The 57,671-nt window shown below is 42.4% G+C and carries 44 protein-coding genes and 2 tRNA genes (1 of these 46 only partly in view); 11 read left to right on the forward strand and 35 right to left on the reverse strand.

Translation table 11 applies throughout. From position 1 onward, the window contains the following. The 3 genes in view from lolB1 to dut are tightly spaced (at most 21 nt apart) and all read right to left on the reverse strand, a layout consistent with a single transcriptional unit that may run on beyond the window. On the reverse strand, positions 1-333 hold the 5' portion of the coding sequence (gene lolB1 / locus CHB62_RS01550; protein WP_089365410.1) for a lipoprotein insertase outer membrane protein LolB1. Its footprint begins 579 nt before the window's first position; the window shows 333 of its 912 coding nt (coding positions 1-333); the start codon lies at positions 331-333; its stop codon lies off the left edge, out of view. Continuing rightward, positions 330-2,066: a tetratricopeptide repeat protein gene (locus tag CHB62_RS01555; RefSeq protein WP_089365411.1), complete on the reverse strand. Its 1,737-nt coding sequence runs from the start codon at positions 2,064-2,066 to the stop codon at positions 330-332. The genes lolB1 and CHB62_RS01555 overlap by 4 nt, the downstream gene beginning before the upstream one ends. 21 nt (positions 2,067-2,087) lie before the next feature. After that, positions 2,088-2,525, reverse strand: coding sequence for a dUTP diphosphatase (gene dut / locus CHB62_RS01560; RefSeq protein WP_009012588.1), 438 nt, complete (start codon positions 2,523-2,525; stop codon positions 2,088-2,090). Positions 2,526-2,773: 248 nt separating this feature from the next. Between dut and dgt the strand changes: the two genes are divergently transcribed. The 5 genes from dgt to CHB62_RS01585 all read left to right on the forward strand — a co-directional run bounded on the left by dgt (position 2,774) and on the right by CHB62_RS01585 (position 11,889). Continuing rightward, positions 2,774-4,111 (forward strand): dGTP triphosphohydrolase, encoded by a 1,338-nt coding sequence (gene dgt / locus CHB62_RS01565; protein WP_089365412.1) that lies wholly within the window; start codon positions 2,774-2,776, stop codon positions 4,109-4,111. A gap of 211 nt (positions 4,112-4,322) precedes the next feature. Then, a complete protein-coding gene (locus CHB62_RS01570; protein WP_089365413.1) occupies positions 4,323-5,318 on the forward strand; it encodes a YqiA/YcfP family alpha/beta fold hydrolase in 996 nt (331 codons plus the stop codon). A 267-nt stretch (positions 5,319-5,585) separates the two neighbouring features. Continuing rightward, on the forward strand, positions 5,586-9,032 hold the full coding sequence (locus CHB62_RS01575; RefSeq protein WP_089365414.1) for an AAA domain-containing protein: 3,447 nt from the start codon (positions 5,586-5,588) through the stop codon (positions 9,030-9,032). 337 nt (positions 9,033-9,369) lie between these two features. After that, a complete protein-coding gene (gene argS / locus CHB62_RS01580; RefSeq protein ID WP_089365415.1) occupies positions 9,370-11,190 on the forward strand; it encodes an arginine--tRNA ligase in 1,821 nt (606 codons plus the stop codon). 231 nt (positions 11,191-11,421) lie between these two features. Then, positions 11,422-11,889: an RNase H family protein gene (locus tag CHB62_RS01585; protein WP_089365416.1), complete on the forward strand. Its 468-nt coding sequence runs from the start codon at positions 11,422-11,424 to the stop codon at positions 11,887-11,889. 548 nt (positions 11,890-12,437) lie between these two features. On the opposite strand, the gene CHB62_RS01590 is transcribed toward CHB62_RS01585, so the two are convergent. The 3 genes from CHB62_RS01590 to CHB62_RS01600 all read right to left on the reverse strand — a co-directional run bounded on the left by CHB62_RS01590 (position 12,438) and on the right by CHB62_RS01600 (position 15,281). Further along, on the reverse strand, positions 12,438-13,295 hold the full coding sequence (locus tag CHB62_RS01590) for an enoyl-ACP reductase FabI (RefSeq protein ID WP_009012595.1): 858 nt from the start codon (positions 13,293-13,295) through the stop codon (positions 12,438-12,440). 173 nt (positions 13,296-13,468) lie between these two features. After that, positions 13,469-14,089: a DUF2238 domain-containing protein gene (locus CHB62_RS01595; protein ID WP_089365417.1), complete on the reverse strand. Its 621-nt coding sequence runs from the start codon at positions 14,087-14,089 to the stop codon at positions 13,469-13,471. A gap of 115 nt (positions 14,090-14,204) precedes the next feature. Next, the gene (locus tag CHB62_RS01600; RefSeq protein ID WP_089365418.1) at positions 14,205-15,281 is read right to left on the reverse strand and encodes an ankyrin repeat domain-containing protein; all 1,077 of its coding nucleotides are present in this window, start codon (positions 15,279-15,281) and stop codon (positions 14,205-14,207) included. Between the two features lie 808 nt (positions 15,282-16,089). Here CHB62_RS01600 and CHB62_RS01605 point away from each other — a divergent pair. Genes CHB62_RS01605 through CHB62_RS01615 form a run of 3 tightly spaced genes read left to right on the forward strand, consistent with a single transcriptional unit; the run spans position 16,090 to position 18,780 of the window. Further along, positions 16,090-17,064, forward strand: a complete 975-nt coding sequence (locus CHB62_RS01605; RefSeq protein ID WP_089365419.1) for a DNA adenine methylase — start codon at positions 16,090-16,092, stop codon at positions 17,062-17,064. Positions 17,065-17,080: 16 nt separating this feature from the next. Beyond that, entirely contained in the window at positions 17,081-17,905 is an 825-nt protein-coding gene (locus CHB62_RS01610) for a type II restriction endonuclease (protein ID WP_089365476.1), read from the forward strand. Then, positions 17,902-18,780, forward strand: coding sequence for a DNA-methyltransferase (locus tag CHB62_RS01615; RefSeq protein ID WP_089365420.1), 879 nt, complete (start codon positions 17,902-17,904; stop codon positions 18,778-18,780). Before CHB62_RS01610 ends, CHB62_RS01615 begins: the two co-directional genes overlap by 4 nt. Positions 18,781-19,376: 596 nt before the next feature. Here the strand turns inward: CHB62_RS01615 and CHB62_RS01620 are convergent. After that, entirely contained in the window at positions 19,377-21,509 is a 2,133-nt protein-coding gene (locus CHB62_RS01620; RefSeq protein WP_089365421.1) for a DUF3857 domain-containing protein, read from the reverse strand. Positions 21,510-21,561: 52 nt separating this feature from the next. Further along, complete coding sequence (locus tag CHB62_RS01625; RefSeq protein WP_176414832.1) at positions 21,562-23,388, reverse strand: transglutaminase domain-containing protein; 1,827 nt, start codon at positions 23,386-23,388, stop codon at positions 21,562-21,564. A 211-nt stretch (positions 23,389-23,599) separates the two neighbouring features. On the opposite strand from CHB62_RS01625, the gene CHB62_RS01630 reads away from it, so the two are divergent. Beyond that, positions 23,600-25,165: a sulfatase gene (locus tag CHB62_RS01630; protein ID WP_089365422.1), complete on the forward strand. Its 1,566-nt coding sequence runs from the start codon at positions 23,600-23,602 to the stop codon at positions 25,163-25,165. A 110-nt stretch (positions 25,166-25,275) separates the two neighbouring features. On the opposite strand, the gene CHB62_RS01635 is transcribed toward CHB62_RS01630, so the two are convergent. Then, positions 25,276-25,357, reverse strand: a tRNA-Leu gene (locus CHB62_RS01635). 188 nt (positions 25,358-25,545) lie between these two features. On the opposite strand from CHB62_RS01635, the gene CHB62_RS01640 reads away from it, so the two are divergent. Beyond that, positions 25,546-26,637, forward strand: a complete 1,092-nt coding sequence (locus tag CHB62_RS01640; protein ID WP_089365423.1) for a mannose-1-phosphate guanylyltransferase — start codon at positions 25,546-25,548, stop codon at positions 26,635-26,637. Between the two features lie 166 nt (positions 26,638-26,803). Here the strand turns inward: CHB62_RS01640 and CHB62_RS01645 are convergent, their stop codons facing one another. The 18 genes from CHB62_RS01645 to prmC all read right to left on the reverse strand — a co-directional run bounded on the left by CHB62_RS01645 (position 26,804) and on the right by prmC (position 47,204). Further along, the gene (locus CHB62_RS01645; protein WP_089365424.1) at positions 26,804-27,202 is read right to left on the reverse strand and encodes an HIT family protein; all 399 of its coding nucleotides are present in this window, start codon (positions 27,200-27,202) and stop codon (positions 26,804-26,806) included. Positions 27,203-27,225: 23 nt separating this feature from the next. Beyond that, positions 27,226-27,696, reverse strand: a complete 471-nt coding sequence (gene greA, locus CHB62_RS01650; RefSeq protein WP_089365425.1) for a transcription elongation factor GreA — start codon at positions 27,694-27,696, stop codon at positions 27,226-27,228. Positions 27,697-28,320: 624 nt separating this feature from the next. Next, entirely contained in the window at positions 28,321-29,034 is a 714-nt protein-coding gene (locus tag CHB62_RS01655; RefSeq protein ID WP_089365426.1) for a DUF4919 domain-containing protein, read from the reverse strand. Positions 29,035-29,115: 81 nt separating this feature from the next. Further along, complete coding sequence (locus CHB62_RS01660; protein WP_089365427.1) at positions 29,116-30,657, reverse strand: YifB family Mg chelatase-like AAA ATPase; 1,542 nt, start codon at positions 30,655-30,657, stop codon at positions 29,116-29,118. 11 nt (positions 30,658-30,668) lie between these two features. Beyond that, entirely contained in the window at positions 30,669-31,664 is a 996-nt protein-coding gene (locus CHB62_RS01665) for a TlpA disulfide reductase family protein (RefSeq protein ID WP_089365428.1), read from the reverse strand. 18 nt (positions 31,665-31,682) lie between these two features. Beyond that, positions 31,683-31,768, reverse strand: a tRNA-Leu gene (locus CHB62_RS01670). A gap of 320 nt (positions 31,769-32,088) precedes the next feature. Then, positions 32,089-32,673 (reverse strand): hypothetical protein, encoded by a 585-nt coding sequence (locus CHB62_RS01675; protein ID WP_089365478.1) that lies wholly within the window; start codon positions 32,671-32,673, stop codon positions 32,089-32,091. Between the two features lie 29 nt (positions 32,674-32,702). Further along, positions 32,703-33,152 carry an SRPBCC family protein gene (locus CHB62_RS01680; protein ID WP_089365429.1) on the reverse strand — a complete coding sequence of 150 codons (450 nt, stop codon included), beginning with the start codon at positions 33,150-33,152 and terminating at the stop codon, positions 32,703-32,705. A 176-nt stretch (positions 33,153-33,328) separates the two neighbouring features. Continuing rightward, positions 33,329-33,961 carry an orotate phosphoribosyltransferase gene (gene pyrE, locus CHB62_RS01685; RefSeq protein ID WP_089365430.1) on the reverse strand — a complete coding sequence of 211 codons (633 nt, stop codon included), beginning with the start codon at positions 33,959-33,961 and terminating at the stop codon, positions 33,329-33,331. A 1,294-nt stretch (positions 33,962-35,255) separates the two neighbouring features. Then, the gene (locus tag CHB62_RS01690) at positions 35,256-36,233 is read right to left on the reverse strand and encodes a hypothetical protein (RefSeq protein ID WP_089365431.1); all 978 of its coding nucleotides are present in this window, start codon (positions 36,231-36,233) and stop codon (positions 35,256-35,258) included. 20 nt (positions 36,234-36,253) lie between these two features. After that, positions 36,254-37,612, reverse strand: coding sequence for a BT_3987 domain-containing protein (locus CHB62_RS01695; RefSeq protein ID WP_089365479.1), 1,359 nt, complete (start codon positions 37,610-37,612; stop codon positions 36,254-36,256). Positions 37,613-37,641: 29 nt separating this feature from the next. Continuing rightward, positions 37,642-38,787 (reverse strand): DUF1735 and LamG domain-containing protein, encoded by a 1,146-nt coding sequence (locus CHB62_RS01700; protein ID WP_089365432.1) that lies wholly within the window; start codon positions 38,785-38,787, stop codon positions 37,642-37,644. Between the two features lie 5 nt (positions 38,788-38,792). Further along, a complete protein-coding gene (locus CHB62_RS01705) occupies positions 38,793-39,830 on the reverse strand; it encodes a glycoside hydrolase family 18 (protein WP_089365433.1) in 1,038 nt (345 codons plus the stop codon). Positions 39,831-39,912: 82 nt separating this feature from the next. Beyond that, the gene (locus tag CHB62_RS01710) at positions 39,913-41,472 is read right to left on the reverse strand and encodes a RagB/SusD family nutrient uptake outer membrane protein (RefSeq protein ID WP_089365434.1); all 1,560 of its coding nucleotides are present in this window, start codon (positions 41,470-41,472) and stop codon (positions 39,913-39,915) included. 9 nt (positions 41,473-41,481) lie between these two features. Continuing rightward, entirely contained in the window at positions 41,482-44,673 is a 3,192-nt protein-coding gene (locus CHB62_RS01715) for a SusC/RagA family TonB-linked outer membrane protein (RefSeq protein WP_089365435.1), read from the reverse strand. A 461-nt stretch (positions 44,674-45,134) separates the two neighbouring features. Further along, positions 45,135-45,842, reverse strand: coding sequence for a ComF family protein (locus CHB62_RS01720; protein WP_089365436.1), 708 nt, complete (start codon positions 45,840-45,842; stop codon positions 45,135-45,137). After that, positions 45,826-46,344, reverse strand: a complete 519-nt coding sequence (locus tag CHB62_RS01725) for a regulatory protein RecX (RefSeq protein ID WP_009012623.1) — start codon at positions 46,342-46,344, stop codon at positions 45,826-45,828. The genes CHB62_RS01720 and CHB62_RS01725 overlap by 17 nt, the downstream gene beginning before the upstream one ends. Beyond that, positions 46,341-47,204, reverse strand: coding sequence for a peptide chain release factor N(5)-glutamine methyltransferase (gene prmC / locus CHB62_RS01730; RefSeq protein WP_089365480.1), 864 nt, complete (start codon positions 47,202-47,204; stop codon positions 46,341-46,343). The genes CHB62_RS01725 and prmC overlap by 4 nt, the downstream gene beginning before the upstream one ends. Positions 47,205-47,231: 27 nt before the next feature. Between prmC and ribD the strand changes: the two genes are divergently transcribed. Continuing rightward, complete coding sequence (ribD, locus tag CHB62_RS01735) at positions 47,232-48,374, forward strand: bifunctional diaminohydroxyphosphoribosylaminopyrimidine deaminase/5-amino-6-(5-phosphoribosylamino)uracil reductase RibD (protein ID WP_089365437.1); 1,143 nt, start codon at positions 47,232-47,234, stop codon at positions 48,372-48,374. A gap of 165 nt (positions 48,375-48,539) precedes the next feature. On the opposite strand, the gene CHB62_RS01740 is transcribed toward ribD, so the two are convergent. The 8 genes from CHB62_RS01740 to CHB62_RS01775 all read right to left on the reverse strand — a co-directional run bounded on the left by CHB62_RS01740 (position 48,540) and on the right by CHB62_RS01775 (position 56,923). Continuing rightward, positions 48,540-49,829: an L-cysteine desulfidase family protein gene (locus CHB62_RS01740; RefSeq protein WP_089365438.1), complete on the reverse strand. Its 1,290-nt coding sequence runs from the start codon at positions 49,827-49,829 to the stop codon at positions 48,540-48,542. A 74-nt stretch (positions 49,830-49,903) separates the two neighbouring features. Continuing rightward, the gene (locus CHB62_RS01745) at positions 49,904-50,317 is read right to left on the reverse strand and encodes a hypothetical protein (RefSeq protein ID WP_009012627.1); all 414 of its coding nucleotides are present in this window, start codon (positions 50,315-50,317) and stop codon (positions 49,904-49,906) included. A gap of 155 nt (positions 50,318-50,472) precedes the next feature. Then, on the reverse strand, positions 50,473-52,443 hold the full coding sequence (locus tag CHB62_RS01750) for an AAA domain-containing protein (RefSeq protein ID WP_089365439.1): 1,971 nt from the start codon (positions 52,441-52,443) through the stop codon (positions 50,473-50,475). A 123-nt stretch (positions 52,444-52,566) separates the two neighbouring features. Further along, positions 52,567-53,316, reverse strand: coding sequence for a Fic family protein (locus CHB62_RS01755; protein WP_176414833.1), 750 nt, complete (start codon positions 53,314-53,316; stop codon positions 52,567-52,569). A gap of 97 nt (positions 53,317-53,413) precedes the next feature. Then, positions 53,414-54,166, reverse strand: a complete 753-nt coding sequence (locus tag CHB62_RS01760) for a hypothetical protein (RefSeq protein WP_089365441.1) — start codon at positions 54,164-54,166, stop codon at positions 53,414-53,416. 108 nt (positions 54,167-54,274) lie between these two features. Further along, the gene (locus tag CHB62_RS01765; RefSeq protein ID WP_089365442.1) at positions 54,275-55,027 is read right to left on the reverse strand and encodes an FG-GAP repeat protein; all 753 of its coding nucleotides are present in this window, start codon (positions 55,025-55,027) and stop codon (positions 54,275-54,277) included. 384 nt (positions 55,028-55,411) lie between these two features. Further along, positions 55,412-56,137: a hypothetical protein gene (locus CHB62_RS01770; RefSeq protein WP_141240395.1), complete on the reverse strand. Its 726-nt coding sequence runs from the start codon at positions 56,135-56,137 to the stop codon at positions 55,412-55,414. A gap of 138 nt (positions 56,138-56,275) precedes the next feature. Then, positions 56,276-56,923 (reverse strand): hypothetical protein, encoded by a 648-nt coding sequence (locus tag CHB62_RS01775; RefSeq protein ID WP_240616192.1) that lies wholly within the window; start codon positions 56,921-56,923, stop codon positions 56,276-56,278. Between the last annotated feature and the right edge of the window lie 748 nt (positions 56,924-57,671).

Genomic DNA, 57,671 nt, shown 5'->3' on the forward strand with positions numbered 1-57,671 from the left:
TCCCACTTCACTGCGAAGAATCGGGATGAGCAACTGCAAGCGAATAACCTCATCTTTACGCATACGCAGAATACCCGGTACTGTAATGTCCTTACGGCCATCATTGAGCGTAAAAGTTAGGTTTGAAACAAGGTTCTTTTGGTAGAGTGCATTGTCAGTAATGCGCTGCATGGTAACAACACTCTGCATCTTGTTATCCTTTGGGGCAGGTATTGTTGGCTGTGCCACCTTTGTGTCCTGCACAGGCTTCTGTTGAATCACAGCCTTCTTAGTACCGCATGATGCCAAGAGAAGGGCAGTCATGCTTATAAGTAATATCTTTGTTTTCTTCATTCTACGACGTATTTCTTTAGTTTTAACTTCTTTCTCAACGTAGCACTGTCGTTACCTCCATCAATGGCCTTCTGCCAGAACTCAATAGCCTTAGCCATATCGCCTGTCTGTGCATAGATGTCTCCAGCGTGTTCGTTGACTACGTTGCTCAGTGTTGAGTCATTACGAATTGCTTGTTCGATATATATTTTAGCCTCTTCGTAGCGCTTCTGCTGGAAAAGTATCCATGCGTATGTATCGAGAAAAGTACTGTTATTAGGCTCAGCCTTAATAGTCTTATAGCTCATCTGCTCTGCCTTTGTGAGGTTTTCATTCGCCTCACTGAGGTAATAGGCATAGTTGTTCAATGCAGCCACATTATCTGGTTTCCACTGCAAACAGCTGTCATAGGCTTGAAAAGCTTCTTTATTGAGTCCTTTCTCATGCAGGATATCACCCATGATACCGTAGAAGTCCGACACAATACTTGGGTCACTGTCTGGCTTTATCTGCCCTACTCCCTTTCGGAAAGTCTCCAATGCGGCGTTGTTATCGTGCTTCTGGAACTGAGCCATCCCTTGGAAATAATAGAAAATCATCTCATCTGGGTTGTACTCAATGGCAGGACGGCAGATAGCAATTACCTTATCGTAGTCGTGTGTGTCCCAAATATTCTGTATAAGGGCTATCCTTGCACTCGAATTATCGGGTTCTATCTCTATTGCCTGTTCATAGACTCGAGTGATGTCAGGCTTTGGCAACTTGAGAAAAGACATGTATGCCGCTTTAAGCATATAGATGTCAGCATTCTCTTGGGGCACAGCCAAGGCCTCAGAGAAGAGTCTCAACACCTCAGTACTGTCTGGATTATTATCCTTCTGACTGCTTGCAATAACCTGACGGAGCAACTCTAACTTCAAAGTCTGCGCCGCCTTCGGAGATTGCAACAGCTCTCGTAGGATCGTCTTTACGCTTGCCTTGTCACCAATATTATTATAGTAATCCATCATGGAGACCTTAGCAAGCGAGTTGTCAGGGTCTTCCTTCAACACATCACGGTACTTTTGAAGTGCTTCCTTCTTCTTTCCATTCTGCAAGAGCCAGTTCCCGAACATCACACGATAGTTAAGATCGAGAGGATGACCATCAACGAGCGCCTTCAACTCATCGTACTCCTTGCGCTTTTCTCCCATCTGTTCGTATATTTGCATCTTGCTTAGAGAGATCTGCTCGCTGGTTCCCTCCACCGTTTCCAACCGTTCCAAGCACTTAATCATCATCTTATAATCATTCTGAGAGCCGTACAGTTGATAGAGAAGTTGCAGTACATCAGAGCGCGTTTTATTAGCTTCATAGAGCCGTTCGAAGGCTTTTATCGCATTAGGATAGTCTTTTTGTGACACATAGAGTTTGCCTAATTTCTCTTGATAAGCCGAGTTCTCTGGGTCAAGACTTGCCGCCTTCTCGAAGTATTCACGTGCCAGAGCATCCTTCTTCATGTCTACATAGAAAGCAGCCAACTGATAATAAACCTCTGGAGCAGCTGGATTGAGGTCGCGTGCATGGCGTAGTAGGTCGAAAGCAGCCGTTAGGTTGCCCATATCCTGCTGTCTCATCGCCTCAAGGAAGAAGTAGTTATAGCTTTGAAGGCTATCCTCTCGGTCAGCATGTACAGCCAAAGAGCCACCCAGCAGAGCCAGCGCAATGAGGGTGCGACGTATCTTTATGCCTTTCAATATAACTTTATTGAACATTTATAGTTCCTTTCTTTATCTTTACTTCACGCCCGTGTGGCCATATCCTCCTTCACCCCGTTCGGTCTCATCAAGCATATCCACCTCAACAAACTCAGCCTGTTCATGCCGTGCAATGACCATTTGTGCAATGCGTTCACCGTCGTTGATGGTGAAAGGCTCATCTGAGAAATTAATGAGAAGAACCATGATTTCACCACGATAGTCGGCATCTATCGTACCAGGAGAGTTCAGAACAGTTAGTCCATGCTTCAAGGCAAGACCACTACGAGGGCGCACCTGTGCCTCAAACCCTACTGGGAGAGCGATATGAAGACCAGTCGGAACGAGTCTTCTCTCCATGGGTTTCAATACGATAGGAGCGTCGATATTAGCGCGGAGGTCCATCCCCGCACTCTGTGAAGTAGCATAAGCAGGAAGCTGCTGATGCCCTTTATTGATTACTTTTATCTGTATCATTGCTATATAATAAGGTACAAAATTAATCAATTAAAGCCATATTCATACATTTTATGTAGTAAAAAACTTGTTTTTAGCCAATTTTAATTACTTTTGCGTGTAGCTTTCAATCCCCCAACTAATCATCTTCTCATTTCATCAACACCCATCATTCAACACCCATCAACCAACTTTCAATACCCCAACTCAGCATTAGCTCATTTCATCAACACCCAACATTCAACACCCATCAACCAACATCAACCGCAATGAACTGGCAACAACTCATATCCAACAAGCGTCTCGGACAGGAAGAGCGACATGCCCTTCGACACGACGACCGTTCTGAATTCAAGCGTGACAGCGACCGACTGATATATTCTGCACCGTTCCGACGACTGCAGAACAAGACCCAAGTATTCCCTCTACCAGGCAGTGTCTTTGTGCACAACCGCCTCACTCACTCCTTGGAAGTGGCCTCCTTAGGTAAGTCCTTGGGTGATGACGTAGCAAGAAAGCTCATAGAAAAGCACCCAACGTTACGTGGTACGCTCTTTGAAGAGATTGGAACCATCGTACAGACAGCTTGTTATGCGCACGACATGGGTAACCCTCCTTTCGGTCATAGTGGTGAGAAGGCGATGCAAGCATTCTTCACAGAAGGTCCAGGAGCCAGCTTAAAGGACCGTGTCAGTCCACATTTCTGGGAGGATATCACCCATTTTGAGGGCAACGCCAACGCCTTTCGCCTGCTGACCCACCGTTTTTTGGGCCGAAGAGAAGGTGGATTTGTGATGACCTACACTACCCTTGCGAGTATTGTCAAGTATCCTTTCAGTTCTACCTACGCTGGCAAACACGGTAAGTTCGGCTTCTTTGCTACGGAGGAAGACACTTACAAGAAGATTGCTGATGAATTAGGTATCATACAGAAGGATAGCTCGGAGAAAGGTATCTGTTATGTTCGCCATCCATTGACCTACCTTATGGAGGCGGCAGACGACATCTGTTACGAGATTATGGACATCGAAGACTCCCATAAACTCAAGCTCCTTTCGTTTGAAGAAACGGCCGACTTGCTCCTTGGTTTCTTCGATGAGGCGACAAGGAAGAGTATTCGTCAGCGCATAAAGGACGAGGGTGTGACCGACCAAAACGAACAAGTCGTTTATTTCCGTGCCTGTGCTGTGGGATTATTAGAGGCCGAGTGCGTCAATGTCTTCGTCGAACACGAGGACGAAATACTCAATGGAACATTCGAGGGGTCGCTCATCAAGCATATTTCCGAGCTTCCTCGACAGGCTTACAAGCACTGTACAGAGGTCTCAGTGGACAGGATTTACCGCAGTAAAGCGGTCCTCGACGTTGAACTATCAGGTTATAAGATTATGGAAACACTGATGGAAGCACTTATCGGAGCGGCTGTTGAGCCCGACCACTTCCACAGTCAGCAACTCACCCGACGCTTCTCAAGTCAGTATGACATCCAAAGTCCTTGTCTTGAAACACGTATCATGGCAGTGCTCGACTTCATCAGTGGGATGACAGACATCTATGCCCTCGATATCTATCAGAAGATAAATGGTATCAGTCTCCCCATAGTTTAACCCTCTCTTCAGCCTTTCCATAAGGCAAAGAGGACTTAGAGGAAAAGGATTAAAGCACTCTACAAGACATTTGTCTTAACTCCCTTTCACTCCTTCAAGTCCTTTCACTCCTAAAAAGAAACAATGGAATATCAACATAAAGACACCCCACAACGCATTTGTCTTAACTCCATTTCACTCCTTCAACTCCTTTAACTCCCAGACAGAATCAATGGAAAATCAATATAAAAAAACCTTTCCTGACCTCATGGTAGGAAAGAAGATTATCTACGTTCACGGCTTCATGTCAGCCGGTTCAAGTCACACAGTACAAATACTAAGGGACTACATGCCCGAAGCTACAGTCATTGCGCCCGACCTCCCCATACATCCTGAGGAGGCGATGGAACTCTTACACAATCTTGTCGACACCGAGAAGCCCGACTTAATCATAGGTACTTCAATGGGAGGAATGTACACGGAGATGCTTTATGGGGTCGATCGAATATGCGTAAATCCTGCTTTTCAGATGGGAACTACCATCAGCGAGACCAATATGATGGGTAAACAAGTGTTTCAAAATCCTCGACAAGATGGCATACAGGAGGTTATCGTCACCAAAGCATTGGTTAAGGAATACAAAGAGATAACTGAGAAGTGCTTCTCTCAAGTAACGGAAGAGGAGCAGCAACGTGTCTTCGGACTCTTTGGCGACGCTGATCCCGTTGTCCATACCTTCGATCTTTTCAGCGAGCACTACCCTCAAGCGATTCGTTTTCATGGTGAACACCGACTCATAGAGAAGGCTGTTTACCACTACCTAATGCCCGTCATCCGATGGATTGACGACCGACAGGAGGGACGCGAACGGCGAACTGTACTCATAGACCAGAACACGCTCGCTGATGGATACGGCAAACCGAAGTCGAGTCTGAACAAGGCTTACGAGTTCTTGCTCGATAACTACAACGTATTCTTTGCTTGTCCAGCACCAACAAACAACCCATCTGTAATCACCGAACAGCAAGCATGGATAGAGGACACCTTCAGTGCACCTGCTTGGAACCATGCCATCTTCACCAACCAGCCGCAGCTTCTCTATGGCGACTACCTTATCAGTAGTAAAGAACACGATGATTTCCTCGGAACAACATTGCTTTTTGGTAGCGAAGAGTTCAAGACTTGGGAAGAAATTATCACTTTCTTTGAACGCTTAGGGGGACAGTAAACAAGCTAAACGTTCAATCTTCCTCGAATTATTTTCATGAAAAAAAATATTTCTTGTCATGAAAAAAAATATTTTTCTTCATGAAAAAAAATTCTTCTTTTCATGAAAATAATTCACTACAGAGGACCCTCTACAATAGATAAAGCGCATAACAAACTGACTACAAAGCAATAACACCCACTCAAAACATAACACGGTAAATCAGTCTCCACGCTCTGTAAGAATACACGTCATACACGTTCAGCGTACTAAGGAGATACTCTCATCATGGCACACGAACTCTTTGCACGTATTGCCGACATCCTTTCGGCACCTTCTGAAACGCAGGCTCTCATCATGCACGAGACACTTGTCATTGCTTGTCACGAAGGATTGAAGAATACCCGACATGGTTTCGGTAACCTTTCATCGCAGGTGGAGTCGCTATGTAGGCAACATCACATAGCTCCGCAAGACATTGTAGCAATACAGAAAATGCGTCGGCATAGTAACTCTACAGCCCCCATTCTACCCGACGACGTGGCCTACGACTGTCGTGCCTTGGCTATCTTCGTCTCTGCAGTCGTACAGGAAGCTATCCCATCGTTCCTTGTTAAGAGGATTCCTGCACGTGGACGCACAACAGAGAACATACAGATAATGAATTATCGATACATCCGCTGTATCGTAAGAGAGTGGGATGACAAGACGATTCAGGTAGCCGTAACCAATCAGGACAGTAGCGAAGAGCTTCTGGCAGTAGACTATATGGACACACCAGAGTATATTGATTTCAGCTACTTACGCCCTATGCTACGCGAAGGGATGCAACTGAACCTCCTTGACTGTACTGTCACACGCAAGAAGGTAGTACCACGTCTTGTCGTTGTTGAGCCAGACTATCTCATAGACATCTCTACCATTGCCAACTGTTTTGAGTCATACGGACATCATCCGTTGCTCTTCACCGTCAACCGACTTAGTCCTCGTCTCAGTAACAAATATTTTCTTTTGGGTAACTTTGCTGGTTCTGCCCTCGACGACATCATCAATCATCCTGCAGAATACGACATTAAAGACACCTTTCGGTCGAATTTTAGAGAGAAGGCTTTGGACTATGCCACCTGTCCTGGCTTTGATGCAGCATCGTTCAAACAAGATGCTGAACGACAGGTAGAGAACATCAAGGAGATTGTAGACGAAATCTTCCGTAGTTTCGACCGCCAGAAAGCTATCCTCGAACCGTCGTTTGTATGCGAGCGGTTAGGCATACAGGGGCGTGTAGACCTTATGACGACCGACTTAAAACTGCTTGTTGAACAGAAGTCGGGCAAGAATCGCTTTATAGAAAACAAAAGCCGCAATGAACATGGGTCGCTCCATGTAGAGAAACACTACGTGCAGTTGTTGCTCTACTATGGTATTCTGCAATATAACTTCCAACTTAGTCCAAAGAACTCACACATTGAGTTGCTGTATTCTAAGTACCCTCTACCTGACGGACTACTTGAGGTTGAACCACTGCAAAAGCTGATACGTGAAGCTATTCGCTTCCGTAATCAAGCTGTGGCAACGGAGTTCTGGATGGCAGAAAATGGTTTTGAAAAGATATTACCACTGCTTACTCCGCAAACACTGAACACTGAGAAGCATGATGACGATTTCTATAAACGTTATCTACTACCGCCACTCATAGCATTACTGGCACCACTCCATCAGCTCAATGAGCTCGAAAGAGCCTATTTCACACGTATGATGACCTTCGTTATCAAGGAGCAATTAGTTTCAAAAGTGGGTGTGCAAGAGGGCGTTGGGAGTAGCAATGCCGACCTTTGGAACATGCCGCTTGCAGAGAAGAAAGAGACGGGTAACATCTATACAGGACTGACTATCACCGAGAAAGAGCGTAGTAGCTCGTTCAACGGATACGATACTATCACACTCTCCGTGCCTCAGCAGGGCGAAGATTTCCTCCCTAACTTTCGCAGAGGAGACGTGATTTACCTCTATGCATACAAGAAGAAGGAGGCTCCTGACGTTAGGAAGAGTATTCTCTTCAAAGGTTCTCTACAGGAGATACACGGTGACAAACTTGTTGTGCACCTCAATGACGGACAGCAAAACCCTAACCTCATCAGCGGAGACTACTTCGCTATTGAGCATGCGGGGAGTGACATCGGGGGTACATCGGCTATCAGAAGTCTACACACCTTCATCACATCAAACGAAGAACGGCGTCAGCTGCTTTTAGGACAACGTGTGCCACGCAGCGACAAGTCGCTTACCTTGCCTCGTAGCTACCACCCCGATTATGACGAAATCGTCTTGAAAGCAAAGCAGGCACAGGACTACTTCCTACTTATCGGTCCTCCTGGTACGGGTAAGACTTCACAGGCTCTGCAGTTCCTTGTGCGTGAAGAACTGGCTGGCAACATCTATTCGCAATCAGCAACAGCTTGTATAACGAATGTTTCTATGCCTAACAACCCATCAGAAACCATCAACACCCAAGACTCAACACCCACCACCCAACCATCCATCCTCCTCCTTGCCTATACAAATCGCGCTGTCGACGAGATTTGTAATATGCTGACTGAGAACGAACTCGACTACATCCGCATTGGTAATGAGTTCAGTTGTGATCCGAAATACAGTGATCATCTATTGAAGGAGGTGTTAGATGAGAATGCAACCCTCAACAGTATCAAGTCTACCTTGGTTGCTGCTCGCATCGTAGTAGCCACTACCTCTACTATGAACAGTAATGCTTCGCTCTTTAACATCAAGCATTTTGACCTCGCTATCATCGATGAAGCAAGTCAGATATTAGAGCCTAATGTGATTGGACTACTGTCTGCCCGACATGGAGAAGAGCGTGCGGTAGATCGGTTTATACTAATAGGCGACCATAAACAACTGCCTGCGGTGGTGCAGCAACAAGACTCTTTAGAGATGGATGAGAGCCATCAGATTCTCAAAGACATCCATCTCTTATCCTGTGCTAATTCCTTGTTTGAACGCCTTATCCTTACCGAACGGGCAGCTGAAAGAACTGATTTTATTGGTACACTACACAAGCAAGGACGCATGCACCCCGACATTGCCGACTTTGCCAATCGTAAGTTCTATGCTAAGGAACGATTGGAGTGTGTTCCATTAGCCCACCAGTTGGAAGAAACATTAGCCTACAACGAAGCAAGCGAAGACGAAACTGACGAGCTGTTAAAGGCGCATCGTATGATATTCATCCCTTCAAAACCTTGTAGACAACTGAATATATCAGAGAAGGTAAACATGGAGGAGGCTCGTATCATTACTGACCTGCTTAAACGACTATACCGACAACTCGGCAAGGACTTCGATGCACAGAAATCTGTTGGGGTCATTGTGCCTTATAGAAATCAGATTGCAATGATTAGAAAGGAGATAGAGAAACTTGGTATTCACGAACTTGAAGAAATCAGTATAGACACTGTTGAACGCTATCAGGGTAGCCAGCGTGATATTATCCTGTATTCGTTCACTATTCAAAGTCGCTATCAACTTGACTTCCTGACGGCCAACACCTTCTATGAAGATGGTCTGCCTATTGACCGTAAATTGAATGTTGCTATCACGAGAGCCCGCAAACAGCTAATTCTAACAGGTAATGAACCGACATTAAGACAGAACCAACTATTTGAAGAGCTTATTGACTATATCAAAGAGAAGGGTGGATACTATACGTGGGGATAGATAAGGTGAGGAAAAAGTATATGTGGTAACATTTCTTGTTATGGATATGCACAAGGGATGTGGGGCATAGTCTCTAATAGTGCTGAGGATTAAAAGGCATCTTGTAGATTATCAACTCTATTGTAAGTTAGTATCAGAAAGGAGTTACACAACCGCATATAAACCTAATGGAGAAGGTGGGTAGGACTCGTTATAACAATCTACAACATACGTGTTTTGGCTTAAAAGTAAGCCTAATTACGGCATCTAATTTACGAATTGAGAATTAACAAGCCTCCTCATGCCGTTATTCAACTGATTTTCCGTAACTTTGCAAACAGATAAAAAGTAATAAAAGATGAAGATAGAAGCGCAAATTACCATTGCTGCACTTGCAGCTGTCAAGGAGTTATATGGGACAGAAGTCCCAGAGAAGATGATTCAGTTGCAGAAAACACGCAGCGACTTTGAGGGTAACCTTACACTCGTAACATTCCCACTACTGAAGACTTCACACAAGAAGCCTGAGGACACGGCACAAGATATAGGTGAATACTTGAAGAAGAATTGCAAGGCTGTGGCTGACTTCAACGTTGTTAAGGGTTTCCTTAACCTTGTTATTGCACAAGCAGCATGGACGGGTCTGTTGAACGACATTAACGCTGACGAGAAATTCGGCGAGAAGCCGGTGACAGAGGAGAGTCCTTTGGTGATGATTGAATACTCTTCACCTAACACTAATAAGCCTCTCCACCTCGGACATGTACGTAACAACTTGCTCGGTTGGTCGTTGGCACAGATTATGGAGGCTAACGGCAATAAGGTAGTAAAGACGAATATCGTTAATGACCGTGGTATCCACATCTGTAAGTCTATGTTGGCTTGGCAGAAGTGGGGCAATGGTATCACACCAGAAAAGGCTGGTAAGAAGGGCGACCATTTGATTGGTGACTTCTACGTACTATTTGATAAGCACTTTAAAGAGGAGTGTAAGCAACTGCAAAAGCAGTATGAAGAAGAAGGTATGACGGCCGATGAGGCAAAAGAGAAGGCTGAACATGAGGCTCCACTGATTAAGGAAGCACATGACATGCTCGTTAAGTGGGAGAATAACGACCCTGAGATACGTGGTTTGTGGGAGATGATGAATAACTGGGTTTACGCTGGTTTCGATGAGACTTATAAGGCGTTAGGAGTTGGTTTCGACAAGATCTACTACGAATCAAACACCTACCTCGTTGGTAAAAAGAAGGTGGAAGAAGGTCTTACAAAGGGACTCTTCATCCGTAAAGACGATAACTCTGTATGGGCGGACCTAACAGATGAAGGCTTGGACCAGAAGCTCTTGCTGCGTAAAGACGGTACATCAGTTTACATGACACAGGACATTGGTACGGCAGAGATGCGCTTCAACGACTTTCCTATCGACAAGATGATTTATGTCGTGGGTAATGAGCAGAACTATCACTTCCAAGTTCTATCCATACTCTTGGACCGCTTGGGCTTTAAATGGGGTAAAGACCTTGTTCACTTCTCGTATGGTATGGTCGAACTACCGAACGGCAAGATGAAAAGTCGTGAGGGTACGGTTGTCGATGCGGATGATCTTGTAGCCTCAATGATTGTGAATGCGAAGACACTTAGCGAAGATAAGGTGAACAAACTAGAAGGTATTACAGAGGAGGAGAAGGACGAGATTGCACGTATCGTGGGTCTGGGAGCTTTGAAATACTTCATCCTTAAGGTCGACGCACGTAAGAACATGCTATTTAACCCAGAGGAGTCTATCGACTTCAATGGTAATACTGGCCCCTTCATTCAGTACACCTACGCCCGTATTCGCAGTATTCTTCGTAAGGCCGAAGCACAGAATATCACCTTACCAACATCCCTTAGCGACGATGCACCGCTCAATGAGAAGGAGAAAGCACTCATTCAAAAGCTCAACGACTTTAGTGTTGCTGTCGCACAGGCAGGTGTTGACTATAGTCCAAGTGGTATAGCAAACTACTGCTATGAGCTCACCAAGGAGTTTAACCAGTTCTATCATGACTACAGCATACTCAATGCAGACACCGAAGCAGAGAAGATTACCCGCTTGATACTTGCTAAGAACGTAGCTAAAGTTATCAAGAACGGTATGGCACTACTTGGTATTGAGGTACCAGAGAGGATGTAAAACTATCTCTCCGACCCTTCCAAGGACGGGGAGACCTAATGGGGTTATAGATTAATATACCTTGTAGAAAGCTTACTACACAATAGTTTATTAATCTGTACCCCCTCTTTTGATTTACTTATAACGAAGAGTAAGAACCATTAGTAGGGAGTAATAAATAAGAGAAAACAAACTATAATGGCTTTGGAATCAAAGAACAACAAACAACAACAGCAGTAAACAGCAAATTCAATGAGCCAACTTGTAAACCCTCCTACCTACCGCAACGATACCGTATTGCCGTTGCCACCTGAGGTGCAATGTCCCTCTTGGGCTGTTGACGCCGCTTGTTCTGGTAATCCAGGACCTATGGAGTATCAATGTGTTGACCTACAGACAGGAGAACAAGTATTCCATTTTGGTCCAGTAATGGGGACGAATAATATAGGTGAATTCCTTGCTATTGTTCATGCCTTGGCCTTGATGGAGAAACAGGGAATCAAGGACAAAGTCATTTACAGCGACTCTTATAATGCCATCTTATGGGTGAACAAAAAGCGTTGTAAGACCACTCTCGTACGTAACGCAGGTACAGAACAACTCCACCAGGTCATCGCCCGCGCTGAACACTGGCTCAAAACGCATAAGATAACGACACCTATTATAAAGTGGGAAACAAAGAAGTGGGGGGAGATACCTGCTGACTTTGGAAGGAAATAAGCCCTTGTCCCAATCTTCTTAAAGAGAGAAAGACATGGTTTAGAGGCTCATTCCGCCCTTTACTAAGCGTAGCCAAGATCTAAACGCAAATAGCTTGAAACACCCCATTTCAGCCTTCTTAAAAGAGGAGAAACCATTAATAAAAAATTTATTTCGCTCCTTCTAAAAGCCAGATAACCCTTACTTGTAAGCCTTTTTCAGCCTTCTTTAAAAAAGAGCGACCCATATTGAGACACCTACCTCAGTCCACCCAACAGAGAAAGAACCCTATTCTCTTTTCCTTTGAACTAACAAGCAAACTCCCGTCAAGGCTATACGTCAATAAAAGAAAACAAAAAGCTTCAGTAAGTCTCGGCCTACTGAAGCTTTTCTTATATCTTACATTATCCCCAAGCCCTTTCCCCTTTAGAAAAGTGAAGCAGACAGTCTCTCACCCTAACGGGCTTTCGTTAGTCGCTTCCTACCATCGGAAGAGGTTAGAGAAGTTGCCTACCTAAACTACCTCCCGTAGGTTCTTTTCCTTCTTTGTAGGACTTGGTTAGAGATTGTTAACCGTATATTATATTACCGTTCTCGTCCTTATATTCATCAAGACCCTTCTCGTATGTGGCCATAGCACGTAGACTCATACCTACATTAGAGAAGCCTCCATCATGATAGAGGTTCTGCATTGTAACCTTACGAGTAAGGTCTGAGAACATTACGATACAATAGTCTGCACACTCATCAGCACTTGCGTTACCCAATGGAGACATACGATCGGCGAAGTCAAAGAGCTTATCCATACCCTTAACACCAGACCCTGCGGTTGTCATTGTAGGTGATTGAGAGATGGTATTGATACGTACATGCTTCTCGCGGCCATAGATGTAGCCGAAACTACGGCCTATGCTCTCCAATAAAGCCTTAGCATCTGCCATGTCATTGTAGCCGTAGAAGGTACGCTGAGCTGCCACATAAGAGAGAGCAAGGATTGAGCCATACTCATTGATAGCATCCAACTTCTTAGCACTCTGTATCATCTTATGGAATGATACAGCAGAGATATCGAGTGTTGTATCAAGCAGATTGTAGTCCAAATCATCGTATGTACGATGCTTGCGCACGTTTGGTGACATACCAATTGAGTGTAGAACGAAGTCGATCTTACCCCCCAACACTTCCATAGAGCGCTTGAACACGTTCTCTAAGTCCTCTACATTGGTTGCGTCAGCAGGGATAACCTCGCAGTTCAACTTCTCTGACAGGGCATTTACTGTACCCATTCTCACTGCGACAGGAGTATTTGACAAAGTGATTACTGCACCTTCCTCAACGGCTCTCTCAGCTACTTTCCATGCGATAGACTTCTCATTGAGGGCTCCAAAAATAATACCTCTTTTACCTTTTAATAAGTTGTAACTCATAATCTACGTTATTCAAATTTGGTGTAAAGGTAAGAAAAAAAGGCTGATTTCCCAAGGATTTATACATAAATTACGTCAAAATGACATCTATAAATGCCAATACTCCCCCCGTGTCTTGGCTTTGTTATCGACATTAGAGCCTTTATCAACCTACCGTTAGCCTAATTTCTACCCTACTTCCTACGCACTATTACACAACGTAACATATATATCAACAGCATCCCTGTAGACCCCACTAATGCCATAGCCATGTCCTTCTGTGCATCCCACATGTCTCCTTGCTGTCCGTTATAATTGTCGGCTACATCCGAAGACATGACGATCGTCAGTAGCCACTCAAATAGTTCGTAAATCATACTACCCGTCTGAACCATCAGCCACGCCATGAAAACAGCTACAACAGATGATTGTTTTACCCACTTCCTACAAACATATACGAAATAAGGAAAGAACAACACACCAAATGAGAAGTGTACTAACCGGTCGTAGTGATTGCGTGGATCGTGAAAGAAACCTCTTTCTACCAAACCTAATGAGACCGCCCACTCCTTATAGGGGACGTAGGAATAAATGTAACGGGCACCTATAACATGAAGAACCGTGAAACAACTAATACCGATAAAGGCCGACATTGGCAATCGCTTCCTAAACACATCGATGGTCAAAGGTACCAATAACAAGACTGTACCAATATGTTGTAGCACCTGTTCATTCGGATAAATCGGGTGAATACAGGTAACGATAGTTAACGTCACCAGCATTAATACGATTGTAAGTCTTATCTTATCCATCATCAAACTTTTAATCTATCAACACACCAAAGGTGGCTTTTTCTTTTACAGATTAATACTTTTAATACACCTCTTCAACATCTTCTCATCCCTAACAAGCCTCAACTAAAACGCTCAATCAATACGAACGCCCTTTGTAGGTCATAATCACATGCTTGATTTTCTCCGTCTGCTCCCTATCGTAGGGGCTAATCCTTGGGTCTTTAAGACTCTTCTCAATCATAGACAACAAGGTCTCATTGTCTTCATAGAACGTCAGGAAAGGATTAGCACCATGCTCCAAAAGATAAGTAACAACCTCATAACGTCTACCGATCATCGCTATCGTAACAGCTGAATAGCTTTTGTAAGTGCTATCATTAGCTGTGTAATACTCTTGATAGTTTACGTCTGCACCATGTTTCAACAATAACTTCACCATTGAAAGCGCCCCTCTTCCTGCTGCCATGTCCAATGGAGCCAAACTGATAGTATCGTCTTCGGAATCTGGTAGGCGCTTAAAATCTTTCAAGTAAGATTTTATTGGTTTCACCGTAGCCCCGTGTTGCAGTAATATCTCCGCTATCTTGAGTTGCTCCTCAGATGGATTTGGAATTTCACAAAGGCTTATCAATGGCGTCTTACCATCATACCAGTTACTGAGATTTGGTTTAGCACCATGCCTTAATAAGCTCTTCACTGTAGCTACATTCCCATCCAAGCAAGCAAACCTCAGCACACTCTGCCCATAAAGCGTGTCTTGGAAGTTCACCAGCTTTGGCTGACTGGATAAGATACGATCGATCTCCATTGTATCATTATCCTCCACTGCTGTGGCAAGCTCGGCAGCTGGTGTATCACGATATATCGTATATCTATACCCATCCAACGTAGAAGGACCTGCAGGACGAAGTGCTAACCAGATTATCAACAAGCCTATAATCAACACAAGAATGGCATGCGGAATAATCGAGATGAGCACCTTATGATAGCGTCGATACAGAACAGCTCCCAACTGAACCACCCCGATAAGCCATAGAGAATAGCTATTGAAGAGAAGGAGCATACCAATTCTCTCCAATTCATTAGTAGGTCCGTCATAGTTCATTATAGTCCAAATAAAGACAAATGGAGCAATCGGAACAGGCGTAAGGAATACCCATGAGACCCTTCTTAACCACAAAGGAAGAGTATTATCAAAAATACTTAGTTTCATAAGATTACATATATAATCAGCAACAAAGATACGAATTTCAATAGCTAAAACATACCATTAACGCAAAAAAAACGCTACAGTAAGACATAAGCAAGCTTTTTTAAGTTAAACAAGCCGCTACTTCTAAAAGGTATCAAGGGCTTTTAATAGTAGAACAAGCCGCTATTTCTAAAAGGAATCAAGAGCCTTTAATAGTAGAACAAGCCGCTAACTCTGAAAAGAAACAAGCGCTTTTAATAGTAGAATAATGCACTGCTCAAAAATGGTAACAAGCGTTTTTTATTAGTATAAAAGCCGTCATTTATTAGTCGCCCGTCCCTGTTCCACCTCATCCCCCCATCCCCTTCTCGAATTATTTTCATGAAAAAAAATAATTTTCTTCATGAAAAAAAATATTTATTTACGTGAGAAAAAATATTTCTTTTCATGAAAATAATTTTAAGAAGAAGGTTAAGCATACCAAAACCGTCGTGATTTCTTTACATTTTCAAGGTGCAAAATACCCCTTATCTAAGCTCTTATATTCCTAAAAGGGCCCATGACTGTACCACTAATAACAAAGTTGTAGATGGCTATTTAGGCCATGGAGGGATGAAATATACAAGGGGGATAACCAAACAATAAATAAAACAAAATCAGAGACAGTCGACTATTCGATTAAATAGTAATAATAGTAAGATGATTAAAGACGAATGACAGCCCTTCAATCATCCCCGTAATCACACATTATTCTTATTTTCATCTGAATAAATATGGCTTCTTCATAGTTTTTTTGTATTTTTGTCTACTCAAGTAAACTATAAGTAATATGTTTAAAGCAAAGCCATTTATCAAATGGGTTGGCGGTAAGACCCAACTCATTGAACAACTTGAAGCACAGCTTCCAGCTGACTTTGATAATTGGGAGAATGCTACATACATAGAGCCATTCGTAGGTGGAGGAGCCATGCTCTTCTATATGTTACAGCGTTATCCTTGTATTCAACATGCTATCATCAATGATATCAACAGCGATCTCTGTACCTGTTATCAAACGGTTAGAGACCTACCAGAGCAATTAATAGAAGCATTGTACGATATAGAAAACACTTATCGGGACCTTAAAACAGAGGAAGAACGTAAATTATTCTTCCTAAACATGCGTGAACACTACAATCAGAAGGACTTAAAAGCAGTTGAGAATACGACATTATTCTTTTTTCTTAATAGGACTTGCTTTAATGGACTCTATCGTGTAAACAAGCGAGGTCTGTTCAATGTCCCCTTTGGTAAATACGCAAATCCTACTATTTGCGATCCTAATACCATTCGAAGAGATAGCGAACTGTTACAACGGGTTGAGATTATCAATGCTGACTTTGAGGCAACATTTGACTATGCTCAAGGCAAGACTCTCTTTTATTTTGACCCACCCTATCGCCCTTTAAGTAACACTTCCAGTTTTAACGATTATACAAAAGAGGCTTTTAACGATAACGCTCAGGTAAGATTAAAAGAATATTGTGATAAGATTCATGATGCTGGCCATAAATTTATGCTTAGCAATTCAGACTGTAAAGGAATGAACGGAGACGACAATTTCTTTGATAATCTTTATAGATCTTACTCAATAGAACGCCTCGTAGCTTCAAGAAGTATTAACTCCAACCCTCATAAAAGAGGAAAACTAACAGAGATATTAGTACACAATTATTTGAATACTAAGGCCAACACCGCCAAAGTAAGCTACATCGAAAACTTAAGACTGGAAAGAGAAGCAAACTTAAAAACGCATATCGTCTAACTTAATCATAATGAATATGGAGAAAAACTTTGGAACTTTCATGTCTCAACTACGGGAAACAAACCAAACATTAGGCTTCTTCTGCGATTTTGATAAAATATCTAATAATGTTGAGAACATAAAGTTAAGCCTATGTATGCTGAATAGTCTCATAGGAACAAACGACCTTCGACGAAGTGTTGAAACGATTTGGGGACGAGACAAAACGGCTTTCAGCATCTTAGATACCCTCATTGCTGTTCGCAGTAATGGGCAGAAGAAGGTGCTTAACGCCAATGGAGAGTGTGTTGCTCTTAACAGTTTCTTTGAAAGCGTGGATAGTGTTGTTGAGTATTTAGAGGACACTGGACTTGCTCATATACTAAAAGAAGGAAGGATAAAGAACCTTGTTGATTACGTCTTCGGCATCGAAACAGGTCTTGATAGTAATGCTCGTAAAAATAGAAGTGGGCATGTTATGGAGAACATGGTATCTAAGATATTTGATGACAACAATATCACTTATCGAAAAGAAGTGTATTCTAAAGAATGGACAGACATTAAAAGAGTTTTAGGAGATGATGAGAAGCGCTTTGATTTTGTAATAGAAGCACACCAAAAAACTTATCTTATAGAAGTAAACTTCTATAGCGGAGGAGGCTCAAAACTAAACGAAGTTGCTCGTGCATATACTGACATTGCACCAAAAGTAAATTCAGTTCCAAACTTTGAGTTCGTATGGATTACCGATGGTATTGGCTGGAAGGATGCAAGAACTAAACTTCATGAAGCATATAACATCATCCCCAGCGTCTATAACCTAACAAGTATAAGTGATTTTCTGAAGCTTATTAAAGAATGATCTCATCCTTTTATAAATCACCAAACAACGATTTCACACTTATTCAAGGTGATTGTGTTGATACCTTATCAAAGTTTAAGTTTGGCTTTGATATGGTCTTTGCGGATCCTCCCTACTTCCTGTCAGGTGGCGGTATCAGCTATCAGAGTGGCAAGATAGTCTGTGTGGATAAGGGTGTTTGGGACAAACCAACTACGCCAGAAGAGTTGGATACTTTCAATCTGCGCTGGCTTTCTGCTGTACGTGAGCACATGAAAGACAATGCCACGATATGGATATCAGGTACACATCATAATATTTTCAGTGTACAACAACAGTTATTAAAATTAGGATTCAAGATATTGAATGTTATAACATGGGCTAAAACGAATCCTCCACCCAATATTTCTTGTCGTTATTTTACATTCTCTACTGAGTTTATTATTTGGGCGCGTAAATCTTCAAAAGTACCCCATTACTTTAACTATGCCTTAATGAAAGAACTAAATGGGAATAAACAGATGACAGATGTATGGCACTTACCAGCTATTGGGATATGGGAGAAGACATGTGGAAAACATCCTACACAAAAACCATTAGGCCTATTAGCAAGACTAATTCAGGCAAGTACTGAAGTTAATGCGTGGATTCTCGATCCCTTTAGTGGGAGTGCTACAACAGGCATAGCCGCAAACTTGTTGGGAAGAAACTATCTTGGGCTGGAGAAGGAGGAAGAGTTTCTGAATATGAGTAAGGCAAGAAGACTTGAATTAGAAGACCCAAACATTCGATGGAGTTACCTCAAACGATTAGAAAAGAATAACATCATACCCGCATCGGACACCTCTGTCGTATCCGATAGCTCACAAGCGTGCTACAACACTCCTTGGATTTAGGATACTGTTAATTAGGTGTCATAAAGATATCTATCTAAGAGATATTGGCAAACATATCTACCACATAATCTTTAAATAGGTGTTAAGACATAGTAACACCACCTAATTAGGAAGATGTTAGGGAGATGTATCAAAAATAAAGAAGAATTACTCTGCAATTTAAAAGATATAGAATACGGCTTCTCGGGGACGTAAATAGAAAAAGACAAAGACAACATGCTTAACTTTATTTGGTAGAGGAACTATCTTTATTGGTTTAATCTGGTGAAGGATGTCTACGCCTTTCTCCAAGCCGATTTGTGGATTACTCAACAACTGCTTATCAATCTACTTGAGAAAACGGAACGAGGGAGAGGGGTGCCTTACGTCTCCCTCTATCAACAAGACTTTATTGAAAAAGAGGTGTATTGGCTCTTTGGAAATATTTTATATAGCGTATTGTAAGGTAGAAGAGACAACAAAAAGGCGGACAGATTTGGGTATCTGTCCGCCATATTAAGGTTTCATTCTCCTCTTTCAAGCTAACATTCGTTAGAATCTCCTTCCCTTTCAGAGAGAATGGGAAGGGTTCTATGAGAAGCGTGAGAGAGTTTGGATTACTTCTTCAAAATAACTTGTAAACTATTGAAATCGTATGCTTTATCAAGAGCAGATAACACATCTGACCACTGAGAAACTGGCACTCGGTACTGCTTATACACCTTCTCGAAAGTCATTAATAGTTTACCATCCTCGACAGAAGCCTTTGAAGTAAAGGATATTGCACTATTATCTACATTAGAATTGAGTTTCTGCAAGCTTTCGGGAGATACTGTATAACCATTAGGAATGGTCAGACGTACTGTAACAGAGTAGGTTCTTGGGTAAGGATAGATAATATCTACATTGCGCTGACGCTCTGCTCCCTCTATATGAACCTGTTGGCCGACAAGCTGACCGACAGAGACTACAAGGTTTCGACCGGCTTTCTTGACCAGACCATCCATCTGGTAATCTACAAGATAAGTAAAGGGTTTATCCTTCTCACCGCATGAGAGTACCTTAGTGTCATTCACTTTCACTGCCGCACGGTCGTGATATCCCTTAATCTCATCGCTGAAGTTATCAGCAATAGACTTCTTATCTTGCTCTGCACGTTCTGCTGCTCGCTGGTCAGCAACGTTTAATCCCTTGTCATAAAGCTGTGCGAACTTTGTTACGCCATAGTCAGCACCCCATGCCCGAGCCATCTGCTCGGCTGAAGTATAGTCCATGATGTTACCTTCCTTGTCGCATCCTGTGGTTGCATCTTGGCGTTTGATGTTCAGCAAGATACCATCGATAGTAGCATCAATATCCACCTTCTCCGTGTTATCCTTCGCCTGACTACCCGGCACTGTCACGTTTCTAAAAGGTCCTTTTTGGAACTTCTTCTTGGCATCAGTAGCCACAGCGTCTCGGTTCTGATAGATAGAAGGGATGGTGTTAGCCGTAGTAACGTATCGAGTACTTAGAGGGAAATAACACTGACCATTACTCAACATGAATCCATCTGTTACGTTCCAGATATTCGCCAACTGCCCAATAGGTTCGGTCATGCGGTTAGTTACCAACAAACGTGAGTAGGGTACTTTGAGCTTATCAAGTAGGAATGCGAATACAGAACCAAAGTTCCTGTAGGAGAAATAAGGATTATTATGCACCAAGGTATTCAACATAGCGAAGTTGTAGACATAGTTTGCTCTCTCTGTTGGATCGCTGATTTTCTTCGCTTCATCAATCACTTTGTTGAACATCTTATAGAATGTCCACTTGCTAGTAGTCACATCCCAGAGTGTCCAAGCATCTTCTTGAATAACCTTCGCATCGGGGTTTGCCTGCAAACCTTTGGTCTTCATACTCTTTGGAATGTACTCTAAAACTACGTCCGCATTGATGAATAACATTGTATAAGGTGTCTGCGCCAATGGATTGTAAGCGTAATCGGGCATAGTCTTATCGATATTCTTCTCACGAACATCAAGAACAACAGCATCCTTGTCAGCGCCTTGCTTAAAGTCAGGAGCACCATTCATTGTGCGGTACTGAGTGCATAAGTCCTTATCAATAGAGCAATGAACCTGATAATCAAGGATAGGATATTGACCACCAAAGAAGAACACTATTGGGTCAATATTCTCCTCTCTTAACTTGTCATAGTCATAGTAGAAGTAGTCAATCATGTCGCCTACTTGCAGATTAGGAACAGCAAGCTTTGCATGTTTCTCTTCTCCTTTCTTTCCTTCGTTATCGTCTTGATAATCCTTTTCTTCTACTTCCTTAATCGTTCCATCGGGCTTGATAACACGCACACCGAGCACTGTTCGGCGGTCGTTACGCCATAGTCCATTATTGAGAGAATAGTCGTATGTGCGGAACTCAAACGTAGAGAACTTGTCCAAAGCAGCCTTATCATTAATCTTCACAAGGTTACGGACGAGGTGAGTACCCGTACATTGCTTCACCTTACCAAGGCTAAGCGCACTGAAGCGGTTGCTATAGTCGACTCCAACCTCCTCATATCTCGCCAAGACAACAGCCGACTCTTTATTATACTGTGCCGGTACTGTACGATTGTTGAATTGTGGGAGATCCTTCTTCCAGACCTCCGCTTTCACTTCACGTGCAAACTTTTGATAGTCCTCATCATCGAATGCCATCATAGGAAGAGCTATGATGGTGAGGAGTAGCAATGTGATTAGCTTTTTCATAATTATATGTATTGAAAATAATTAATAGCAGTTAAAACGAACGAAGAAAAGGCTATCTTCGCTTCAAGACAACTTGCTCGTTACAAGCATCTGTCCACTTCCTTAGCGCATCATTCCACTGTGGTATGTTCTTTAATGGGATTTGCCTTTTGTTTATTTGCATCTTTTGACGGAAAGTGATAACGTTCCCATTCTGCACAAATTGGCAGGTGAACGTACCCTCTGGAGTATTAAAGGTAGCTGAAGAAGGTAAGTAATCTACACGATAACCAGCAGGAATGGTTAGCACAGCTTGCCTAACTACATTGCATCGAACTGGTAAATAGAAATCATGTGTACGTTGTGTCGTATCTATGCGAGCATCGAAGAGATTATTATGTGGACTCATCTCGATATATAACTCACCATCAGCCTGTTGCACAGCAGGCTTATTAACGACGTTACCAGTAAACTTTCCCCATTCGTGGCGAGGATCATCATCCACCCATTTCACGTCAGACACCGTCATATTATGTGTGTCTGAATTAAGGTTATTGGCAAGTAAATCATCGTTATGTTTGCTCCCAGCCTTGTCAGAAACCGTCATAAACCATTCCTTCATATCGCCTCGAGTCATATAGGTAGCCGTTCCCACAAGTGCATCTCCTTGTAGTTGGTAATTGTAAGAGAGGCTATCAATAGACTCATCAGGCTTTCTGACGGGCACAATCTCAAGTCTTGGGCGGTCGCCATTGGCAATCATTGCTTGCGAGCCCTGTATGTGCTGCGGTGTATAAGTATATGGGATGTGCTTGCAAGTAGCATCAATAAAGTAAGTCTTACCTTTATATAAGAGCGTACAAATCACGTGATCGGCACTTGCAAGAGTAGGGACATCACTCATCTTGAAGGGTATCTCCTCCGTTCCTATATCTGTCCAACGAGCATCGAAACCCTGTGCTTTAAGTAAGGTAGTGAGCAATAAGGCCATTCCCTTACAATCACCATAACGCTTACGGAGCACCTCGGCAGGTGTATCTGGGCGATGCCCGGCTATTCCTGCTTCGTAGGCTATGTATCTAATGTTGTCTTGCACCCATCGATAAGTGTTGCTTATGCGGTCTTCGGGAGTCTTACTTGTCTTATTAATCTCGGCTAAGAGCGACTGAAGATTAGGTATATTGCAATCCACGTCAGCCATTTTCATCGACCAGGTGTACAAGTCGTTGACATCAGCAAAGGGACCGATAATTAAAAGATAAGGATAGACACTTGAAGAAGGAGGCATGTGCGGATCCTCTTTCATACGATTGCAGTTCGTCATGGTATAGCGGTAAACTTCATCCGTAGGTGTTGACTCATGTGTTACCTGTATGTTATAGCCCTCAAAGTTCATCTCTTTAAGCCTATAACCAGCCAATTTCTTAGGAATAGTGATGGTCAGTGTCTTGTGCTGAATGAAATAGTCCTCGAGCAAATAAACACGTGTGAAATACTTAATATCCTTAAAGGTGCGCTCAAAGGAAGCACTGCTTGTTTTGCCTTTCTTACTTATCTCACCTTGAAGGGTGCATGCCTTCGTATCGTCGTAGAACACATTTTCAGGAGTGACATTCGTATATTGCTTCTGACCATGCCCCGAGATATTATCCAAAGAGATAAATTCTCCATAGAAGACAGTGGTTTCTGGCATTACTTTCGTCACAGAATTAGACTGATAAGTGATTTTCTCTATGTTCTTTACAATAGGTTTATCACCATCAAAAGTCAATGTGTATTGTTCGTCACATTGTGAGATAAGAATCTTGTCATCCCATTGTTGTGCCTGAGCATAAGTCGTACAGCACGTGAAAAGAAGTACTGTAACCAGCGAACGGATTGTTTTTAAATAGCTTACCATCTGAAGATAAAATAGATAGAAATCGTTATACTGCCTATTGGTAATAACTTGAAAATGTGAAATAAAGACCACGTGCAAAGATAGAAAATTATTCTGAATAGGACATAAAAGTCTTATATTTTTTTAATAACATCGTAAAATTATGTTGTTGTTACCTACTTTCTTTTTAACTTTGTTGCATGACTAAGAACCCAAGCAATAATTATCAACAATGAAGAATACCTATCTCTTCCATTTCACGAGACGCCCTTCTCCCCTGTACGTAACGGCTTCGTTGATGTCAATAGGGGCTCTCCTTCCAGCTAAAGCACAACAAATAAAGACACAACCCAATATTATCTTCTTTATGGTTGATGATATGGGATGGCAGGATACGTCCCTTCCTTTTGCAGATTCGATTACCGCTAATAATCGAAAATACGACACCCCGAATATGGAAAGACTTGCTGCAGAGGGGATGATGTTCACAGATGCGTACGCAACACCTATCAGTTCGCCCTCAAGATGTAGCTTGATGACTGGCATGAATATGGCACGGCATCGGGTAACGAATTGGACCTTACATCGCGACCAGATGACAGATGGGAAGCGAGATGGGGTCACACTACCTGATTGGAATTACAATGGTATTGCACAGAGTGGTAATGTGGGGCATACAGCAAAGGCGATTTCCTTCGTACAACTACTAAAGAATGCGGGCTATCACACCATACATTGTGGGAAAGCACACTGGGGTGCGATTGATACTCCAGGTGAGAATCCCTGTCACTTTGGCTTCGATACAAACATAACTGGTACTGCTGCTGGTGGCTTAGCAACCTATCTTAGTGAGCGTAACTATGGCTTTACTAAGGATAGAAAGTCCACATCTCCCTTCGCAATACCTGGCTTGGAACGTTATTGGGGGACTGGCATCTTTGCGACTGAAGCCCTTACACGGGAGGCGATAGCGGATTTGGAGAAGGCAAAAAAGTATGACCAGCCGTTCTATCTATATATGTCTCATTACGCCGTACACGTTCCCATCGACCGAGATATGCGCTTCTATCCCACCTATCGTGCACGTGGACTATCGGAGAAGGAGGCTGCCTACGCCTCGTTGATTGCTGGAATGGATAAAAGTTTGGGCGACCTCATGGACTGGGTGGCGCAGGCTGGACTCAAGCGAGAGACGATTATCATCTTTATGAGTGATAATGGAGGACTTGCCTCATCGTCCTATTGGAGAGACGGGGAGCTTTACACACAGAATGCACCACTCAAGAGCGGTAAAGGGTCACTATATGAAGGAGGGATAAGAGTGCCTTTCATTGTGAAATGGAACCACGTAGTAAAGCCCAACTCACGTTCGCATACACCGATAATCATCGAGGACCTTTACCCTACCCTGCTCTCTATGGCGGGAATCAAGCACTATCATGTACCACAGACTATTGATGGGAAAGATATTACACCGATACTTCGTGGTAGGCAACAGGGTTTTGAGAAGCGTCAACTGGTGTGGAACTATCCCAATATATGGGATGGTGAAGGACTGGGCATCAGCCTCAACTGTGCTATTCGTGAGGGAAAGTGGAAACTAATCTATTCGTATCTTACAGGGAATAAAGAGCTTTATGACCTCTCAACCGACCTCTCCGAGAATCACGACCTTGCTCCCTCTCATCCCAAACTTGTGGCCCGCCTTTTCCACCACCTCACCTCCCATTTACGTAAGATGAGGGCCCAGCAACCGATTGTGGCGCACAAAAAAGAAGCGTATCCACAATCCCAGTAACTCATACTCTACAATGCCAATGATTATTCATTACCATCGAACAAAACTTTAAGCATCCCTTATAAAATAAAAAATCCCTTGCAAATCATCGATTCACAAGGGATTTGTAGTACCCAGACCCGGGCTCGAACCGGGATGGGTTGCCCCACTGGTGTTTGAGACCAGCGCGTCTACCTATTCCGCCATCTGGGCATGGCTGTTGTCTGAACAACGAGTGCAAAGGTAGAGAGAAAATCTGAATGTGGCAAATTTTTGAGGGATTATTTAATGACAATACGGTGATTCGTTAGTATTTGCGGTATTTAACATCAAAAGATTTGGAGGTATGAGTTATATAAGGTACCTTTGAGGAAACAAATGTTGGTTAGCTTAAATAAATAATGACTACGAAACAAAACAACTATTGCGTGATTCTTGCCGGTGGCAAGGGACGAAGATTATGGCCGTGCAGTAGAGATAAACACCCGAAGCAATTTATAGATTTCTTTGGTGTGGGTCGTACTCAACTTCAACAAACCTTCGATCGATTTGCTCAAGTTCTTCCTAAAGAGAATATTTATATCAATACCAGTTGCGATTATCTCGACTTGATTAGAGAACAATTGCCAGAGGTATCATCCGACCGTATCATGGCAGAGCCGATACACCGTAATACTGCACCAAGCGTTGCGTGGGCAGTACATCGTATCATGATGTTCGATCCCAAAGCTAACATCATTGTATCCCCCTCTGACCAGACGATTGTTAACGACAATGCTTTCTTTCGTAATATTACCGATGGACTACAGTTTGTTGAGAACAACGACGCTATACTAACTATGGGCGTTAGCCCGACCCGACCAGAGCCAGGTTATGGGTATATCCAAAAGGGTGTCTACACTGGCAATGGTGATATATATAAGGTGCAGGCTTTTACAGAGAAGCCCGACCGACAATTTGCACAGATGTTCATGGATAGTAAGGAATGGTGCTGGAACACAGGTCTGTTCCTTTCTAACACCAACTACTTACGCCAGTGCCTTTATGGTTTTCTTCCATCCGTCATTCGTGATGAGGAGAGCGGAGAGAAGATTACTACAATTGAAGAAGAGGAAGCTTTCATACGTGAGAACTTCCCACGCTATCCAAACATATCTTTAGATCATGGTATTCTTGAGAAGTCTGATAATGTTTATGTTATGAAATGCGATTTCGGATGGGCAGACCTTGGTACGTGGCATGGTGTCTATGAGTCACTAAGCAAGCGAGAGGGAGATAATGTCATCATAGACTCTGATGTTATCCTTGAAGACGCTACCAATAATATCATAAAACTCTCCAAAGACAAATTAGGTGTCATCAATGGCCTTGATGGCTATATCATTGCAGAAAAAGACAACGTATTACTTATCTGCAAGAAAGAAGATTCCTCAGCATTGGTAAGGAAATATGTGAATGAGGTACAGATAAAAAAGGGGGATGAGTTTGTATAAATAAAAACCTCCCCCACCCCTCCAAAGGAGGAAGGTAGCAAATTGGGTAAAAGTGGGATTACTTTGCTAAGCGAAGCTTCCTTATATTAAGGAAAATAATAAACGGGGATATGCAATGACTGTATATCCCCATCTTGATAATATCTTATTCCAGAAAAGCCAAGTGTTATTCCAATTCCTGAAAAGCTTTGAAAATCTTTGCAGCAATCTCTTTCTGCTCCTCTGCCTCAACTTGTACGTGATGCTTGAAATCAACATCAGCCTCACTGTTCATTGGCAAGAGATGAATATGTGCATGATTGACTTCCAGTCCCAACACAACCTGTGCTACCTTCTTACATGGAAAGACAGTCTTTATAGCGCGTGCCACCTTCTTGGCAAACACTTCAAAGGCAGCAAGCTCATCATCATCCATATCAAAGATATAATCAACCTCCTTACGAGGCACAACAAGGGTATGTCCCTTTGTTACTGGGTCAATATCAAGAAACGCATAAAACTGCTCATTCTCTGCACACTTATAACTGGGAATCTCCCCAGCAGCAATCTTACTAAATATTGTCATACTAACCTCCTCTTGTTTAGTTCTTAAGCATCAATTGATATCTTGTCTATGCGCAATACTATCGTACCACGAGGGATTGTGATTTCAACCTCGTCGCCCACTTTCTTATTCAACAGTCCTTGTGCAATAGGAGTCTTGATGGAAATCTTGTTCTGTTTCAGATTAGCTTCTGTCTCACTAACAATCGTGTACTTCATCTTAGCGTTTGTCTTCACGTTAGTCATCTCAACAGTAGACATAATCTGCACGGCATCGGTACTCAAACGTGACAAATCCACAATCTTTGCTTGAGCCACGGTCATCTTCATCTCAGCAATACGTGCCTCAAGATGACGCTGCCCCTCTTTAGCAGCATCATACTCTGAATTCTCACTCAAGTCGCCCTTATCGGCTGCTTCAGCAATAGCAGCTGATGCCTTGGGACGTTCAACAGATTCTAAATACTGCAACTCAGCTACGAGCTTATCGTAGCCTTCCTGTGACATATAAGCCATAATATCTTGTTTTAAATAATTAATCCGTTTTTCAAAAACATATAAAGAAACAGAATTCCAACACCAATTCAATGAATGTCGGAATTCTATAGCCTTAATGTTTAATTTACCTCAGTGCAAAGATAATGCTAAAAAATGATATATCAAAGTTTTATGGGATAAAAATCTATTAATGTTCAATAAAAACATTCTTCGCCGAATAGAATCTTGAATATTCTCATGAAAACAAGTAATACAGAAATCTTTTACGAGTTTCTATCCTTATTTATTGACCTCTCAGATAACCACATCTAATACCAATAATTATCACTGCCCTCCCCTGCTTATTCCTCTTCCTGAGAAATGAATGTGATAACACCTACAAAACAAGTAGTAATTATTACATAGAATTACCTGAATAAGTTTAAAATCAATTTGCTGTCATTTTTAACATTTCGTCTATCTTACTATAAATTAACAAGTTAATAGCCTCTATTGCATGACAGTAATGACAGCAAAATTTGTTTTTTAGAAATCGCTTTACGCCAAATACATAGCAAAAAGTCCACAGACGCTACAGACACGACAGTATCTTTCGCCCCATAAACCTAAAGAGGCAAATAGTATGCAGACCTCAGACACCCTCTACTCTATCTCATTTCCATCTAAGCAAAACACTCCTGCCTCTAATTCGAGGACACGCTTAATATCAAAATAGATGTCAGGCGAAGTATAGACTCCACTGGTATCACCTAAGATAAGACGGTCGGTCTTCTCTATCATCATCTGTCCATTGATTTTGAGGATACCAAGGAAGAAGTTCACAAAATTATACTCATCACCTACAGAGGTGACAGAGAAAGGGTGCTCTTTACTCCCATCACCCGTCATGAAGATAGTATCCAAGATACGCGAAAGACGGACAGAATAAACTCTAAGACTATCGCTTGTCATCCACTCCTTGTCAGGATCAGAACCAGAGAGTTTCCTGAAATAATAGATCTTAGAAATGAGTGCATTCGTATTAAGCGGATTCTTAGCAAGAACCCTGTCGGCTATCGTAGCTGCCTCTTCAAACTTTCCGTCACGTCTAACCTTCATCATGTCAATTTCAATACTCATGTCACTACCATTATTGAGGTAAGTGCGCCCGTAGACAGCTAAGATTCGATCTTTAGCAGTCATCGTTAAGTCAGAGTCTACGTTTATAAACTCATCAACCAAATTCTGTACACGCTGTGGATTAGTTCTCACCTCAGCCTTTATACTATCCCAATCTACTGTCATCAATGAGTCACCTGTCTCAGCAGACACAGCTAAGCTCATCAACAACAACATAACCATCAATAGCTTTTTCATATCATTTAATTTTATGCTTAATACTATTTTTTCTCTTATTCCCTATCAATTCTCTTATTGGCAATAGATAAGAAACAAAAATTATCGTTCTGCCCAATCACTCCTGTCTAAGTTCCTATACCCAATAGCCTCAGCTATATGCTGCACTTGCACCGTCTCCGATGCCTCCAAGTCGGCTATAGAACGAGCCACTTTCAAAATTCTGTTGTAGGCACGTGCCGATAGTTTAAGTCGTTCCATGGCATCACGAAGAAGTTTAATGGAGGCCTCATCAGGTTCAGCAAACTCATGAATCATACGTTCATTCATCTGCGCATTACAATGAATATGACGATAACTACTGAAACGCTCAGTCTGAATAGCACGTGCACGGATAACCCGTTCACGAATAGTAGCACTTGGTTCGCCCGGTGTAGCCTGTGAGATATCCTTAAAAGGGAGAGGAGCTATCTCACACTGAATATCTATTCTGTCCATCAGCGGTCCTGATATCTTGGCCAGATATTTCTGAATCTGTCCTGGCGAACAAACACAATGATGTGTAGGGTCGGCAAAATAGCCACATGGACATGGATTCATACTTGCTACGAACATAAAACTACAAGGATAAGTAACGGTATATTTGGCACGAGAGATAGTTATCTTGCGGTCTTCTAACGGCTGTCGTAGAACCTCTAAGGTATGTTTATTAAATTCTGGTAGTTCATCACAAAAGAGCACTCCATTATGAGCAAGGGTTATCTCGCCTGGCATTGGATTAGCACCACCACCCACGAGTGCCACTTCAGAGATAGTATGGTGAGGACTGCGGAAGGGGCGTTGCGTTATTAATCCAGTGTCACGACTCAGTTTTCCCGCAATAGAATGAATCTGTGTTGTCTCTAAACTCTCCGATAAAGACAGAGGGGGAAGAATCGAAGGAAGACGCTTTGCCATCATACTCTTTCCACTTCCTGGCGGTCCAACCATAATAAGATTATGTCCGCCAGCGGCTGCCACTTCTAAAGCTCGCTTTACATTCTCCTGTCCACGAACATCTGCAAAATCGAGATCAAAAGCATATTGATGTTCATAGAATTCTTTTCGCGTATCAACGAAACAGGGTTCTGGATTGGAGCTACCATTAAGAAAATCAATAACTTGTAATATATTCTCCATTCCGTAGACCTCTAACGTATCTACCACAGCTGCTTCGTGCTCATTCGCTTTGGGTACGATGATTCCCTTAAATTTCTCTGCACGTGCCTTGATAGCGATAGGAAGCACACCTTTTACTGGTTGCAAGGTCCCATCGAGACTCAATTCTCCCACAAGCATGAACTCTCGCAAACGATCATAACTCATCTTCTCATTAGCAGCAAGAATAGCGATTGCTAATGGGAGGTCAAAACTGGAGCCTTCTTTCTTGAGGTCGGCAGGAGCGAGATTAGCGGTGATATCGGCTACAGGGAACTTATACCCATTATTGAGAAGTGCTGCTGCAATACGGTCATGGCTTTCCTTTACCGCGCCATCTGCCAGCCCGGTAAGGTGGAACAATACGCCACGCGTAATACTAACTTCGACTGTCACGGTGGTGACTTCCATTCCGTTGACAGCTGCACAGAATGTTTTTACAAGCACACTATTGGTTTTTAGTCAGTGCCATAACGCTGACGGATAGTATTAGCGGTGATATTCCTTTCTGTTACTTTCCCGTTGCGAATGACAATATTATCTGGTACAGTATTAAGTCCAAAGGTTTTGAGCAATGGAGTATTCAGCAGCTTCCCATCACAGACATTAGGAAATTCTATGCCGTCACGCTCTAATGACTGCCTTACCTCCTTGGGATTGGCATCAATACAGATACCCATAGCAGCAATCTTCCCTGCCTTCACAGCATCACTCAGCGCACGCTGAATGTCAAGACTCTCATAACTCCATGCGGCCCAAGTATTGATAATAACAATATCCTTCCCTTGGAATGTCGAATTATTCACGACTTTTCCATTTATATCCTTGGCTAAAAACCTAGGCATCTTACTACCGACTGGCAACGAGCCTAATTCGGTTAATTGCCGTTGAAGACGACCCAAATCGGTATTTTCAGGCTGTTCCTTCATCAATACCCGCAATAGTTTCGCCGCCTGACTGTAGTTAGGAGATTCCGTTTGAATAAAGTAACGATTGAGCAGATATACACTCACAGGCGACTCTGGATGGTCGTTGATAAACGTTATCGCATATTTCATCTCCTCAGGAGGGGATACACTTGCTATCTGCTTACGGAACTTAGTCATCAGTTCATTATTCTTCGTTCCTTCTACCTCCATCTCTTTTAGGTGGGAAGCATCAGCTTTTACGTCTACCGCCTCACCCGATTCGGCAAAGATAGGCTGCGAAGAATAATTAGGGAAGATTATAATTAATGTAGAAGGTTTACTACAAGGTTTCTCATAAGAGAAGCGTCCAGCCTCAATCTTGATAGTATCTAAACCATTGATACCCCCATCTGGGCTATAAACATAAAGTTCACCTTGATTCATGTGCAAGAAACGCCCCTCCATCTTGAAGTAACCGCTACGAGTACCACAAGAAACTAACAGCAGGGAGAACAAGAGTATATATGCTATTCGCCTCATGCGCATTGAGATTTAAGAAGAAAGTGCCGCGAGCGGGACTCGAACCCGCACAGCCATTACTGGCCAAGGGATTTTAAGTCCCTCGTGTCTACCAATTCCACCATTGCGGCAAACCGATTGCAAAGATAAGGCTAAATCTTCGAACTAACAAAATTTTTCATGCTTTTTTGAACTTATTAGGTTGATTGGTATCGCTATTTATGATTTTTCTCTACTTGACTCTATCAACATACACCTATATAATATAGTACTAAACTTCCTACGTATTCTGTGGCTCAACAAATCGTTAAAGGGTGAAAGGGGCCTTTTCTATGTTAGTCAACATCAATGCACGCTACGAGTAAAAGGGGTAATTGCGATGAAAGACGAACGTATCACACATGCATAAAACATGTGTGCTACCATGAAAGTGACAATAAAAGTCACAGTACTAATTAATGCCCAAAACGCCAGTTGGTCCCGTACAATTAACACGATAACGGATAAGTTTCTTACCCCCCTCGCCACTCACGATGTTACCCCCAGTATTAAGGTTATACTTACGATGGCAGTTAGTACAAAAGGCAAAGCCATCACCACTTAATTTTAATTCATAAGAGCGCAAAGGAAGTACATTCGGCTGAAAGCAATTAGGACATTGCAGGTCGTATGCATACAATGGAGCAGGAACGTCAAGATTACCATACCCGACTATAAGTCCATTGTTCTGTCCCACATGCTTCCAACTCTCCAGTCTAAGATCGATACCATCAAACCACACCGGAGAGCCCGAACGCAGTCCTTGATTATTCTCAAAAGAGAAGCTATGACGCCCACTAACGTATGAATACCGTATGATACAATATACTCCTGGTGACATTAAGTTGAGCGCAGAGGCAAGGATAGGGTCTTGATGCGTATCGTTATGGAAAGTAAAAAAGATACGACGGCTACTGTATTCATAGTCCACCCTATCACCACATGATGATAATAGGATAAGAAACAGTAAGAGAACAGATTGAACACAACGTCTCATCATAATTTTACTCTCCACATGTAATAATATTATTCGAACGGAATCATTGCCAAGGCATCGGCAATCTTCTCAATACCCTCTTGTAGTGGCTTTGACACCATACCCTTTGCAAAGAAAGGAATATCAGCATCTATCGTGAGTTTCATCTTTGAGGAAGACTCAGAAACAGGGAGTATCTGAATCCAGAAGTTAAAGGATAATGGCGAATTATCACTTTCAAACTTTATCGTCTTAGGCTCGTCACGCTCTATGATACGCATAGAAATCTGACCAACAGGCTCTACATTCACAGACAGAGAGTCCTGGTCAAAGGTGATATTCTGTAATCTTTCTTTCACCTTATCCATATCAGCATCGCCTGTTGAACCTTCTGGAAGACGCTCTTTCAGACGCTGTACATTATTCAAGTCACTCAACGTTTTATATACACTCTCTTGAGAGTGAGGAATCTGCTTTACACTACTTTCAAACTTTGTCATTACTTATCTTTATTAGAGGAGTTATAGAGTGGAGGGCTATAAGATAGCAAGACTGATTGTAAGAGAAGATGACAAATAAAGGTAGGGACGCACTAACAAGGCGCCCGCTACTATCACTCATTTACAAACAGTCCGCAAGAAATAAATTATGTTACTCCATACGGAATGTTAAAAGACTACTTTTTCCAATTTGCTGGGTCCTTGCGCCAATCATGCAACAGGGCTACCTCGTCTTCTTTAATATATCCTGTCTCAAGTGCCTTCTCAACGACATGCTCGTAATCGGTGAGGGTCACCAACTTTACATGAGCCTCTCGGAAGGCTTCCTCGGCTACTGGAAAACCGTAAGTATAAGAGGCTACCATACCCACAACCTCAAAGCCTGCCTCACGCAGAGCTGCTACGGCCTTCAGAGAAGAGCCACCTGTAGAGATAAGGTCTTCTACAACGACCACCTTTGAGCCTGTTGGCAATTCACCTTCAATCTGGTTTTTCATGCCATGGTCCTTTGGCTTCGGACGAACGTATGCGTAGGGTAAGGCCAACTCATCGGCAACAAGCATACCCTGAGCGATTGCTCCCGTTGCAACACCAGCCACGGCCGTAGCCTCTGGGAAGTTTGCAAGGATGGCATGAACCAACTCGAGCTTCACAAACGAACGTACATCGTGGAACGACAACGTCTTGCGATTATCACAGTAGAAGGGTGATTTCCAACCACTTGCCCACGTAAAAGGGTCATTAGGTTGCAACTTAATGGCTTTAATTCCGAGCAGTTTGCCTGCAAAGACTTTCTTTAAATCTTCCATCTCGATAGTTTATAGTTATAATACTAAGTGCAAACTTACACAATTTTTCTGATATCTAAGGATAAAAAGACTATAAAAGAAGATAATGATAACAGATACTCCTCGTATCTACTACAAACTGTCTTTCATTCGCTTTTATCTCTGTCTCGTTTTCTTACAACGCTACGCATCAACTTACTTGACAATATTCTACACTCGTACTGCTCCTCTACACTATTGCTATCACTCAAAAACACAACGAAAGAAGAAGAAGAAATGAAGACAAAATGAGAATACGCAAACACACAAACAACGCTTCTCCTCTATGTTATATCTTATATGTAAACCAACATCACCTACTTATAAATAGCATCTACCCAACTTTTCAAGTGATGTTTCAACCACCTCTTATCACCTCCAAGTCTGTCTTTCCATGACAGAAAAACCTAACCTACTCCATTTGCCAGCCCTTCTACAAGTGACATTATGATAACCTCTTCATACCTCGGAGGCATCAGCAACTTTTCGAAAAATCATTACATGAAGTCGAAGTAAACATCTTCAAAACAGAAGTATGCCATCCTCTACCGCATGCTTTATAACCCACTACAAATCAACCCATTACACATAGCATTAAAGAAGACGCCCTTCTTGCATCAAGAAGGGCGTCTTTAACACGCAAGAAGGGCACCTTCTTGAACGCAGAAGAGCATCTTCTCATATCCAGCTTGGCCTTTCCTCAAACAGAGAAGGGCGTGACAACTGAAAAATTCTGACAGTTCCTGTTTGGATGTTTAGAGTTTTCACTTTCACGGAGGAACATTCTTTTTCTCACAGAACTCACAGATGAACAGAACACACAGCATTCCACAGAGACATTAAGTCAACCGATTTCACAGAACCTTACAGCCAACGTTAGCTAATCATCAACACCTAACAACCAACACCCAACACCCTCCTTTAGCTGTAACGTTCTGTGAGTTCTGTATGCCGGAGGCGTTCTGTGAGTTCGAAACAGTGCGCAAAAAGGTTCTGCTAAATCTGTGAGTTCTGTGAGAGAAAGAAGTCCCAAAGACCTATGCAAGTAGGCCAATAGGGGTAACCTCACATACTACGCCCCTCTCCATTCGGAGAGGGGTTGGGGGTGAGGCCAGCACCTTATAGGAATAAACTCAGCAATCTCCCCCTTCCCTGTAAGGAAAGAAATCTCCCTCTCCAAACATCGCTTCGAATGGAGAGGGAGATAATTACCGAAATATCTTGACTATTTCAGTTTGCATGTTTAGTGTCCCTTTACAGAGAAGGAGACGATAGATTAATCATTATCAATTGGTAGGATAAAGTAACCATAGTGGAGGTAATTATCCTTCAAGAGCCACATAAGTCCCCATACCTGCGTATCGGACACTTTGATAATCTCGACATTTACCCCCTCATACGTGGTTGATTCACCCCAATAATCAGTCTTGACACCAACCTTACCTTCTGCCTTCATACCAACAGTAAGGTCGCCAGTGAACCAGCATTTAAGGTAAAGATAATCGCTATAGTTCCACTCAGCAATCCTTTTACCATCTTCTTGACCAATTCTCATACTACCATACTGACGTGATCTGCCGTCGTCAAAGACCATGATAGGTTCAGTAGAAGCCATGATTGAAGCCTTCTCCTCCTCTGTGAAAGGAATATCGGTTGTAGTAACCGTCACCTTCACCGTCTTGGTAAGCCCCATCTTATCCTTGATAGTAACCATTGCCGTACCATTGCTAACGCCTCTGATAGTTATTACACTATCAACAATAGAGTGCACTTCAGCAATGTCTCCATGATCACTGACAGCCTCATAGCCACCATTACCACCCGTAACAGTAACCACAGCAGTGCCATCGGTGTGTCCCACCTTCATGCTCACATTAACTTCTTCCTTATCAAGAAGGATCTTCTTGTACATTGCCTTCACGATTAAACGCTTATAGTTGCCCGCTGCATCAGAGACAACAACACCCGTATAACCATTTTTAACAGCAGAGATTGTAATCGCATTGCCTTGAATAGATAGTGTTGCTATATCTGGATTCTCACAGAAAGCTTTGTAATCACCACCTCCTGCCGTCACATTAAACGTAGTTGTCTCACCTACTCCCACACTCACAGTATCGGTATCAAACGTAAGTGCCGTCTCAACCTTTGGTTCAGGCTTTGTCGTCGGAGTATCTTCATCGCTGCTACATGCTGTGAAGCCAAGCAGAAGAACAGCCGCCATTAGGGCTGAATAGATATATTTCAGTTTCATTGTATCATTGTTTAAGTATGTTACCAATCTTTTGCATAACTACCCGTCAGTACGGTTTCTTCTCCATAGAAGGCACGTGTGATATTGTTCAGACGTGTCACATAACCGTTCCGTGGGGTCAAACCGAATACCATAGTCCCTCCGTAACCATCTGTCTTGATAGAGCGTGCAGTATTAAGAGAGATGATACGGCCTTGTCCAAACTCTGACGAACCTTGTATCATACCCTTAGGTGACAAGTCTTCATAATAAGGAGAAAGGTCACCATAGCGTCCGTAATCCTGTAGAGCATAGTCGATATACTCGCCTGGCTTATGTCCATCAATGGTTGTCAAGCTACTTGTACGCCCATAGACATAAACCTCAACGAGTTTGTCAGGCATGATGCGCTTACATTCATAGCATAAGCGAGACGCTGCTTCAACTGATGGTGTGACAAAGCCAGGGTAACTTCCGTAGCTTGAATACTCGTCATCAAAGAAGACACCATCGAGCTCGTAAGCCTCAACAACAGCTTTCAACTCCTGTGCAAACTTTATTGCGCCCTCCTTCGAGAGGTTGGCAACACCAGAGCGGTCATGGTTTCCAAGAATACCAAGGATGACTTTCATCCCTTTCTCCTGCAAAGGTTTCAAGTACTTCTCCTTGTAGTCGAGCAGATGTTGTACGTTCTCATTATTATAGTTATACACTTCTCCTATCTCAGCATTGTAGTTTATGTTGCCAGAGAAGAGGATAACCTGATCGAAGACATACTTCTTTGATTCCTTTAATGTATAACACAGGTTGTGAAGTGGGTTTGCATCGTTCACCTCCATACAGCTGATTACCTGCAAGCCATTGTCCTTATGGCAATTAGGCATCTTACTGATATCACGCACAAAGAGTATGAACTCGCCCTTTTCCTTTGAGGTTTGACTTGCACCCTTCACCTTCAAAGGAATCGCATATACGCCATTCTCCTTCAGCTCTGAGGCCGTAGTGTACTTAACAGCCACCTTAGAAGACTTCGTTGCACCGGCTGCTACGGTAGCTGTACCGTCAATAGTAACGAGCGCTTCAGGCATAGCTTCGATAGCTGTACCCTTCGTTTTATTGTAGCCTTCAAGTACTTTGGCATCATAGACCAATGTGTAATCTTCATTCGCCTTAGGTGCTTGTGTAAGGTTGACATAGAAGTCTATTGTCCCATTCTCATTGAAAACGAGAGAGTCAACATTGCTACATCCATACTTATCGGTGATGAAAGCAAGGTTATTCTCCAATGTTTTATAACCGCCTTCATCAACAAGAGGCACGTCAATACTCTCTGAACAGGATAGAGCTAAAGCCATACCTGCTATCGAAAGAGCGATGGTTTTTATTTTATTCATATTCATAAATGTCATTTGATTAAGCGTTTAACAGATTATTTCTCTGGTAATGAAACATTATGCCATGATAATGGTTTGTTGGCTTTAGCGTCATTACCATTGCCCGTAGCATCTTTCACAATGTTAGGACTCGTATTATCATCCATCTTCCAATAGCCCACAAGGCCTGGCGTCTTAGGGTCAACACTATAGAAGTGAGTGGCTATCTCCTCCTGTGTACGAACCACATTCCACACACGAACTTCGGCCATATCACCTTCAAACCAGCGTGCGTCATCATAAGACTTACCAATGAGGAACATGCGGTCAGCCGAGTTACCCTTAATGGTTACAGACCTAAGACGAAGCGTACCCTGCGACTGTAAGATGCCATTTACATACACCTTCACCTCACGTGTATCAGCATTATAGGTCATGGCCACATGCTGCCAGCGCTTTGTCTGCAGTCCCTTATTAGAGTCATAGTCAGGGAAATTGCCCGCACCAGTGGCTATCTGTATCTGATTATCAGGGAAGCCCGCATCGCCGATACGCATAAGGAAGTTGCCTTCAATGCCCATTATGGTAGAAATAAGCTTACCGAACTCACGTGGATAGATAAGTGCTTCCATCGTTATCTGCTTCATATCGGTGACAAGCTCTGGTGTCTTCCACTCTACTTGAAGATAGTTCCTACTCACGTCAGCGACAACGTTGATGAGTGCACCAGCACGGAATACGAAGTAATAATTCTTAGCAGACTGCAACAACTCTATATCATTGCACTCAACTGTTACTGGAAGGACATAGGTAGTAGAGCGGTCAAGACCGCCGAGCTTAGAGAACTCAAACTGAGCAGCGTTGCTCTTCACACTTCCCTGATTGATTTTTACATCACCCACAAGGATACTGTAGCAGCTATCTGGCAGTAGAACAGCCTTGTTATAGTAAGCTTTATTATAAGTATCAACCATCTGAGGGGCTGCCTTAAAAGTCGCATTCAAGTCCTTTTCAGCAGGACGAGAGGTGGAGAGTGTCAACGACTTCACCATACTACCAGCACCTTTTATGATAGTCTCTGTCGTAAATGTCTTACCATCAATGAATGCCTTATTCTTAAAGTCGGCCTCATCATTGTTCTGACAAGCTACTATCAACCAAGTAGCCAACAGGATAGGAATATATTTAAATAGCTTCTTCATGTCCTTTACTCTTTAACGGTTGGATTAATAGTTGAGATTACTTTGCGCAAATTCGGATAGGTAAATGAGGCGTTATAATAATCAACATTCGCATTCAACAAGCCCATTCCAGCACATGTATAGCCTGTGTGGTCTGCAGCAACAAACTTAGCAATACCGTACATAGCCAATGTCTTGCCCCAATAACCCGTCTTCGTGTCGGTCTCATCAATAGACTTATTATTGGCCATTATGATGAACTTGTCGGTTGGAACACCCTCCACAGCAGCCTTCCGAACCAAATAGTCGACACCAGAGACAGACTTCTCATCCTGTGAAGGGATGATGAGGTAGCGTGCTTGTTCAAGTAAGCTCTTGTCTGCAACATGCTGTGGACGTCCCATCATAATCAGCTCTTTTTTCGGATGACGTGCCTTCCAGTCTTTTGAAATACCCAAGAAGACATTTTCTAAAGCGATAGCTTCAGCCTTCTCTTGGTCGTTCAGATAGTGTGTAAGCTTCGCATTAAATCCCATGATGACACCATCATAGTTATACTTATCCACAAGATGGAGCTGTGTATTCACTGAATCAACGAGGAAACCATTGAAGTCACGGAATTTCTTACCCGCATTCTCGCTCTTTGCCATGAACGCTTTCTTCTGTGCTTCGTAGGCTGCTTTGATGTCATCACAGCTTATTTGGAACATAACCTTCATGCCCTTTTGATTTCTTACTTCATCGATTTCTTGCAGTAACTGCTCAGTCATCATGCTTGGCTGTGTCAGTACGACGTAATCTACACTGTCAGGGATAGCGTTGATGTGCTGTGCCTGCGTAAATGGGACAGCCTGACTATTATCAAACCATACCATCATAATCTTATGATTACTTGCCTTGTAAGCTCGAATACTTGCAAGATAGCGCTGGTAGAGTTCAGGGTTCTGACGCTCAATACCAGGCTGATTGATATCAACAGGTTCAACGTCTGTATCGCAGCTTGACATAAGTAACGCTACTGCACAGACTGTTGAATATGCTATATACTTAATGATATTTTTCATCTTTATTCTTTATTATTAAACAGTTGAATAGGTAACATATCTATGATATGCCCCATCTTCATCCTTGTTAATTAGTCATTCATTACTTTGCCCACCACACATCTGTAGCCATGTTATCAGCTCCACCAAGCATGCCAACAGCTGCGTTGTAGTTTTCAAGGTTGTTACGACGCTCTTCCTGTGGGTAAGATAGACGACGAGCACCACGCTCACTACTTACGACACCACCGCTATTATTCACCTTCACAGGCATCAGCTTTGGATAACCTGTGCGTCGATAGTCTGCCCAAGCCTCCAAACCAAGTGGGAACATAGCCAACCATTTCTGGGTAATAATACGTTCTAACTTGTGGTCGGGTGTGTCATTATCATCCCAAGCAACAGTGATTGTCGATACAGGACCAGTATATGTATTGAGTCCTGCAGGGTCTGTATAGACTGCAGGGGTACGGGTATTGTCAGCCAGATAAGCCGCTGCTCCCTTCACACCCCACTGCTCGAAGGACAATTCAACACCTTTCTTATAGAAATCACTGGTCGTACCTCCCATGTTCCAGTTCCTCAATGCGCCCTCAGCACGTAGGAAAGCAACCTCCGCAGCATTCATCCACATGAGCTTTGAATCGGTCTTTACCTTATAGTTACTGTACGCATGAGCTATCTCAGCACCAGGGATCTGAATACCTGAACGTAATCCATAATAACCATTAGTAGCGTTTTCTAAAGTCGACTGGGTAAACATGGCTTCTCTACGAGGGTCGTTATAACCATTCATATAAGTGGTTATATCTGCTCCAACACGTGAGTCACCACCATTATACTCATACATCACCACCTCGAAAGGATTAGTGTTCGACAAAGTCATAAAGGCATTGTCATCATTGGAGCTCATCACACCTACCGCATTATTTATTGATGCTTCAGCCTCTTGCTTAGCCAATGCTGGGTCGGCCTTCGATATACGAACCGCTAAACGAAGACGCAGAGAATTACCAAACTTAATCCACTTTTCTACATTACCAGCATAGACCTTATCAGCCTTTGGTGAGAAGTTAAATGTCCGATTGGCTGTAAGTGTAGCAATGGCTTCGTCCAACTGCTTGAACATTAACTTGTAGACATCCTCTTGAGAGTCGTATGGAGCGGTAATCTCACCGTTCTGTCCCACCTTAGAATAAGGTATCGGACCATACGCATCAGTAACACGATGGATACCAGCTACCTTTACTATCTGTGCTACTGCTAATGGAACAGGCTCATCTGTAGCACTCTTCACCTCATTGAAATAGATAGAAAGCTTTGGTAGGAAGTCTCTGAAAAGAACACGACTCCAGCCGTTCTCAGGACTATACTGTGCAAAGTTCTTACCTGCAAAACCCGCATTTGAATCAGAAAGATAGCCACCATACGAACCACCACACAGACACTCTGTGAACTGATTAGTATTGACATCCGTAGGAACAACCCAACTTTGCAAGTTTATCATAGCTGCACCCAAAGAATAGGCATCACGTTCTGTCTCCTTCTTCGATACACCATAGGGGTCTTGATTATAGTCCTCATAGCTATTGGTACAGCCAGCCAAGCTCATCGCCAAGCCTACCGATACCGTTGACAATATGATATTTCTTATTTGTTTCATAACTTTTAATTAGAATTTAAGTTTGATATTGAAACCAATAGTTCTCGTACTTGGTGTCATGAACTTATCTATACCCTGATAATAGTTGCTTGTTGTTGCTGTTGTCTCAGGGTCAAAAGGTGCCTTACAATAGAACATCAATAGATTACGACCTGTCACTGAAAGTGTCAAATCACCCAATCCAAAGAAATGGTTCTTCTTGAAGGTGTAGCTAAGACTTGCCTCTTGCAGACGTACATTGGTTGCACTATAAGTATAGTACTGTGGGATTCCATCGCTACCTCCTACTGTTGAGTACCATGATTCAGGTGTGAGATAATCATTACCATTCACTTCAACATATCCCTTATCACGTGCCTTTGCACTTGACTCAGACACACCATAAAGGTCGAGCGCTGCTTGGGTCGCTGAATAAACAATACCACCAAAACGTGCACTGACCATTACGCTAAGATTAAAACCCTTGTAAGAGAAATCGTTGCGCCATGCCATATTCGCTTTAGGGAACACTGAACCCAACTTCACGTCACCAACATTATTGTTGCGGTAAACCTTTCCATCCTTGTCTACATAGATATATCCCTTATCATCACGCTTAATATCTGTCAATGAATAAAGGTCACCTAAGGTACCACCCTCCTTGAGGATGAAGTGCGCATTACCTAATCCTCCTACATCGAGGCGGTCTTTATTGATAACAGCCCCAGTCTCTGGATGTACGTAATTACGAACTAACTCATTAATACGGTTACGGTTAGAGCTTAAAGTATAATTGCTTGACCAGCCGAAGCCACCCCAATTATTGCTATAACCTAAGGCCAACTCAAGTCCATTGTTTGACACATTACCAGTCTGGATATAAAGGGCTGAGTAACCAGATGACACAGAGATGTCTGGATTAAACGTCTGATTGAATGTCTTAGTCCAATAGAGTGTAGCGTCCAAGTTGAAGTGTTTGAAGAAACGAGCTTGTAAACCAACCTCCCAAGAGTTAGTTGTTTCAGGCTTCAAGTCATAGATTGGATAGATTGTCTGGCTCTTCCACTGCTTTGTTGTATTATCCCATTCATACTTAGGGTTCGCTATGTTGCGAAGGAATGGAATACCTACAGATGCAAAAGAACCGCGGACTTTCAGATAGTTAATAGCCTTTGGCATCTTAACAGACTCTGAGATAATCCATGACCCACCCACTGAAGGGTAGAAGAAAGAACTCTTATTGGAATGAGGACCTGCCAACATAGATGGCCAGTCATTACGTCCTGTAACAGTAAGATACAGTTGACTCTTCCAGCCAAGCTCCAAACTACCAAGAAGAGACTTTGTCTGTTCATGATAACCATAAGGGAGACGCTTCTCACGGGCCGCATCTACCTGGTATTCATTGAATACATTAGGAATAAGATTATCTGCTATAGGACCGTCAAGACCGGTCTGGTCCTGCTTAATATCAGAGATTGACGCACCGACGTTAGCCACCAATGACAACTTGTTCTGCATGAGATGCTTGTTAACATTAAGCATTATATCACCATACACCTGCTTATCATCAGTCTTCATCTTGGCATACTGACCATTAGCACCAGCTATTGTCGTGTTCGTACTGGCAAAGTATTTCTTCTCAAAAGTATTCGTTGCATTATCAATACGGATACGCCCTACTACATTCAACCAGTCTGTCACCTTATAAGTAAGTCCCGCATTCATCATATAGCGATACTTCTTATTAACACGCAGGTTACGATAGTTGATCCAATAAGGGTTCTGACCAACAAACTCACTGAGCAAGTTATTCCAATTCTGAGTATATATACCACGTGTTGTATCGTAGTATTCAAACATCGCCATATCATTGTAGTCGTTGCCACGTGGATAGAGATAAGCTGATACTAATGGGTTTGCATACACACCTTGGTTGGTCATGTTGCGGTCATTCTGTATGATATAACTTGCGCCAACATCCAAAAGTAGCTTGTCTCCCAGCATACTGGAAGTATTACGGAAGGTGAAGTTATAACGGTTATAACGGTTATTAGGAATAATACCACCCGAGTTCAATGCACTGGCAGAGAAATAACTCTGATTCTTTTCAGAACCTGTAGAGAGGGTGAAAGCCTCCGTCGTCATAACACCTGTCTTGAGATAGTCCTTTGCTGGGTCATATCCCATATAGTTAACATCATTCAGAAGACGTCCCCAACTATAACTATCGCCACCAGCATCACGCATACTACTACCCGTGCCATAACGGTTCTGGAACTCTGGAAGGCGGAAAGCTGAAGAGAACTCAGTACTCTGACTGACGGTAAACTCCGTATGTCCCTTCTTTCCCTTCTTCGTTGTGATAACGATAGCACCATTAGAAGCACGGTTACCATATAACGCTGCGGCTGCTGCACCCGTCAAGACAGACATGCTCTCGATGTCTTCTGGGTTGATATCGGCAATTGCCTCCGTCGTACCATTAGAGCCGAAGATAGCATCACCGGTCCCACCAAGGTTGAACATTGGTACTCCGTCAATAACATACAAGACATTACTTGACTGCTCGATACTACGTGTTCCACGCATCACAACCTTCGATGCGCCACCAGCACCAGACGAACTGGCATTGATATTCACTCCGGCTACCTTACCACTGAGCGAATTAATAAAGTTAGCATCTTTGTTGGTTCCCAACGCATCACTGCTCACCTGCTGTACATTATAGCTCAAAGCCTTTTGTTCGCGTTTAATACCAAGAGCCGTGACAACAACTTCGTTCAACTCTTTCGCATTGGCCATAGACAGACTGATGTCGTAGTTATCAGCCTTACCGATACGTACCGACTTGGTAGTATAGCCTATGTAGGAGACTTCAAGCTCATCACCTTCTACTGCCATCAGCGTAAACCGACCATCAATATCAGTCACTGCACCTCCTTGGGTACCCTTCAGACGAATGGTTGCACCGATTACTGGCTCTCCATTCTCATCCTTTACGACTCCGACAACTTTCTTCTTCTCGCCCTCATTCACCGCCTTTTGAGCAGCTTTTGTTGACGAGACAGAAACAACATCTCCATTCCTTTGTCTCAATGTAGCCATGACATCATCTAATGTTACGCCTTTCTTATTCGCCGCAACATCATGAGCTTGCATGTTTAGATTCAGACATAACAGGAATGCGGCCAGGTAAAGACCATTACTCTTGTTACTCATTTCTGATTTAGTGTTTAAAGGTTAATATTTCTATTATTAATATCCTTCTGCCCCACAAGTACTTTTCTACTTAGGAGCAGTTTCTTGTTTAGATTTTTACTTATATACAAATGTACTGCAGAAGCATCCTTTTTGTTAATGTTTCCAAGTCACCTTCTCTTCTTAAACATCGGTTTGATTAAAGTAAATTGCGACTTATCAGACTGATAGAGACCATCTTATTAGATTTTAATTAGACATCAAAGTCTCTCTTTCTATTACCCAACAAAGGTTCCATCTGATAACTTTTTCATAACATTAAGGTTCTTGCTTCGCATTGGTTAAGGCTTTTGTTTAGGTTATACTCTTATGTATTTGTCCGTAGACAATCATAAAGTAAATTGTTTTTAGTTATTTTTTGCTATTTGGTATGCACCTACAAAAGTAAGAAAAAAAAACAAACTACAAAAAAATTAAGGCATTTATTCATTATTAGCAAAGCCAAGTGAGAGTACACTAATCTTGACATTCGTTGCTTTAAGAAGCTCTTTTGCTGCAGCAACAAGGGTGGCACCCGACGTAATCACGTCATCAACTAACAAGATGTGTTGGTTGTTAAGAGCGGAGGAGTCAATGAGTCGGAAGGCTTTCTCTACGTTTTCATTACGTTCCCAACGCCCTTTCTGCGTCTGACTACCATGGAAACTGATACGTTCTAACACTTTCTCTAAGACGGGTAGACCAGTTTCTGAACTGATGCCACGTGCTAACTCTTCACTCTGATTATACCCTCTTTCACGCTCACGCTGCCGAGCAAGGGGCACAGGGACCACTGCGGTGATTCCATCAAAGAAACTATCTTGGCCAAACTCGGCTGCGACAAGACGCCCAAGAGTCTCGCCTATCTCGGGGTGCTTATCGTATTTGAGGCTATAAATCAGTCGACTGGTATCTGAATGGGCTTTATAGAAAAAGAATGCAGCACCTTTCTCTATCGGTATCCTACCCCAAAAGAGGCGCACAAGCTTATTGTCATAAGCCGATTTAGAATAATAGGTACGTGGGAGACGATGGTTACAACAAGCACACATCACCTCCTCCGTAACCGTTAAACGCCCACCACACATCGTACACGAACGAGGGGCAAGGGTGTCTATCAGGCGAGCCAATAAACTAATCGTCTGTGTCATCGTCTACAAAGTCTACATCGCCATCCGCATCAACGACTCCTTCATCTATACACCTACGGATTAGTTCCATCGTAAATCCACGTCCCATCGCAAACTTTATCAGCTTCATTGAACGTTCGTAATCGCTCTCTGCCTTAATAGTGCGATACTTACTTGCTAACAGCGGACGTAAGACTGCGAGGTACTCCTCGTCTTCCACGGTATCGAGGATAGGCGAAGAGATAGCACTATCTACCTTTTTCATCCATAAGGCCTGCTCAATCTTCCTCCTACCCCACTTGTTATAGCGGATTTTATCATGTACGAAAGACTCCGTGTAACGGCTATCGTCAACGTAATGCAGCGTTATCAACTTCTCCATAATACGTGCTTGCGCATCTTCTGACAGTCCCCATTTACGCATCTTCTCTAACATCTCGCCAGAGCAATGTTCGCCTTTCGCACATAAATCGGCAAGTTTCTTCAGGGCCTGTGGCTCCATCATGGGTCGTTTCTGTATCATGGTCGGATGGCTTTAATGAAGCGGAGCTTACCAAACTGGTCTTCTCTCTGTTCTATCTGCTTGTAACCTAAGCAGCTTAACATTTCCTTCACCTTATTTATATATATAGGATTGGTTTCAAAATAAAGTGTACCTTCCTCCGAGAAAACCTGCAGACCGTATTCGGCTATTGCACGATAGAAGCGCAGTGGGTCATCATCTGGCACAAAGAGCGCCGTTTCTGGCTCATACGCAAGTACATTCTTCGCCATCGCTGTTCGTTCTTTTTCGCAGATATAAGGTGGGTTACTGACGATAACATCAAACTGCTGTTGCATAGCCGATGCTGAAGGATGAAGCGCATCCTCCATCTTTAGCTCAACACGAACCTGCCACTGATGTACATTCTCACGTGCTATGAGTAGTGCATCACCCGATATATCCCACGCCGTAACAGCCGAATTGCGTAAATCGGAAGCCAAGGTAACAGCAATACAACCGCTACCAGTACCCACATCCAGCACCTGTAGGGGCACAGGAGGCTGTAAGGCACAATAAGGACGGTTGTAATCTTCTTCTATCCAACGGCAAAGTATCTCTGTCTCTGGGCGCGGTATCAGTACTCCTGGTGCCACATGGAAAGCACGTCCACAAAAGGTTTCACGTCCGAGGACATACTGTACGGGTTCTGAACGCTCCAAACGAGAGATGATTTTATCTAATTCCTCCACCTCATTTCGGGATAATTCATTAACTTTGCCAGTATATATATCGGTCAGCGTAATGCCAAACTGCACCTCCAGCACAAGCCGAACGATAGCCTGTGCCTCTTTGTCATCATACAAGGGAGTGAGCCTGTGCCATAAATCTTGGTATGTCATAGCTGCAAAGATAGGAATTTTAATGATATGAAACAAGAAGATATTGACGAAAAATACATGCGTCGTTGCTTGCAATTAGCACGCAATGGCCAGCTATTGGCTAAACCTAACCCTATGGTTGGGGCTGTCATTGTGAGCAAGGAGGGTAAGATTATCGGTGAAGGCTACCATGTTCGTTGCGGTGAGGGACACGCTGAAGTGAATGCCTTTGCGTCAGTTAAGAATGAGGATGAGGCTTTGCTCCATGAAGCAACAGTCTACGTTAGTCTTGAACCTTGCTCTCATTATGGCAAGACTCCTCCTTGTGTCGACCTTATCATCAGTAAGGGAGTGCGCCGTGTCGTATGTGGTTGCATCGACCCCTTTGCCGAAGTGCATGGAAGAGGGGTTGAGAAACTGCGCAAAGCAGGGATAGAAGTGACGGTGGGTGTCTTAGAGAAGGAGTGTTTAGAGCTGAACAAACGATTTATAACATATAATACTCACCACCGACCGTACGTCATTTTGAAGTGGGCCGAGGCTAAATGTAGAGAGGAGAACGCACTAAGCTGTACACCGACTGACACACCACTCAACACTACAACTATCCCCTCCTCCTCACCGAACACTCATGGAGAGGAAAGTAATCACCAATATTCTGCTAACAATGCACGTGTTATAAATGGTAGTAAAGAGGGTGAAAATACTTGTAAGGAAAAATCTCCTGTGGCTTGCATTGGCAACTTGCCGGGTAAAGACTATCAACCACTAATTATCTCTACCCCCTTCACAAAAATGTTAGTACACAAGATGAGGGCTGAGAATGATGCTATTCTCGTTGGTAAGACAACAGAAGAACTGGAGCATTCACAGCTGACAGTGAGGGAATGGAGCGGTCCTAATCCTGAGAAAATAGTACTAACAAGTCGACCAACAAGGGCTAATGAATTTGCAACCCCAGCCGATGTGCTGTCGCATCTCTATGCTGAAAAGAAACAAAGCCTCATCGTGGAGGGCGGTGCAAAGACTTTACAGAGTTTTCTTAACGCTGGGCTATGGGACGAGATACGAATAGAAGAAGCGACCTTCACGGTCGGCAAGGGTGTAGAAGCACCTAAACTGCCTAAGAACCTATGTGTTGCGAAGATAGAAAAGTATGTCAACACGATAATTACTTACGAACGAGAATAGGCTAAAATAATCTCCCTTCGATACAACAAAACATCTACAAACAATTTATCTTCATGAAAAAAAGAATTTTCTTTCATGAAGATAAATATTTTTTTTCATGAAAAGAAATAATTATCTTCATGAAAATAATTCGAAAAAAAGGCTGAGTTAGGGTATAACAGCCTTTTAATTACACTTATGAGTCATGATGTTAAGCACCATATCGTCGGTGTTACACATCGCTTCCTTCCCTATGCTTGTTAGGTTACGGATAGACTTATCAACGTCTTCATCGATGATTCCCTCTGCAGCCGTCACATGTTTGCCCTCCATAGAGAGCGTGGCAGAGAGGATGGCAGTCGATACGCCCGATGATATCTTTAGTGAACAACTTGGTTTAGCACCGTCGCAAATCATGCCTGTAAGGTTGGCTATCATGTTCTTCACCGAATGACAGACATTGACATAATTGCCTCCCATCAGATAAGTAATACCACAGCTGGACCCAATACTTGCCACAACGCAACCACAAAGGGCTGACAGTGCACCGAGACTCTGCTTGATGTAGATGGCAGTGAGATGACTCAAGATTAGTGCACGGATAAGTTCTTCGCGCGTATTCTCATTCTCCTTGGCAAAAACGGCTACTGGGTTCGTTGCACAGATACCCTGATTACCAGAACCACTATTGCTCATCACAGGGATTAAAGCACCCCCCATGCGGGCATCACAGGCAGAGGCTGTCTTTGCAATGACGTGTGAGAAGATACTATTACCAAAGATTCCGCGACTCAAAGGACGGTCCATTATCTTACCCAAACAATGTCCGTAGTTTCCTTTCAAAGCCTCAGCTGCAGCACGGAGGTTATATCGCTTCGCCTCAAGGATAAAGTCTATTTCTTCGACAGGGGAGGTCGTTGCAAACTCCCAGACCCTCTTCAGACTCAAACAAAGTGGTGCCTTCTCTTCCGTAGTAGTGCTGGGTTGCATCTTATCAAGCAGTACATTCCCGTCTTTCTCTTCAAAGACAATATTCGTATGAGCACAAGAGATGATAGCTGTGGCACGATGTCCTTCAGCCTCACAAGTGATTTCGATGTATAGTTTCTCAGTGATACCTTCCTTTAACTTGACGTCAATACGATTCTCACTGATAAATGTCTTGCCAGCTTCTAAGGTGTCAGGTGTGAGGTCTTTGATAACCTCCAACTGATACTCAGACTTACCTATCAAAGTTCCGAGAGCAATAGCAATAGGCAAGCCTATCATTCCCGTGCCAGGAATACCAACTCCCATCGCATTCTTTAAGATATTAGCAGAGAGTAACACGCTAATATACTCTGGTCTTCGACCTAATAACTCCGTGGCACGTGCAGTACATAATGCCACAGCCATTGGCTCTGTACAACCAACAGCAGGAACTACCTGCTGGTGTATCAATTCGTTAATCTGTTCTCTAATGTTCTTCTCAAGCATAATTGATTGGTTTAGGTTTAGCCTGATATGATTATGATATTAAATAATTCTCTTCGTCTTTACCCACTCAAACATCAATCTATTTGAGAGAGCTTATTGCCTAACTCTTGTCGCATAGCCTCCATCTTCTGACGTCGATCGATAGAGAATGTAGAGCCATTCGCCTCAACATAGTCGAATAACCTATATGATTTCTCCATCAGCATCTGCCGCAAAGGTTGCACTTTGTAGCTTCCTTCGGCATAAAGCAACTCTGCAACCATATTGATTTTGTCTATCCGTTCTTCCTCATCCCACTGCTCCTTGGCATACGTCAACAACTCGTCAACGGAGAGATTACGCAAGTCGTCATACTCTCCAACATACTGTCTATAAAGGTCTTTCAAGTCCTTATCGCGCTTCAAGTCATCATCCTTCTTTGTAAGAAAACGTGAGATAGCAGCATTAAATTCTTCAATTAAACGAATAAAATAATCTCGTTGTAACATAGTAGATTTCCTTTTATGACACAAAAGTAAGTAAAAAATTGATATAAATCCACTTTTCTGTGTGTAATTAAACAAAAAACATTTTAGAATTGGGCTTATAAAGAATTAACCCAATTAGCCTAATAAGGCCAATTGGGCTAATAGAATAGATACTTTCAGGACTGTGAGAGGCTCTCCCACAGCTTCTTGTAAAACTCGTGTTTGGTCATTGTTTGGACGTTACCAAGGATTATCAGCTTCATTCTGGCACGTGTTATGGCAACGTTCATACGGCGTAAATCACGTAAGAAACCTATCTGACCATCATCATTGGAACGCACAAGAGAAATGAGAATCACGTCACGCTCTTGCCCTTGAAAGCCGTCAACGGTGTTCACACTGATAAGACTTCGATAGGGTTTGAAGAACGCTCGCTTCTTTATTAGGCTACGGAGATACTGCACTTGAGCACGATAAGGGGAGATAACGCCCACATCTATCCGCTCATCTAACACACGCTGCTTCCCTATCTTAGTAAAGTAATCAGCTAAAATCTTGAGTGTTAACTCTGCTTCTCCTTTATTTATACGACCGAAGGAAGAACCAACAAACTGCTCATGAAAGGCATTTTCCTTGTTATTATTCAATTGGGAAGGGTCAGAATTAGCCTCACTTTCCATTAAATCATACGATGCTACGACAGCCTCATCAGACGTATCAATCCATACCATTGGGTTGTCATAATCGAGGATGCCACGATATTTAATCTGCGGAGCGGTCTCTACCTGTCCACCATAGAACCAATCGGATGAGAAGCGCATAATATCTTCGTTCATTCGATACTGCACCTTCAACAGCGTTACAACCTCTGGTTTATTCTCAACGATACGTTCCATCAGGGTCTTTCCTAAGCCTCCACGTAGGGCAGCTATGCTTTTTACTGTTGGTGGGAGTTGACAATGATCACCCGCAAAGATGACTCTTGACGCTCTACGAATGGCTATCCAGCAGGCTGCTTCAAGGGCTTGTGCAGCCTCATCGATGAACAAAGTGGTGAACTTCTGACCCTCCATTATCCTACTGTTAGCACCAACGAGGGTGGAAGCAACGACACGTGCCTCTCCAAACAGCTCGGCATTGATACGTATCTCAAGCTCTGTAGCACGGCTTTTCAGTCTATCCATCTTCTGATGATAGCTTTCAGAACCTTTCTTTCTGTTGTTCCTCAGTTCACGAATGGCCTTTCGAATCGACCATAACTGAGGGTAGTCTGGATGCGCTTCAAACTTCCTTTCGTATGTAAAACCTAACATCTTATCGTTCACTCGGGTAGGATTACCAATGCGAAGAACATTGATACCACGGTCGACAAGCTTCTCACAAATCCAGTCAACAGCCATATTACTCTGCGCACAGACCATCACTTGGCTTTCTCGCATCAGTGTTTCGTTGATTGCTTCGACCAATGTTGTCGTCTTACCTGTTCCCGGTGGACCATGAACTACCGCCACATCCTTTGCCCATAACACTTCGTTAACAGCCTTTTCTTGTGTCGGATTCAACCAAGGTAATCGAATAGGAGCAAAGGAGAACCTCTCTGCCTTCTGTCGTGAATAGAACAAGTCGCGAAGATAAGCCAGTCTATTTCCCTTTGCTTTCATGGTACGGTCTAACGCATCGAACATCATTTGATAGCTCGTTTCATCAAAACCTAACTGGCAACCGATCTGTTCTGAAGCTGATTGTAGGTCTAACAACGGAGCTGAGTCTGGAACAGCAACAACCATTCTATCGCCTTCCACATACGATACTGTACCCGTAAAACCATAGTATTTCAGCTTAATCGCTTTATTCGGAGTACCTTCCTCTTTCGCAATAAACTTAAAGAAAAGGAGTGGTCTACCACATTCAAAGTTATGTTCGATATCCCCATCCTGTGTACGAAACACCTCAATGCACAGTTGGTTGAGTCCATTATAAAACCGTTTACCCACTCTTAATGGGAACCAAGCGTCACCTCGTTTCACTTTCCGCTGCATACCAGTAGCCTCAGTCTGCTTTCTGAAGGCTTCTTTCTCGGCATAATACTCCATTTGAAGCAGTAAACGCTGACGTTGTAAGAGTTGTATTGGACTTTCCTGAAGCATATCTTTTTGTAGTTAACAAGTTAACGAGCAAACGAGTAAACAAGTTGCTTGTAAAAAATTAAAACGATATTATATATCAATAAAAGCACACTTTGCACACTAAGTATAAAAGAAAGTAAATCACTAAAAGAAGAACATTGTACGACTATTCTGCTTTTTCTGCGCCAAAGCATTTTCCATTTGCTTTGTAGCTGCCTTAAAGAAGAACGCAATGAGATGTTCATCCGTCCCTTCCGTTCGTATGGTTCGCAAAGCAGCAATATACTCTTGGCGATCTTCTTTCTGTATAATCAATTCTGGATAATCATGACGCAGCAAGATGAAGTTGGATAACAACCTGCCTGTTCTCCCATTCCCATCACGGAAAGGATGTAGGTATTCGAAGAAACCATGGAACCGAGCAGAAAGAATCATAGGGTGAAGTTCTCCACGTTTCATCATCTCAGCTGTTGAAGACATCAGTCGTGGTACCTGTGCCACCAATCCCTCATGTTCGCCAAAGACCGTATCACCAGCTGCCATATCTACCGTTGTAAACTCCCCAGGTACGGCATCTGCCTGCTTATAAGTGAGCGTACGAAGTGTTACCAACCTATTGAGGGTCTTCAATAGTTCGACATCAAAAGGGTGATCTAAATGATTATGCATCCATTCGTATGCAGCAAAGTGGTCTGCCATCTCCTGACACTCCAACAAAGACTTACCAACTGGATGATAGCCTAACTGCTCTTCAAACAGACAACGTGTATCATCCACTGAGAAAGAAGATCCTTCTATACCACAGCTATGGCAGGAAAAAAGGATTTCAGAATATTCTCTAAACGCCTTCTTTCCCATTGGCAGCACTATCTTTTCTTGATACTCTGCTACCAATTCATCATATCTTTTTATCTCTGTTTCAAACACTTTACAAAAATAATACTTTATTATCTAATATCCTTCATTCTTATGAATAAAACACAGAAAACGGCTAACAACTGAAGTCATCAACAATCTCAGCAGCTTTTCCTATTTGTAAACCTGGGGGCGCACAAGAAGATAAGAACAAGACAACTCTGAGGTTTTCATAATGCAATGGCAAAGAAAGAACAAGGTCTAACTTTCCATCTCCATCCAAATCGCCAGCAAACAGAAGACGGAAATAAGCCCCATCCACCTCCGCTTCTCTGCAGATTCGCTCTCCATTCAGTAACAGGGTATAGTTCTTATAGACATCCTCACCTTGTGCCTTTGCCTCTAACTTATAATGTTTTCCTGCAAAAGTAAAGCTACTTGTAGTGCCCGGCGCAAGAAAAGTAGTATCAGAAATCTCTACATCAGCAGCCTTTACCTTCCCCAGATTGACAGGCAACTGATTGACGAATAAGATTGTATTTCGTTTCCCCGACAAGTGAGGTGTCATTCCTCCCACACATGCATCTTCCTTTTTCTGAATACTATAACGCGCCTTTCCTACATAATAATCTTTCCCATCCTTATATAGTTCAACCCAATTCTTATTTATCAATGTATCGGGGTTACAAAAACGATAAGCAAAAGGAACCAGAATCTTATACGTTAGTGGCTGCGTCTTTGCTACCTTAACACTATCTACTTTCTTCACAGGCACACCATCCTCCTGCTGTACCGACGCTGCCTGTGCCTGACTAACAGGCTTCTTATCGGTACAAGAAAGTATTATGACACAAAAAAACGATAGGAAAAAAGCATACTTTAATCTCATAATAAATATATATTAATTGCCTTTCAGCATACATAACTTAGCGCATTGCGCCCTATAGGTGAATACTACTCAGCACATCCCTTATATTTTGACAAATATAAACCTCAACTAACAACTGAAGTCATCCACTATCTCTGCGGCTTTACCTATTTGTAAACCAGGGGGAGCACAAGTAGATAAGAATAAGAAAACTCTTAGACTTTCATTATCTATAGGTGCTGAAAGAACGAGGTCTAATTTACTATCCCCATCCAAATCACCAGCAAACAGAAAGTTAAAAGCAGCGCATCCTGCTTCCACTTCTCTAAAGAATCTCTCTCCATTCAGCAATAAGGCATAATTTTGAAAGACATCCTTACCTTGTGCCTTTGCTTCTAACTTATAACGTTTTCCTAAGAAAGTAAAACTATATGTAGTACCAGGTATCAAATAAGTAGTATCCGAAATCTCTATATTAGCAGCCTGAACTTTCCCTAAACGAATAGGTAACTGGTTTAAAAACAATATGGTATTTCGTTTTCCCAACAACTCAGGTGCTGATCCATTCCCACATTCATCGGGTATTATTTCAATACTATAACGTGCCTTTCCGACGTAATATTCCTTCCCTACCTTATATAATTCAACCCAATTCTTACTTATCATCGTATCAGGATCACAGTAACGATAAGGACTGGGAACAAGGATCTTATACGTTGGTGGCTGCTTCTTCGCAACCTTAATACTATCTACTTTCTTCACAGGCACACTATCCTCCTGCTGTACCGACGCTGCCTGTGCCTGACTAACAGGCTTCTTGTCGGTACAAGAAAGTATTATGACACAAAAAATCGATAATAAAAAAGCATACTTTAATCTCATAATAAATATATTTTAATTGCCTTTCGACATACATAATTTAGCACATTACATCCTACAGATGAATACTACTCAATACATTCCTTATATTATACTTTGACAAGTATAAAACCCGACTAACAACTGAGGTCATCCACTGTCTCTGCAGCTTTTTCCATTTACAAACCAGGAGCGAACAAGGAGATTCTGAGATATTCATTAACTAAAGGTGCTGAAATAACAAAGTCTTATTTACAATTCTCATCCAAATTCCCAGCAAACAAAAAAATGATTGAAGGTCTAACAAAGGCGCAGTGTTTCCTTAGACACCTTGTTTTTGAATGAATTATTTAATATTTAAGTTTTCATATCAGCCTGTCCTCTGCTTAACACAAGTATCAAAGTGACTTAACAGTCATATTGATCATCTATCTCTCCCACTTGTTGAACTGGCTGACCAGGCAACGCACAGGACGATAAGAACAAGACAACTTTGAACTCGCCAGTGTCACTTCTAAAGTCAATCACCAAATCTAACTTGCCATCACCATCAATATCACCTGCAAATAAGAGTTCAAAAGCAGCTTCAAATACTTTCGTTCGCTTTGCTATCTGTTTACCATTCAATAAGGTAAAACACGTAAAGGGTACAGAATCATCCTTCTTCTTTTCTTTTTTTATCTCCAAATTATAACGTTTTCCACCAAACATAAAGCTGCAAACTTCATTAGGTCGTAAGGTAATATATTCATCAAAATTAAGGTTTGCAGCCTCTATTTCTCCTAATTTCGTAGGTAGATGATTGACAAAAAGGAATGCTTTTCTTTTCCCATATAATACATTTGCGGTATCACCTATATAGTCAGACCACCTTCTCTTAAGGGTATATTGTGCCTTTGCACGATAGAATTTCTTCCCCTTTTGGTAAATCTCCACCCAACTACTGTCAATCATCCTGCCTGGATTTATATAATGATAATGAGCCGGAACAAGGAATTTGTAATTGAGGGACTTACTGTTTTGGGATGATACATGTAAATGATTCCTGTTGGATTCCATGGTATCTGTTTCCACAGAATCAGCATTATCTTTTGATGAAACAGATGTCTCTTGATCAGATTTAGCTGATTTCATGTCCGAACAAGAGAACAATAACGAGAATACTAACAAAGGAAAGATAAGTAACGCAATTCTCATTTATAAATTTAAAAATTAATTTCTATGTATGAATACTGACTTTATAATACTATAGAGAACAAACTACTGAAAGTTCTAACACCCAAAATCATCAACAACCTCCGCTACCTTTCTTACCAATTGACCAGGTAAAGCACAGGAGGATAAGTATAAAGCAACATAAACTTCACCAAACATACCTGACAAATTAAATACTAAATCTAACTTTCCATCACCATCAATATCACCTGCAAACATAAGAGTGAAGTCAACTTTATCCAAATTTGTCCTTCTGACAATCTGCTTTCCATTTAAGAGAATGACTCCCTCATAAGATTGATTACCATGTTTCGTGAAAACCTTTTCCTTAGTTGTCAGTTCATAATGCTTACCCTCAAAAGTAAAACGTAACGGAGTTCCTGGCTCTAAATAAAAGGAATCCAAGAAAGAATTAGGGGCAATATGAAGGTCTACACTCTTCACTTTTCCCATTTTAGAGGGCAAATGATTAACATATAGAATAACGTCTCTCTCGCTTGTCAGTGTTGATACAGAGTCTCCTATAATTCCATCCCACTCTTTACCGATTGTATATTGTGTCTTAGAAAGATAGTATTTCTGACCTTTCTTATACAGTTCCACCCAAGTATCATCAATCAATGTATCAACCTTACATTGACGATAATCGAAAGGGATAAGTATTTTATATGAACGGTTTTCTATCTTCGAATCTTTTACCGACATATCCTTTATGCTATCCTTCCCCTTCTTCTGCACCTCAGACATATTATTTTTACTCAGAATCCCACTTCCTCTAACCGCCTTGACAGAACTCTTTTCTGTACAAGAAAAAAGTATCATACAAAGAGTCAACAAAAAGAATAGGGGCTTAACTCTCTTCATAATCACATAATTAATGCCTTTCAACAAACGACCATATTATATATAACACGCTACAAATATAACATTTTCCATCTGAAATTCGTCCTAAAATGTATTAAATAATACAGTTAACAACCTTGATTCACTTGAAAGAACAACACCACAAAGTACCCTCACCACCGAAGGGAGGTATATCATTACGAAGACACCCATAGCACCTACCTCCAAAAACATAAATCTCTAAGCCTATTATACTACATTTTTTTAATTTTAATTTGCTGTCATATTTAACATTTCACACAACCCTTTGTAGATTAATCAGTTGCACACCTACAACCCATGACAGATATGACAGCAAAATTATTTTGGGTAGAATCAGGTCGTGAAAGTCTTTTGCTTTAATCCATAACTTTTCTGTCAGCACGCCCATCGCAGATGTGCTATTTTAGTCCTGCCGACCTTTTGTCTACGATTACAGTTAGTACTATCACCTTCTATCTCATCGGAAGCATAACTATAAGTGGGTATTTTGCCTCTTCACAGCCCTTATTTATCATTTTTATCCTAACTTCTTACACCACTTCCACGATTATTTACTATTTTTGTCATC

The organism is Prevotella jejuni, from assembly GCF_900187995.1.
Taxonomy (GTDB): Bacteria; Bacteroidota; Bacteroidia; order Bacteroidales; family Bacteroidaceae; genus Prevotella; species Prevotella jejuni.

What these genes read in the sequence shown, in the direction of transcription:
- CHB62_RS01710 (WP_089365434.1), bottom strand. Translation starts at nt 41,472, where the DNA reads ATGAAACAAATAAGAAATATCATATTGTCAACGGTATCGGTAGGCTTG.
- CHB62_RS01630 (WP_089365422.1), top strand. Translation starts at nt 23,600, where the DNA reads ATGAAGAATACCTATCTCTTCCATTTCACGAGACGCCCTTCTCCCCTG.
- CHB62_RS01675 (WP_089365478.1), bottom strand. Translation starts at nt 32,673, where the DNA reads ATGAGACGTTGTGTTCAATCTGTTCTCTTACTGTTTCTTATCCTATTA.
- CHB62_RS01765 (WP_089365442.1), bottom strand. Translation starts at nt 55,027, where the DNA reads ATGAGATTAAAGTATGCTTTTTTATTATCGATTTTTTGTGTCATAATA.
- CHB62_RS01600 (WP_089365418.1), bottom strand. Translation starts at nt 15,281, where the DNA reads ATGAAACTAAGTATTTTTGATAATACTCTTCCTTTGTGGTTAAGAAGG.
- argS (WP_089365415.1), top strand. Translation starts at nt 9,370, where the DNA reads ATGAAGATAGAAGCGCAAATTACCATTGCTGCACTTGCAGCTGTCAAG.
- CHB62_RS01610 (WP_089365476.1), top strand. Translation starts at nt 17,081, where the DNA reads ATGGAGAAAAACTTTGGAACTTTCATGTCTCAACTACGGGAAACAAAC.
- CHB62_RS01705 (WP_089365433.1), bottom strand. Translation starts at nt 39,830, where the DNA reads ATGAAAAATATCATTAAGTATATAGCATATTCAACAGTCTGTGCAGTA.
- CHB62_RS01615 (WP_089365420.1), top strand. Translation starts at nt 17,902, where the DNA reads ATGATCTCATCCTTTTATAAATCACCAAACAACGATTTCACACTTATT.
- CHB62_RS01585 (WP_089365416.1), top strand. Translation starts at nt 11,422, where the DNA reads ATGAGCCAACTTGTAAACCCTCCTACCTACCGCAACGATACCGTATTG.
- CHB62_RS01645 (WP_089365424.1), bottom strand. Translation starts at nt 27,202, where the DNA reads ATGACAATATTTAGTAAGATTGCTGCTGGGGAGATTCCCAGTTATAAG.
- CHB62_RS01575 (WP_089365414.1), top strand. Translation starts at nt 5,586, where the DNA reads ATGGCACACGAACTCTTTGCACGTATTGCCGACATCCTTTCGGCACCT.
- dgt (WP_089365412.1), top strand. Translation starts at nt 2,774, where the DNA reads ATGAACTGGCAACAACTCATATCCAACAAGCGTCTCGGACAGGAAGAG.
- CHB62_RS01680 (WP_089365429.1), bottom strand. Translation starts at nt 33,152, where the DNA reads ATGACAAAGTTTGAAAGTAGTGTAAAGCAGATTCCTCACTCTCAAGAG.
- CHB62_RS01620 (WP_089365421.1), bottom strand. Translation starts at nt 21,509, where the DNA reads ATGAAAAAGCTAATCACATTGCTACTCCTCACCATCATAGCTCTTCCT.
- CHB62_RS01715 (WP_089365435.1), bottom strand. Translation starts at nt 44,673, where the DNA reads ATGAGTAACAAGAGTAATGGTCTTTACCTGGCCGCATTCCTGTTATGT.
- CHB62_RS01720 (WP_089365436.1), bottom strand. Translation starts at nt 45,842, where the DNA reads ATGACACAGACGATTAGTTTATTGGCTCGCCTGATAGACACCCTTGCC.
- CHB62_RS01725 (WP_009012623.1), bottom strand. Translation starts at nt 46,344, where the DNA reads ATGATACAGAAACGACCCATGATGGAGCCACAGGCCCTGAAGAAACTT.
- CHB62_RS01700 (WP_089365432.1), bottom strand. Translation starts at nt 38,787, where the DNA reads ATGAAGAAGCTATTTAAATATATTCCTATCCTGTTGGCTACTTGGTTG.
- CHB62_RS01745 (WP_009012627.1), bottom strand. Translation starts at nt 50,317, where the DNA reads ATGTTACAACGAGATTATTTTATTCGTTTAATTGAAGAATTTAATGCT.
- prmC (WP_089365480.1), bottom strand. Translation starts at nt 47,204, where the DNA reads ATGACATACCAAGATTTATGGCACAGGCTCACTCCCTTGTATGATGAC.
- CHB62_RS01775 (WP_240616192.1), bottom strand. Translation starts at nt 56,923, where the DNA reads ATGTCGGTAAAAGATTCGAAGATAGAAAACCGTTCATATAAAATACTT.
- CHB62_RS01655 (WP_089365426.1), bottom strand. Translation starts at nt 29,034, where the DNA reads ATGAAAAAGCTATTGATGGTTATGTTGTTGTTGATGAGCTTAGCTGTG.
- ribD (WP_089365437.1), top strand. Translation starts at nt 47,232, where the DNA reads ATGAAACAAGAAGATATTGACGAAAAATACATGCGTCGTTGCTTGCAA.
- CHB62_RS01770 (WP_141240395.1), bottom strand. Translation starts at nt 56,137, where the DNA reads ATGAAATCAGCTAAATCTGATCAAGAGACATCTGTTTCATCAAAAGAT.
- CHB62_RS01605 (WP_089365419.1), top strand. Translation starts at nt 16,090, where the DNA reads ATGTTTAAAGCAAAGCCATTTATCAAATGGGTTGGCGGTAAGACCCAA.
- CHB62_RS01555 (WP_089365411.1), bottom strand. Translation starts at nt 2,066, where the DNA reads ATGTTCAATAAAGTTATATTGAAAGGCATAAAGATACGTCGCACCCTC.
- CHB62_RS01640 (WP_089365423.1), top strand. Translation starts at nt 25,546, where the DNA reads ATGACTACGAAACAAAACAACTATTGCGTGATTCTTGCCGGTGGCAAG.
- CHB62_RS01595 (WP_089365417.1), bottom strand. Translation starts at nt 14,089, where the DNA reads ATGATGGATAAGATAAGACTTACAATCGTATTAATGCTGGTGACGTTA.
- greA (WP_089365425.1), bottom strand. Translation starts at nt 27,696, where the DNA reads ATGGCTTATATGTCACAGGAAGGCTACGATAAGCTCGTAGCTGAGTTG.
- CHB62_RS01740 (WP_089365438.1), bottom strand. Translation starts at nt 49,829, where the DNA reads ATGCTTGAGAAGAACATTAGAGAACAGATTAACGAATTGATACACCAG.
- CHB62_RS01590 (WP_009012595.1), bottom strand. Translation starts at nt 13,295, where the DNA reads ATGAGTTACAACTTATTAAAAGGTAAAAGAGGTATTATTTTTGGAGCC.
- CHB62_RS01665 (WP_089365428.1), bottom strand. Translation starts at nt 31,664, where the DNA reads ATGCGCATGAGGCGAATAGCATATATACTCTTGTTCTCCCTGCTGTTA.
- CHB62_RS01695 (WP_089365479.1), bottom strand. Translation starts at nt 37,612, where the DNA reads ATGAATATGAATAAAATAAAAACCATCGCTCTTTCGATAGCAGGTATG.
- CHB62_RS01625 (WP_176414832.1), bottom strand. Translation starts at nt 23,388, where the DNA reads ATGGTAAGCTATTTAAAAACAATCCGTTCGCTGGTTACAGTACTTCTT.
- CHB62_RS01750 (WP_089365439.1), bottom strand. Translation starts at nt 52,443, where the DNA reads ATGCTTCAGGAAAGTCCAATACAACTCTTACAACGTCAGCGTTTACTG.
- CHB62_RS01690 (WP_089365431.1), bottom strand. Translation starts at nt 36,233, where the DNA reads ATGAAACTGAAATATATCTATTCAGCCCTAATGGCGGCTGTTCTTCTG.
- CHB62_RS01570 (WP_089365413.1), top strand. Translation starts at nt 4,323, where the DNA reads ATGGAAAATCAATATAAAAAAACCTTTCCTGACCTCATGGTAGGAAAG.
- dut (WP_009012588.1), bottom strand. Translation starts at nt 2,525, where the DNA reads ATGATACAGATAAAAGTAATCAATAAAGGGCATCAGCAGCTTCCTGCT.
- pyrE (WP_089365430.1), bottom strand. Translation starts at nt 33,961, where the DNA reads ATGGAAGATTTAAAGAAAGTCTTTGCAGGCAAACTGCTCGGAATTAAA.
- CHB62_RS01760 (WP_089365441.1), bottom strand. Translation starts at nt 54,166, where the DNA reads ATGAGATTAAAGTATGCTTTTTTCCTATCGTTTTTTTGTGTCATAATA.